Origin of the sequence: Cytobacillus gottheilii, assembly GCF_001636345.1 — a bacterium.
In the GTDB taxonomy this organism is placed as follows: Bacteria; Bacillota; Bacilli; order Bacillales; family Cytobacillaceae; genus Cytobacillus; species Cytobacillus gottheilii.
Genome location: NZ_KV440945.1, coordinates 2,911,710 through 2,969,380, shown reverse-complemented (window position 1 = coordinate 2,969,380; position 57,671 = coordinate 2,911,710). Strand labels below are relative to the sequence as shown.

General features: G+C 38.8%; 59 protein-coding genes (2 of these 59 cut by a window edge). 53 read left to right on the top strand and 6 right to left on the bottom strand.

The genetic code is table 11. The features are described from left to right. Positions 1 to 1,068: the end of a pyruvate carboxylase gene (gene pyc / locus A6754_RS14360; RefSeq protein ID WP_066446995.1), read on the top strand. 2,376 nt of this gene lie to the left of the window's left edge; only the last 1,068 of its 3,444 coding nucleotides appear in the window; its start codon lies beyond the left edge, outside the window; its stop codon occupies positions 1,066 to 1,068. Between the two features lie 56 nt (positions 1,069 to 1,124). On the opposite strand, the gene A6754_RS14355 is transcribed toward pyc, so the two are convergent. Continuing rightward, positions 1,125 to 2,102, bottom strand: coding sequence for a COX15/CtaA family protein (locus tag A6754_RS14355; protein ID WP_066446991.1), 978 nt, complete (start codon positions 2,100 to 2,102; stop codon positions 1,125 to 1,127). A gap of 764 nt (positions 2,103 to 2,866) precedes the next feature. On the opposite strand from A6754_RS14355, the gene cyoE reads away from it, so the two are divergent. The 8 genes from cyoE to A6754_RS14315 all read left to right on the top strand — a co-directional run bounded on the left by cyoE (position 2,867) and on the right by A6754_RS14315 (position 10,348). Beyond that, complete coding sequence (gene cyoE / locus A6754_RS14350) at positions 2,867 to 3,805, top strand: heme o synthase (protein ID WP_066446985.1); 939 nt, start codon at positions 2,867 to 2,869, stop codon at positions 3,803 to 3,805. A 115-nt stretch (positions 3,806 to 3,920) separates the two neighbouring features. Further along, positions 3,921 to 5,000 (top strand): cytochrome c oxidase subunit II, encoded by a 1,080-nt coding sequence (coxB, locus tag A6754_RS14345; RefSeq protein ID WP_066446983.1) that lies wholly within the window; start codon positions 3,921 to 3,923, stop codon positions 4,998 to 5,000. Positions 5,001 to 5,031: 31 nt separating this feature from the next. Next, on the top strand, positions 5,032 to 6,906 hold the full coding sequence (gene ctaD, locus A6754_RS14340) for a cytochrome c oxidase subunit I (RefSeq protein ID WP_066446981.1): 1,875 nt from the start codon (positions 5,032 to 5,034) through the stop codon (positions 6,904 to 6,906). Beyond that, positions 6,906 to 7,535: a cytochrome c oxidase subunit 3 gene (locus A6754_RS14335; RefSeq protein ID WP_066446979.1), complete on the top strand. Its 630-nt coding sequence runs from the start codon at positions 6,906 to 6,908 to the stop codon at positions 7,533 to 7,535. Before ctaD ends, A6754_RS14335 begins: the two co-directional genes overlap by 1 nt. Positions 7,536 to 7,539: 4 nt before the next feature. Beyond that, entirely contained in the window at positions 7,540 to 7,875 is a 336-nt protein-coding gene (gene ctaF / locus A6754_RS14330; protein ID WP_066446977.1) for a cytochrome c oxidase subunit IVB, read from the top strand. A 165-nt stretch (positions 7,876 to 8,040) separates the two neighbouring features. Beyond that, positions 8,041 to 8,943: a cytochrome c oxidase assembly factor CtaG gene (gene ctaG, locus A6754_RS14325; RefSeq protein WP_066446974.1), complete on the top strand. Its 903-nt coding sequence runs from the start codon at positions 8,041 to 8,043 to the stop codon at positions 8,941 to 8,943. Positions 8,944 to 9,224: 281 nt separating this feature from the next. Beyond that, positions 9,225 to 9,692, top strand: a complete 468-nt coding sequence (locus A6754_RS14320; RefSeq protein ID WP_066446967.1) for a DUF420 domain-containing protein — start codon at positions 9,225 to 9,227, stop codon at positions 9,690 to 9,692. Between the two features lie 305 nt (positions 9,693 to 9,997). Continuing rightward, complete coding sequence (locus A6754_RS14315; protein ID WP_066446962.1) at positions 9,998 to 10,348, top strand: Asp23/Gls24 family envelope stress response protein; 351 nt, start codon at positions 9,998 to 10,000, stop codon at positions 10,346 to 10,348. Between the two features lie 73 nt (positions 10,349 to 10,421). Here the strand turns inward: A6754_RS14315 and A6754_RS14310 are convergent, their stop codons facing one another. After that, positions 10,422 to 10,784 (bottom strand): YugN family protein, encoded by a 363-nt coding sequence (locus A6754_RS14310; protein ID WP_066446960.1) that lies wholly within the window; start codon positions 10,782 to 10,784, stop codon positions 10,422 to 10,424. A 367-nt stretch (positions 10,785 to 11,151) separates the two neighbouring features. Between A6754_RS14310 and A6754_RS14305 the strand changes: the two genes are divergently transcribed. The 6 genes from A6754_RS14305 to A6754_RS14280 all read left to right on the top strand — a co-directional run bounded on the left by A6754_RS14305 (position 11,152) and on the right by A6754_RS14280 (position 14,586). After that, on the top strand, positions 11,152 to 12,210 hold the full coding sequence (locus tag A6754_RS14305; RefSeq protein WP_066446958.1) for a CAP domain-containing protein: 1,059 nt from the start codon (positions 11,152 to 11,154) through the stop codon (positions 12,208 to 12,210). Between the two features lie 181 nt (positions 12,211 to 12,391). Beyond that, positions 12,392 to 12,796: a YlbD family protein gene (locus A6754_RS14300; RefSeq protein WP_066446955.1), complete on the top strand. Its 405-nt coding sequence runs from the start codon at positions 12,392 to 12,394 to the stop codon at positions 12,794 to 12,796. A 14-nt stretch (positions 12,797 to 12,810) separates the two neighbouring features. Continuing rightward, entirely contained in the window at positions 12,811 to 13,050 is a 240-nt protein-coding gene (locus A6754_RS14295; RefSeq protein WP_066446952.1) for a YlbE-like family protein, read from the top strand. 188 nt (positions 13,051 to 13,238) lie between these two features. Continuing rightward, the gene (locus A6754_RS14290; protein ID WP_066446948.1) at positions 13,239 to 13,682 is read left to right on the top strand and encodes a hypothetical protein; all 444 of its coding nucleotides are present in this window, start codon (positions 13,239 to 13,241) and stop codon (positions 13,680 to 13,682) included. A 55-nt stretch (positions 13,683 to 13,737) separates the two neighbouring features. Beyond that, the gene (locus A6754_RS14285) at positions 13,738 to 14,181 is read left to right on the top strand and encodes a YlbF/YmcA family competence regulator (RefSeq protein ID WP_066446945.1); all 444 of its coding nucleotides are present in this window, start codon (positions 13,738 to 13,740) and stop codon (positions 14,179 to 14,181) included. Positions 14,182 to 14,310: 129 nt separating this feature from the next. Next, positions 14,311 to 14,586, top strand: coding sequence for a YlbG family protein (locus A6754_RS14280; protein ID WP_066446944.1), 276 nt, complete (start codon positions 14,311 to 14,313; stop codon positions 14,584 to 14,586). Positions 14,587 to 14,647: 61 nt separating this feature from the next. Here A6754_RS14280 and A6754_RS14275 read toward each other — a convergent pair whose 3' ends face one another. Continuing rightward, entirely contained in the window at positions 14,648 to 15,037 is a 390-nt protein-coding gene (locus tag A6754_RS14275) for a DUF7147 family protein (protein WP_066446941.1), read from the bottom strand. 274 nt (positions 15,038 to 15,311) lie between these two features. Between A6754_RS14275 and A6754_RS14270 the strand changes: the two genes are divergently transcribed. The 3 genes from A6754_RS14270 to coaD all read left to right on the top strand — a co-directional run bounded on the left by A6754_RS14270 (position 15,312) and on the right by coaD (position 18,226). Beyond that, complete coding sequence (locus tag A6754_RS14270; protein WP_066446940.1) at positions 15,312 to 16,730, top strand: stalk domain-containing protein; 1,419 nt, start codon at positions 15,312 to 15,314, stop codon at positions 16,728 to 16,730. Between the two features lie 341 nt (positions 16,731 to 17,071). Beyond that, positions 17,072 to 17,620 (top strand): 16S rRNA (guanine(966)-N(2))-methyltransferase RsmD, encoded by a 549-nt coding sequence (gene rsmD / locus A6754_RS14265; protein ID WP_066446939.1) that lies wholly within the window; start codon positions 17,072 to 17,074, stop codon positions 17,618 to 17,620. A 117-nt stretch (positions 17,621 to 17,737) separates the two neighbouring features. Then, positions 17,738 to 18,226 carry a pantetheine-phosphate adenylyltransferase gene (gene coaD, locus A6754_RS14260; RefSeq protein ID WP_156495803.1) on the top strand — a complete coding sequence of 163 codons (489 nt, stop codon included), beginning with the start codon at positions 17,738 to 17,740 and terminating at the stop codon, positions 18,224 to 18,226. A 22-nt stretch (positions 18,227 to 18,248) separates the two neighbouring features. Here the strand turns inward: coaD and spoVV are convergent, their stop codons facing one another. Further along, on the bottom strand, positions 18,249 to 19,463 hold the full coding sequence (gene spoVV, locus A6754_RS14255; RefSeq protein WP_066446932.1) for a dipicolinic acid transporter SpoVV: 1,215 nt from the start codon (positions 19,461 to 19,463) through the stop codon (positions 18,249 to 18,251). A 232-nt stretch (positions 19,464 to 19,695) separates the two neighbouring features. Here spoVV and A6754_RS14250 point away from each other — a divergent pair, with 232 nt between their 5' ends. Further along, positions 19,696 to 20,487, top strand: coding sequence for a patatin-like phospholipase family protein (locus A6754_RS14250; RefSeq protein ID WP_066446929.1), 792 nt, complete (start codon positions 19,696 to 19,698; stop codon positions 20,485 to 20,487). After that, a complete protein-coding gene (locus A6754_RS14245) occupies positions 20,484 to 21,500 on the top strand; it encodes a SepM family pheromone-processing serine protease (RefSeq protein WP_066446924.1) in 1,017 nt (338 codons plus the stop codon). Before A6754_RS14250 ends, A6754_RS14245 begins: the two co-directional genes overlap by 4 nt. Positions 21,501 to 21,596: 96 nt before the next feature. Here A6754_RS14245 and A6754_RS14240 read toward each other — a convergent pair whose 3' ends face one another. Beyond that, positions 21,597 to 22,805: a nucleotidyltransferase gene (locus tag A6754_RS14240; protein ID WP_066446923.1), complete on the bottom strand. Its 1,209-nt coding sequence runs from the start codon at positions 22,803 to 22,805 to the stop codon at positions 21,597 to 21,599. Between the two features lie 166 nt (positions 22,806 to 22,971). Between A6754_RS14240 and A6754_RS14235 the strand changes: the two genes are divergently transcribed. The 3 genes from A6754_RS14235 (at position 22,972) to A6754_RS14225 (ending at position 24,716) form a co-directional block, all read left to right on the top strand. Continuing rightward, positions 22,972 to 23,499, top strand: a complete 528-nt coding sequence (locus tag A6754_RS14235) for a YceD family protein (RefSeq protein WP_066446920.1) — start codon at positions 22,972 to 22,974, stop codon at positions 23,497 to 23,499. A gap of 89 nt (positions 23,500 to 23,588) precedes the next feature. Continuing rightward, positions 23,589 to 23,762, top strand: a complete 174-nt coding sequence (gene rpmF, locus A6754_RS14230) for a 50S ribosomal protein L32 (RefSeq protein ID WP_003348855.1) — start codon at positions 23,589 to 23,591, stop codon at positions 23,760 to 23,762. A 360-nt stretch (positions 23,763 to 24,122) separates the two neighbouring features. Further along, positions 24,123 to 24,716 carry an RsfA family transcriptional regulator gene (locus A6754_RS14225; protein ID WP_066446917.1) on the top strand — a complete coding sequence of 198 codons (594 nt, stop codon included), beginning with the start codon at positions 24,123 to 24,125 and terminating at the stop codon, positions 24,714 to 24,716. Positions 24,717 to 24,792: 76 nt separating this feature from the next. Here A6754_RS14225 and A6754_RS14220 read toward each other — a convergent pair whose 3' ends face one another. Further along, positions 24,793 to 25,260, bottom strand: a complete 468-nt coding sequence (locus A6754_RS14220) for an N-acetyltransferase (protein ID WP_066446914.1) — start codon at positions 25,258 to 25,260, stop codon at positions 24,793 to 24,795. 424 nt (positions 25,261 to 25,684) lie between these two features. On the opposite strand from A6754_RS14220, the gene A6754_RS14215 reads away from it, so the two are divergent. The 30 genes from A6754_RS14215 to A6754_RS14070 all read left to right on the top strand — a co-directional run. Then, positions 25,685 to 27,016: an acetyl-CoA carboxylase biotin carboxylase subunit gene (locus A6754_RS14215; protein ID WP_066446912.1), complete on the top strand. Its 1,332-nt coding sequence runs from the start codon at positions 25,685 to 25,687 to the stop codon at positions 27,014 to 27,016. 26 nt (positions 27,017 to 27,042) lie between these two features. After that, entirely contained in the window at positions 27,043 to 27,255 is a 213-nt protein-coding gene (locus A6754_RS14210; RefSeq protein ID WP_066446910.1) for a biotin/lipoyl-containing protein, read from the top strand. Between the two features lie 36 nt (positions 27,256 to 27,291). Next, positions 27,292 to 28,833 carry an acyl-CoA carboxylase subunit beta gene (locus A6754_RS14205; protein WP_066446908.1) on the top strand — a complete coding sequence of 514 codons (1,542 nt, stop codon included), beginning with the start codon at positions 27,292 to 27,294 and terminating at the stop codon, positions 28,831 to 28,833. A gap of 119 nt (positions 28,834 to 28,952) precedes the next feature. Next, positions 28,953 to 29,852: a 2-dehydropantoate 2-reductase gene (locus A6754_RS14200; RefSeq protein WP_066446906.1), complete on the top strand. Its 900-nt coding sequence runs from the start codon at positions 28,953 to 28,955 to the stop codon at positions 29,850 to 29,852. 42 nt (positions 29,853 to 29,894) lie between these two features. Next, the gene (locus A6754_RS14195) at positions 29,895 to 30,284 is read left to right on the top strand and encodes a DUF3397 domain-containing protein (RefSeq protein WP_066446904.1); all 390 of its coding nucleotides are present in this window, start codon (positions 29,895 to 29,897) and stop codon (positions 30,282 to 30,284) included. A 104-nt stretch (positions 30,285 to 30,388) separates the two neighbouring features. Then, positions 30,389 to 32,023: a bacillithiol biosynthesis cysteine-adding enzyme BshC gene (gene bshC / locus A6754_RS14190; protein ID WP_066446901.1), complete on the top strand. Its 1,635-nt coding sequence runs from the start codon at positions 30,389 to 30,391 to the stop codon at positions 32,021 to 32,023. A 673-nt stretch (positions 32,024 to 32,696) separates the two neighbouring features. After that, on the top strand, positions 32,697 to 33,128 hold the full coding sequence (mraZ, locus tag A6754_RS14185; protein ID WP_066446898.1) for a division/cell wall cluster transcriptional repressor MraZ: 432 nt from the start codon (positions 32,697 to 32,699) through the stop codon (positions 33,126 to 33,128). Between the two features lie 52 nt (positions 33,129 to 33,180). Then, positions 33,181 to 34,113, top strand: coding sequence for a 16S rRNA (cytosine(1402)-N(4))-methyltransferase RsmH (gene rsmH / locus A6754_RS14180; RefSeq protein WP_066446896.1), 933 nt, complete (start codon positions 33,181 to 33,183; stop codon positions 34,111 to 34,113). Between the two features lie 35 nt (positions 34,114 to 34,148). Beyond that, a complete protein-coding gene (gene ftsL, locus A6754_RS14175) occupies positions 34,149 to 34,508 on the top strand; it encodes a cell division protein FtsL (protein ID WP_066446894.1) in 360 nt (119 codons plus the stop codon). Further along, entirely contained in the window at positions 34,508 to 36,730 is a 2,223-nt protein-coding gene (locus A6754_RS14170; RefSeq protein ID WP_066446890.1) for a penicillin-binding protein, read from the top strand. Before ftsL ends, A6754_RS14170 begins: the two co-directional genes overlap by 1 nt. A 96-nt stretch (positions 36,731 to 36,826) precedes the next feature. After that, complete coding sequence (locus A6754_RS14165) at positions 36,827 to 38,746, top strand: stage V sporulation protein D (RefSeq protein WP_066446887.1); 1,920 nt, start codon at positions 36,827 to 36,829, stop codon at positions 38,744 to 38,746. Between the two features lie 439 nt (positions 38,747 to 39,185). Further along, the gene (locus A6754_RS14160; RefSeq protein WP_066446884.1) at positions 39,186 to 40,646 is read left to right on the top strand and encodes a UDP-N-acetylmuramoyl-L-alanyl-D-glutamate--2,6-diaminopimelate ligase; all 1,461 of its coding nucleotides are present in this window, start codon (positions 39,186 to 39,188) and stop codon (positions 40,644 to 40,646) included. A gap of 1 nt (position 40,647) precedes the next feature. After that, the gene (locus A6754_RS14155; RefSeq protein WP_066446881.1) at positions 40,648 to 41,088 is read left to right on the top strand and encodes a hypothetical protein; all 441 of its coding nucleotides are present in this window, start codon (positions 40,648 to 40,650) and stop codon (positions 41,086 to 41,088) included. 1 nt (position 41,089) lies between these two features. Continuing rightward, positions 41,090 to 42,064 (top strand): phospho-N-acetylmuramoyl-pentapeptide-transferase, encoded by a 975-nt coding sequence (gene mraY, locus A6754_RS14150; RefSeq protein WP_066446878.1) that lies wholly within the window; start codon positions 41,090 to 41,092, stop codon positions 42,062 to 42,064. 1 nt (position 42,065) lies between these two features. Next, entirely contained in the window at positions 42,066 to 43,418 is a 1,353-nt protein-coding gene (murD, locus tag A6754_RS14145) for a UDP-N-acetylmuramoyl-L-alanine--D-glutamate ligase (RefSeq protein ID WP_066446875.1), read from the top strand. A 91-nt stretch (positions 43,419 to 43,509) separates the two neighbouring features. Beyond that, a complete protein-coding gene (gene spoVE, locus A6754_RS14140) occupies positions 43,510 to 44,610 on the top strand; it encodes a stage V sporulation protein E (protein ID WP_066446872.1) in 1,101 nt (366 codons plus the stop codon). A 298-nt stretch (positions 44,611 to 44,908) separates the two neighbouring features. Further along, positions 44,909 to 46,012 carry an undecaprenyldiphospho-muramoylpentapeptide beta-N-acetylglucosaminyltransferase gene (gene murG, locus A6754_RS14135; RefSeq protein ID WP_066446870.1) on the top strand — a complete coding sequence of 368 codons (1,104 nt, stop codon included), beginning with the start codon at positions 44,909 to 44,911 and terminating at the stop codon, positions 46,010 to 46,012. A 54-nt stretch (positions 46,013 to 46,066) separates the two neighbouring features. Then, positions 46,067 to 46,975, top strand: coding sequence for a UDP-N-acetylmuramate dehydrogenase (gene murB, locus A6754_RS14130; protein ID WP_066446869.1), 909 nt, complete (start codon positions 46,067 to 46,069; stop codon positions 46,973 to 46,975). A gap of 158 nt (positions 46,976 to 47,133) precedes the next feature. Next, positions 47,134 to 47,922: a cell division protein FtsQ/DivIB gene (locus A6754_RS14125; RefSeq protein ID WP_066446866.1), complete on the top strand. Its 789-nt coding sequence runs from the start codon at positions 47,134 to 47,136 to the stop codon at positions 47,920 to 47,922. Beyond that, positions 47,912 to 48,601: a DUF881 domain-containing protein gene (locus tag A6754_RS14120; protein ID WP_257297887.1), complete on the top strand. Its 690-nt coding sequence runs from the start codon at positions 47,912 to 47,914 to the stop codon at positions 48,599 to 48,601. The genes A6754_RS14125 and A6754_RS14120 overlap by 11 nt, the downstream gene beginning before the upstream one ends. A gap of 141 nt (positions 48,602 to 48,742) precedes the next feature. After that, positions 48,743 to 49,471, top strand: a complete 729-nt coding sequence (locus A6754_RS14115; protein ID WP_066446860.1) for a DUF881 domain-containing protein — start codon at positions 48,743 to 48,745, stop codon at positions 49,469 to 49,471. Further along, a complete protein-coding gene (locus tag A6754_RS14110; RefSeq protein WP_066446852.1) occupies positions 49,471 to 49,833 on the top strand; it encodes a small basic family protein in 363 nt (120 codons plus the stop codon). The genes A6754_RS14115 and A6754_RS14110 overlap by 1 nt, the downstream gene beginning before the upstream one ends. Positions 49,834 to 50,182: 349 nt before the next feature. Continuing rightward, on the top strand, positions 50,183 to 51,466 hold the full coding sequence (gene ftsA, locus A6754_RS14105; protein WP_066446849.1) for a cell division protein FtsA: 1,284 nt from the start codon (positions 50,183 to 50,185) through the stop codon (positions 51,464 to 51,466). Between the two features lie 54 nt (positions 51,467 to 51,520). Next, positions 51,521 to 52,675 (top strand): cell division protein FtsZ, encoded by a 1,155-nt coding sequence (gene ftsZ, locus A6754_RS14100; protein WP_066446846.1) that lies wholly within the window; start codon positions 51,521 to 51,523, stop codon positions 52,673 to 52,675. A gap of 369 nt (positions 52,676 to 53,044) precedes the next feature. Further along, positions 53,045 to 53,983, top strand: coding sequence for a sigma-E processing peptidase SpoIIGA (gene spoIIGA / locus A6754_RS14095; protein ID WP_066446842.1), 939 nt, complete (start codon positions 53,045 to 53,047; stop codon positions 53,981 to 53,983). A 61-nt stretch (positions 53,984 to 54,044) separates the two neighbouring features. Next, a complete protein-coding gene (gene sigE / locus A6754_RS14090; protein ID WP_066446838.1) occupies positions 54,045 to 54,764 on the top strand; it encodes an RNA polymerase sporulation sigma factor SigE in 720 nt (239 codons plus the stop codon). Positions 54,765 to 55,069: 305 nt separating this feature from the next. Next, positions 55,070 to 55,849: an RNA polymerase sporulation sigma factor SigG gene (sigG, locus tag A6754_RS14085; RefSeq protein WP_066446830.1), complete on the top strand. Its 780-nt coding sequence runs from the start codon at positions 55,070 to 55,072 to the stop codon at positions 55,847 to 55,849. 252 nt (positions 55,850 to 56,101) lie between these two features. Further along, the gene (locus tag A6754_RS14080) at positions 56,102 to 56,368 is read left to right on the top strand and encodes a YlmC/YmxH family sporulation protein (RefSeq protein ID WP_066446828.1); all 267 of its coding nucleotides are present in this window, start codon (positions 56,102 to 56,104) and stop codon (positions 56,366 to 56,368) included. A gap of 65 nt (positions 56,369 to 56,433) precedes the next feature. Continuing rightward, positions 56,434 to 57,252 carry a peptidoglycan editing factor PgeF gene (gene pgeF, locus A6754_RS14075; RefSeq protein ID WP_066446825.1) on the top strand — a complete coding sequence of 273 codons (819 nt, stop codon included), beginning with the start codon at positions 56,434 to 56,436 and terminating at the stop codon, positions 57,250 to 57,252. A 10-nt stretch (positions 57,253 to 57,262) separates the two neighbouring features. Beyond that, positions 57,263 to 57,671 carry the 5' portion of a YggS family pyridoxal phosphate-dependent enzyme gene (locus A6754_RS14070; protein ID WP_066446821.1) on the top strand. Its footprint extends 263 nt past the window's final position, so the window shows 409 of its 672 coding nt (coding positions 1–409); the start codon lies at positions 57,263 to 57,265; the stop codon falls past the right edge of the window.

Here is a 57,671-nt window from a genome sequence, read left to right as displayed (position 1 = left end):
CCTGACATGAACATACAGGCGTTAGAACAATTAGCACATTACTGGGAAGATATCCGTAAATATTACCATGATTTTGAGAGTGGCATGGTAGCTCCTCATACGGAAGTTTACGAGCATGAAATGCCTGGCGGGCAATACAGCAATCTGCAGCAGCAGGCAAAAGGTGTTGGCCTTGGTGATAAGTGGGATGAAGTAAAAACGATGTATTCACGGGTTAACGAAATGTTTGGAGATATCGTTAAAGTGACACCATCTTCCAAAGTGGTTGGAGATATGGCTTTATATATGGTTCAAAATAAATTATCAGAAGAAGATGTTTTAACAAAAGGACTTTCACTGGATTTTCCAGATTCGGTCGTGGAGCTCTTCGAAGGGTATCTGGGACAGCCGTATGGAGGATTTCCGGAACAGCTCCAAAAAGTCATCCTAAAAGACAAAAAAGCAATTACTGTCCGACCGGGAGAGCTGCTGGAGGATGTAGATTTCCCTGCCTTGAAGGAAAAGCTCTTTAAAGAGATCGGCCGTCAAGTAACAAGCTTTGATGCTATTGCATATGCTTTATATCCGAAAGTCTATATGGATTATATTAAAACGCATCAGCAGTTTGGTGATATTTCCGTTCTGGATACACCAACATTCTTATATGGAATGGAGCTTGGGGGAGAGATCGAAGTAGAAATCGAGACTGGAAAAACGTTAATCGTAAAACTAGTTTCAATAGGAGAACCGCAGCCGGATGGAACAAGAGTTGTTTATTTTGAATTAAACGGACAGCAGCGTGAAGTTATTATTAAGGATGAGAGTATTAAGTCAACAATCGCTGTAAAAGCAAAGGCAGATCCGCATAATGAACAGCACATAGGTGCGTCGATGCCTGGAACTGTAATTAAAGTGTTGGTAGAAAAAGAAGCGAAAGTTCAAAAAGGTGACCACTTAATGATTACAGAAGCCATGAAAATGGAAACTACGGTTCAAGCTCCATTCTCTGGAATCGTAAAGGGAATTCATGTTAGCAATGGTGAAGCCATTCAAACAGGAGATCTTTTAATTGAAATAAGCAAAGAGTAACAAAAAAACTCGCCAATCGGCGAGTTTTTTTGTTGCGTTCATCATCAATTCTTGGTTTATGGAATGGTAATCGGCGGTATAGTAGTTTTAGACTCTGCTTTTTTTTGATTTTCTGTATTTTTAAGTATAACTGTATTATGTTTATTTCTGGATAACAGTAAAATGAAATATGCAAGAACCCCGAATAGACAAGTGATAAAGAAAGCATGAGCCAAAGCAATAATTAAATTTAATCTAGTAATAACGACCAGAGCACCGGCAATTACTTGCAGTGACACAAGGCTGAATGCTGCAATCCATCCGCCGTATATCACTTTTTGATTTTTATAATGCTTAATGGCGATATACGTTACATACGCAATCCAGATAAAGATGAGACCAGCTGCTGCCCGGTGCCCCATTTGTACCCACTGATGAAAACTTTCTGGCATGTAGAAGCCGTCGTTCACACATAGCGGCCAATCTCTGCATACCAAACTAGCATCCACATGGCGAACAAGAGCACCTGTATAAACAACGAACAGGCTATATATGGTAATGCCGATCATATGAAATTTCATACGCTTATCAATAATTAATTTTTCAGCTTCAAATTTCTTATCTACTTCAAAAATTAGCAATGTCAGCAAAAAGACGGCAGCAAATGAGATAAGAGAGATGCCAAAATGAAGCGCCATAACAAAATCAGATTGGCCCCACTTAACAGCAGCAGCGCCGATTAATGCTTGTAACACTAAAAAAATAAAGGAAGCCAATGATAAAAATTTTGTTTCACGGATATGTCCAATCTTTTTCCATGACCAGATCGATAGAACAAGCACCATGATGCCAACACTGAATGTTACAGCTCTATGTGCAAACTCGATCACTAGTTCCATTGTAATCTCGGAAGGAATTAACTGTCCGTGGCATAATGGCCACGAGTTGCCGCACCCTTCACCTGAATCGGTTTTTGTTACGAGAGCACCGCCTAGTAGTATTAGAAGCATTCCGAGCGTAGTCAGAACGGCAAACCACTTAAGTTTTTTCTGCAAAATTTTTCACCTTCTTAATAATTGTCTACTGTTTATCATATCAAATGAGTCTTTTGAATTAAAAGGTATTTGTATATTAAGTTCACTTTTTTGATAGTACAGGATGGGGAAGATATTTACAACCGTAATTCTAGCAGTTCTTTTATTTAATTGAAAAATGGTTGAAAGTTACCACATATTTTGCTAGAAATATAAATGAGGGTAATTTTGGGAATCCGTTTAAGTAATTTAAGTAAAATTGATTCCTGCTTCTTAAAATAAAAGATACATAGTTTTGTAGTAAAGGTTAAAATAAAGCGCATACATAATATGTAGTAAAATAGTGGATTCCTTCTTAACTGAATACGTAACTGTCCTGTTCTTCAGAGGGATACCAGCTACGTGTTCGCAGCCGTGCGAGCATAAACTGGTAAGAAAAATCTCATTTAAGAAGCTGAATATGTAATTACAATATATTATCGCAGAAAAGCAACAAATAATTAATAATTTTTATTTTTTGACACAAATTATTCATAATTATTTCAAAAAAATTTCACAAAATAGCTAAAAAATGTGATTTAATATAACAAAAGAGTGTTTAAGGTAACGGTATCATATGGATGTTAACACTATTTACGTAGTGGAAAACTATTTTCTATATAATTTTTAAGCATTCTCTCAATTTTTATTACAAATATGGCAAAGTGAGCAATAATGCTATATAGTAGATGATGGTGCATTTATACGTTGTTGTATTTGTAATATAAGATAAAGGAGGAGAATTTATGGCAAACTCGAGGGCTTTCAGCGAAGCTGGAATCGAGGGGAATGAAGGAAGCCTGAAAAACGGTTTGCCGTCTACGACAGTGTGGAAGGATTTTATGGCACTGATTAAAGTCGGCATCGTAAATTCTAATGCGATTACTACTTTTACCGGAATATGGCTTGCATTGCATTTTACCGGAAAAGGGTTTTTCCATAATCTTGATATTGTGTTTTTTACATTAGTTGGGTCTTCTCTAATTATCGCAGGTTCATGCAGTTTAAATAACTATATTGATCGCGATATTGATCACCTGATGGAAAGAACAAAATCCAGGCCGACTGTAACAGGGAAAGTTAACCCGGTTATGGTTGCTATTATGAGTTTTGCCTTTATATCAGGAGGAACTCTGCTGCTTCTGCTGACAACGAAAACAGCTGTTTTGATTGGTTTAGTTGGCGTTTTTAGCTATGTTGTACTGTATACGCTTTGGACAAAAAGAAGATTTGTTTCAAACACAATCGTTGGCAGCATCTCTGGTGCGGTTCCGCCTTTAATCGGATGGGCTGCAGTTGATGCCAATTTAGATCCAATGGCGTGGGTTTTATTTTTGATTATGTTTATATGGCAGCCACCGCATTTTTATGCTTTAGCTATGAGAAGAGCAGAAGAGTATAGGGCTGCAGGTGTACCGATGCTTCCTGTTGTTAAAGGATTTAAGGTAACGAAGATACATACATATGTGTGGATCATTTTATTGATTCCGCTTCCATTTCTTCTTCCGGCTTTAGGAACACCATTTATTGCTTTTGCGACATTACTGAATCTAGGATGGATTGCAGTTGGAGTGTATGCAAACAAATTTAAAGACGACATTAAGTGGGCAACTTTAATGTTCGTATACTCCATACAATATCTGACCATCCTGTTTGTAGCTATGGTAATTGTCACACTTATATAATTATTTATTTTTTGTTAGGAAATTTTCTCTTTCCTTAGTTTCATGAAGAGAGGATTTATCCATATTTATCATCAACATTAAGAAATTTTATACGAAAGAGGGGTATGTTTTAGCTATGAAAAGGCTTTTAAAAGGGCGTCTTAGTTTTATTTTTCTGTTTGCGATGCTAACGCTAATACTGTCCGGCTGTGGAGAACCGTTTCTATCGACGCTTCAGCCTGCAGGAGAAGTTGCTCGTACGCAGTATGATTTGATGCTGTTAAGCGTAGTGATCATGGTGGGTGTTATCATTGTTGTAACAGCAATTTTCCTTATTGTGCTATTTAAGTTCCGCCGTAAGGATGAAAGTATTCCAAAACAGGTTGAAGGAAGTCACAAGCTTGAAATTATCTGGACTGTTATCCCGATCCTTCTCCTTCTTGTTTTAGCAGTGCCAACTGTTAAAGCAACATTTGATTTAGCTGACGTTTCTCCAATGGAAGAAACAAATGAGGATGGCAAGACTGATGTTACGACAGTAAATGTACGTGCCAACCTATATTGGTGGGAATTTGAATATCCAAACGAAGAAATCATTACAAGCCAAGAGCTTGTCGTTCCTACTGATGAAAGAGTTTATTTCAATTTGATTGCATCTGACGTAAAGCATTCATTCTGGATTCCAGCTGTTGGCGGAAAGATGGATACGAATACGGACAACGTAAATAAATTCTGGCTTTCATTTGATGGAGATAAAGCTGGTGAGATGGAAGACAATATTTTCTACGGGAAATGTGCTGAGCTATGCGGACCTTCACATGCTTTAATGGATTTCAAGGTTAGAGCGATTCCTCGTGATCAATTTGATCAGTGGGTAGGCAATATGCAATCTGTTACTGAGCCTGTAGCTGCTGAAAGTGCAACTGCACAGCAAGGTCAGGAAATTTTCAACAATAGCTGTATCGGATGTCACGCTGTTACTCCAGCTAACACAACTCCTGAAGCAGCACGTATGGCACCGAATTTAACAAACTTTGGTGACCGTGAACATATTATCGGATATCTTGAAAATAATGAAGAAAACATTAAAAAATGGCTGAATGATCCTGAAAGTCTGAAGCCTGGAAACAAAATGACCGATACTTATGGTGATTTATCCGATGAAGAAATTGATGCACTTACACAATACTTAACGGGTCTTAAAGTTCAAGATTAAAAGGGGATTTGTTTAAAAGGGAGGTAAAATTGTGAGTACCTTAGCTCAGAAAAAGGGGTTCGGCGCTACTATATGGGACTATCTGACAACAGTTGACCATAAAAAAATCGCGATCCTTTATCTAATAGCTGGCGGATTCTTCTTCTTAGTTGGTGGATTAGAAGCAATGTTTATCCGTGTTCAGCTTGCCGTACCAAATAATGATTTTGTCAGTGCGGGACTATATAATGAAATTTTAACTATGCACGGAACTACGATGATTTTCTTGGCTGCGATGCCGCTTGTTTTTGCTTTTATGAATGCCATTATGCCACTTCAAATTGGTGCGCGTGATGTTGCGTTTCCATTTCTAAACTCTTTAGGATTCTGGCTGTTTTTCTTCGGAGGCGTATTCTTAAACCTTTCTTGGTTTTTAGGCGGCGCTCCTGATGCAGGCTGGACTTCCTACGCATCTTTATCACTTGCATCAGAAGGCCATGGAATTGATTTCTATGTACTTGGGCTGCAAATATCCGGGGCAGGTACGTTAATTGGGGGAATTAACTTCCTTGTAACGATTATTAATATGCGTGCACCTGGTATGACATATATGCGTATGCCAATGTTTACATGGGCAACTTTTGTTACATCTGCATTAATTCTATTTGCTTTCCCTCCATTAACAATCGGTTTATTCCTAATGTTATTTGACCGTATGTTTGGAGCTAATTTCTTTGATCCAACAATGGGTGGTAATACGATTATTTGGGAGCATTTCTTCTGGATTTTCGGGCATCCTGAGGTTTATATTTTGATTCTTCCGGCGTTCGGGATTTTCTCTGAAATCTTTGCGATTTTCTCAAGAAAACGTCTTTTCGGTTACTCGTCCATGGTTTTTGCGACCGTGTTAATCGGTTTCTTAGGCTTCATGGTATGGGCTCACCATATGTTTACAACAGGTATGGGTCCAATTGCGAATGCGATCTTCGCTGTAGCAACGATGGCAATTGCTGTACCTACAGGAATTAAAATCTTCAACTGGCTGTTCACGATGTGGGGAGGAAGCATACAGTTTACGACTCCTATGATGTATGCTGTTGCCTTTATTCCTTCATTTACAATGGGTGGAGTAACAGGGGTAATGCTTGCTTCAGCTGCACAGGATTATCAATATCATGACAGTTATTTCGTAGTAGCTCACTTCCACTATGTTATTGTTGGTGGGGTTGTGTTTGCACTATTAGCTGGAACACATCTATATTGGCCAAAAATGTTTGGAACAATGCTTAATGAAAAAATGGGTAAATGGACGTTCTGGCTGTTCTTAATTGGATTCCATCTAACATTCTTTATCCAGCATTTCTTAGGATTATGGGGAATGCCGCGCCGTATCTTTACTTTCAATGAAGGTCAAGGTTTGGATGCAGCCAATGCAGTCAGTACGGTTGGAGCGTTCTTTATGGCAGTATCAACGATTATTCTTTTAATTAATATTATTATGACTAGCATTAAAAACGAAAAGGTTGGCAGTGATCCATGGGGAGATGGACGTACACTTGAATGGGCAATTCCTTCACCGCCGCCATTCTATAACTTTAAGCAGCTGCCGCTTGTGCGCGGATTAGATGCACTTTGGATTGAAAAAATGGAAGGCAAAAAAGGAATGACACCTGCTGAACCATTAGGTGATATCCATATGCCAAACAATTCAATTATTCCGTTTGTGATGTCATCTGGATTATTCGTGGCAGCGTTTGGTGCCATGTATCATGCTGACGAAGGCAACACATGGGGCATTCCAGTCTTAATTATCGGATTATTAATCACTTTAGGTTCTATGCTTGTTCGTTCAGTTAAAGATGATCATGGATACCATATTCATAAAGAGGAATTGGTTGACGATGATGATAAGGGGGTAAAGGCATAATGCAAGCAGAAGAAAAATTCACAAATGAAACATGGCCTGCGTCGCCTGAAAAACAAACCCTCGAGGCGAAAAATAAATTTCTTGGCTTTTGGTTCTTCTTAGGCGGAGAAACGGTTTTATTCGCATCTTTATTTGCGACATATCTTGCTTTAAAAGATAAAGTTCCAAATAGTGAAATGTCTCTAGCAAAAGATTTGTTTGAGATGCCGCTTGTTTTTGCAATGACCATGATTCTATTAACAAGCTCGCTGACAAGTGTATATGCTATGTATCATATGAAAAACTTCAACTTTGGTAAGATGCAGCTTTGGATTGCAATCACTGTTCTTCTTGGTCTAGTTTTCTTAGGACTCGAGATTTACGAGTTTAATCATTATGTGCATGAATTCGGCCATACATTTACCAGCAGTGCATTTGGATCTGCCTTCTATACGCTTGTAGGCTTCCACGGTGCCCACGTTGCTTTTGGATTAATGTGGTTTATTGCACTAATGATTCGAAATGGCAAACGGGGATTAAATCTGTACAACGCGCCAAAATATTATGTAGCTAGTCTTTACTGGCATTTTATCGACGTTGTATGGGTATTTATCTTCACTGTCGTATATTTAATGGGAATGGTGGGATAAACTGATGACAAATGAACAGTTAAATTCAGGAAACCCTAAAGTAGACATTGAATATCGCCGCAAAAAAAATGCAGAGGAAATGCGCTATCAAATCATTACCTTTGCACTGATGATCTTCTTGACTTTAGTAGCATTCGTTGCAGTTGGATATGAAGGATTTTCTGCATCATTTGCAGTACCTTTTATCCTTGTCTTGGCTTTTGTTCAAGTGGCTTTTCAACTGTATTATTTCATGCATATGAGCCACAAAGGACATGAAGCACCTGCATTATTCTTATACTCTGGCGTATTCGTCGGCTTTATCACTGTGTTAGCATTTATGACAGTGATCTGGTGGTAAAATCATTGAAAATCGGCTATTAGCCGATTTTCTTTTTATGCTTATGAAAAGATCGATTACTATCATGGTGAATCTCCTTCTATTTTTTCTATTATTTGCTTAAACCTCGAGTTGAGCGCGGTGAAATAATATACTATAATAGAATCTGAACAGAGGTGAATACAAATGAGTTTAGATATTTTTGGCTTTAATGCACTGTGGAGTCCGTCATTGTTTGTTATGCTGCTGGTCGTATTAGGGATCTATTTCCTTCTGATGACAAAGTTCCGCAGCAAATTTTCAACCAGTGAGCCTCTAACCAGAAAAGAAGCCGCCTATTTTACAACAGGTATCATTTTGCTGTATATCATTAAAGGTTCTCCTTTAGACTTAATGGGGCATTTAATGTTTTATGCTCATATGATTCAGATGGCTGTGCTTTACTTAATTACTCCAATCTTTTTCATATTAGGTATTCCTAAATGGGTCTGGAGAGCACTGCTAGCCAAGAAATTTTTTGGCAAACCTTTTAATTTCTTTACAAAACCAATCGTAGCTTTGATTTTATTCAATGGTTTATTTTCCTTTTATCATATCCCTCTCATTTTCGATACGATAAAAATTAATTTCTGGCTGCATGAAGGCTACACAGCCATTTTGTTTATCGTTTCGATTATTATGTGGTGGCCGCTAATTAATCCGCTTCCAGAGCAGGAAAAACTGAGCGGACTTAAAAAGGTCGGTTATATTTTTGCAGATGGTGTCCTGCTGACACCTGCATGTGCGTTAATTATCTTTGCTGATACACCGATGTATGCTACGTACTCTGACCCTGCAGCATGGGGACAGGCACTCGCTCTATGTGTATCACCTGCTCTATTAAGCAGTTTAGATTTAAGCGGCCCAGAGATGTTTAGTTCCATGTCTCTTGTCCATGATCAGCAGCTTGGCGGAGTTATAATGAAAATCATTCAGGAAATTGTATATGGGTATGTACTTGCCTTAGTATTCTTCAGCTGGTACAAGAAAGAACAAGAGGAAACAGACCCGCATACTGAAAAGCTCTTAAATCCACAGCCGATTGAGTAAGAGCATGAAGTAGAACTGCCTTAGTTTATAGGGCAGTTTTATTTTTTTATACTCTATTATGTGTGCTTTTCCTTCCGTTTTGCTGATGGTTCTTAATTGTGGTTATGATAAAGATATCAGTTAACAAAATCACATTTTCTAGTAATAATATGAACAATTACTGAATTTTATCCAAAAAGACTATATCACTGTTGAAAAGTGCGCTATATTTTAATAGAATGAGCAATGTGTCTGTTAGTTATTGCTTTATGTATACATATATAGCCAGAGAGGAAGTTACTATGGAATTTTCATTGCCGATTTTACCGACAATCAGTACAACGTTTATAGTTCTCAGTGCCATCATGGTTGCAATAGGCTGGGTTCAAATTAGCAAAAGAAAACTGGAAGCTCATAAAAAATCAATGTTTTTAGCCGGGCTTTTTGCGGTTATATTCTTTATTATTTATGCAAGCAGAACAATCTTTATTGGAAATACAGCTTTTGGCGGTCCAGATGATATTAAAATTTACTATACCATCTTTCTTATCTTTCATATTACGTTAGCCACAATTGGTGCAGTTCTGGGGATTATCAGTTTATATACCGGCTATAAAAATAAACTGGCCCGCCATCGAAAGCTTGGTCCCATTACGAGTATAGTTTGGTTTTTCACTGCCATTACTGGTGTAGCTGTCTATTTACTGCTTTATGTATTTTATCATGGCGGGGAGACAACTTCTGTTATTAAGGCAATTTTAGGATTTTAATCAAGTTACAAAAACAGCTTATTCACTGTATAGTACAATTACAAACAAGATCAGCCCGACTATTGGGAGAAAGAATTTTCTTTATTCTTCTGCCTAATCGTTCGGGTTTTTTCTATTGTGTCGAAAAACGCTGCAAGCGGACTAAAAGATCTCCTCTATTAGAGGGAGAGTTTGCAGGTAAAGCATGAAAGAATAAAAATGGTAATTAGTACATCATCATCATTTATACACTATAACCGTCACCTTTTGATGATTTTTTGAATTATTTATAGAAAGCTAAATAGTAAAGAAGGAGATGATGGGAGTTGAGCGAAAAAGAAGGGCTGCTGAAAAAACGGAACGCTATTGCAGAAGGAATCATAAATACAATAGTTGAAGCAAATATTGATGATTTCGAGCATGTAGAAATGTATAAACGCATGCAATTTACAAACATTTTTCCGTCACCGATTGGAGAAGCTCTAAATATTTCATATCCTGATAAGGAAAAAGTACAAATTAAAATAAATATTACGGTGGTCAATACACCATCTGTTATACAAAAGTTGCCGGTGCTTCAAGAAAAGATTGCCGAGGAGATAAGGGATTTTACAGGTGTGAATGTAGAAAAGGTGGATATAGCGATAAAAAGATATATGCATGAAAAAAAGCAATAAAAAACCAGACGCACTGCTTAGTCGTCTGGTTTATTTTGTTTGTATCACTCAAAAGTGCGACACATGTAAAGAGTTAAGCCTGTGCAAATTTCTCAACTTCATTTTTAATATCTGTAAGGATTTTTTCACATTGGCTGACAAGGCTTTTAGGAAAAGTTTCTCCCTCACCATATTCAACGCCATGCGGATAATAATGCTTGCCTAAAAGCGGTGTCATAATCTGGATAAGGGCTTTGTGAGCGCCTACATCTCCTTCAGCAGCATATCCGAAAACGCGCAAATAATAAACACCATCTTTTAATTCAAATTTGCGATCGTATGTAACTCTTTCGTAATCCCACTGGCCTTCACGGACTAAACCGTATGAAAGCATAACCTCGTCCAGCCGATTTAAGTCTGCTTTTAGTTTATCTAATCCAATGTTTTCAAACTTCATATCGATTCCCCTCCTACAATCGTTCCGTGCATAATAGCAAGGAAAAATGCGTCATTCCTACAAAATTATCTCAAACTTAATAATAGTAGAAAAAAGCAGAAGTTGCAACGTCAATGAATGAGAAAACCTAATCCTTCAACAATTTTGTGGTACCATTAATTCAAATGGGATCTAGCTAAACCCTTATAAAAATTTTATCTTATTCAAGTTTTAAAGAGCATTCTTAATGGAAATGTCCAATAAAAATAGTCCTGTACTGAAAAAGGGGAAATATTTATAACATTTTTAAAGAATTTATTTGATGTTATACTATTTTTAAAGGACAAACATATAATGATAGAGAAAATGATAGAAGGGAGGATGAAATTTGCGAAATTTAGTTAGAATTCTAGCACTTATAGCTGCATTTTTACTTATTTGGCTTTACTTTGATTCAACAGGTGAAGAACAAGAGATCCTGATACAGGAAGAAAATACTGAACCTGAGAAAAAACAGGCATTAGTAGATTCTGATGAAACCAATTCTGGGATTGAAATGCCGGAAACAGGGTTAGCTGCCTTAATTGGGAAATCCGAGCAAGAACTTATTGAATTATACGGTGAACCGCAAAGAGTTGATCCTTCACTATACGATTATGAATGGTGGATTTATGCAATAAATGATCATAATTATATGCAGGTAGGCATGGAGGATGAGCAGGCAGTTACTGTTTTTGCTACTGGCAGCGAAACAGATGTTGAACCTTTCAAAATTGGTCAGGCTGCCTCTGAATTATATGCTTCCGTTTTTGCAGATACAAATGTCAACATCGAATATGATAACAGCTCTTATCGTTTTGAATTATCAGAAGAAGATCTGAATACACGGCCAATTATTCGGCTTGGTGATGTGTTCGCTCTGCTGTATATAGATAAATTTACCGGTACATTATCAAGTGTGAGATTTGTAAATACAGAAACACTTCTTAAATTAAGACCATACGAAATGGTTTACAGAGGAGAATTACTTGAGGCAGGAACAGAGGCAGAGGACAATGATCAAGTAAATAGAGGGAAAGAGCTTCAAATTTTAGACATCACTAATGTTATACGTGTCCGTCATGGTATGGAACCTTTAGAATGGGACGATCAAACTGCCGCTGTGGCACTTGGTCATAGTATCGATATGTTTGAAACGGAGGTTTTCTCACATACATCAGAGAGGTATGGAGAATTATCTGATCGCTTGGAAGCCGGAGAGGTTACATACTTATCTGCAGGGGAAAATATAGCGGCAAATTATATTGATGCACCTGCAGTCGTAGAAGGCTGGCTAAACAGCAAAGGGCACAGGGAAAGTCTATTAAACGATAAGTTCACTCACCTGGGAGTGGGAGTATACGAAAAACACTATACACAAAACTTCATTGAAAAGTGGCAAGAGTAAGACGATTCTGCTGGAAGATATTCTTCTGGCAGAATTGTCTTTTTTATGCTCTATCGAAACGAAATGAACAGTAATACATTTATGAAATCAGTACCTTTAAAAAGAAACAGCAATGCATTCACATATTTTTATTGGATACATATCGTATTATAGGCATTTGTAACAGAATGAGGTGAGAAAAATGGCGGAAAAAAAACTTCATCCTTCTGTAGAGAAGTTTAAGTTATTTGTTAAAGAACACCCGGAACTTGTAAAGGATGTTCGATCTGGAAAGCATACATGGCAGGAATTATATGAAGACTGGTATCTGCTTGGTGAAGAAGACACTAGGTGGAATTCAGAACAGGAGAACGAAAAGCAAGAAGATACAAACGATGATAAGAAAATGGATTTTATGGCAACTCTTTTGGGATCTCTGAAAAAAATGGATGCCAATCAAATGCAGGTTTATGTACAAAATATTAGTCAGGCATTAGCTGCAATTCAAGGTGTTATTGGGAACTTCCAAGGAGGGGGAACGGACGGGAAGTCATCCGGAACAAGTAATAATCCTCCGCCAAATCCATTTGGCTTTCGAAAAGATTAAGGAGTGTGGCTGGAGTGAGAAAAGAAGTAATTGAATATATTGAACAAAATCAGGAATTAAGAAATTTCATTCGTGAACAGCCTCATTGGTATCGAAAACTATCGAGAAATCCAATGGATTTGCAGGCATTTGAAATTGCTGCTTTGCATTACCATCGAAAAACCATTCCACATCATGTTGAAAAATTTAATAATGGTGTACAGATGGCTTCAATGATGATGGGCATGTTTCAGGCAATGAACTCTCAAACATAGTCTTCTCAGCAAGGAGACTATGTTTTTAGCCTGTATTTTAATCAGCAATTTGCTTCAAGTGTTTAGACAAGTTTCTGAGCACATGATTATCACTGCTTTTAACATTAGATTTAAGGGAGCTTTTTTGAATAGAAAGAGTAAAATCCCTCACTCCTGTAAAGAATAAGGCACAAAGGAGTGAAGCGTAAATGAGAATCATACGACAGCTTTGTTTAATACTTGTTTATACCGTATTATTATCCGCATGCGGTAATGAAATACCAGAGCCTGAAACGAAACTTGTTGTTGAGCCTCTACATATATTTGAGGGTGGAGAGGATGGACGATCTGTCCAGGCTGCTAATATGGAGACTGCTCCCCAATTCTTTGTCAGACACCAAGTGAAGGGAATGAATGTGTATGTTGAGTGCATTATCCCAGGTGTTTCATTTCGGGCGGATAGCGGAAAAAATAGGGCCAAGATCGGGTTATTTGTAGATGGTCGCAAACAAAAGGACATCACATCCGCTGCATTTATCATTAAAAACCTGCCTGCAGGTACTCATACTATTCAACTGAACGTATTAAAAAATGATAATACAACTTATCATGAGGAACTGAAAAAAGAATTTACTGTACGAATTCAATCCTGAACACTTTAGCTTTCCTTTTTTTCATGATAAAATATGGATTGGAGGTGAGCTAAAGATGCTTGCTACTTTAGAAACATTGGAAATATTAGATGCTTCGGATGAACTCTCTCTAATGGTTATCCAATCAGAAGCTGCAGAGGAATACCGTACACGTTTAAATATCATGAAAAACAGTAAAGAAAGCCAGCGGAAAATAGCTGCCTTTGTAGAACTGAAAGAACTGTACGAAGAAGTACAGCGTTTCGGGAAATATCATCCTGAATACAAAAGAGTGATGATGACGATCCGTGAAGTTAAACGGGACATGGATATGGATGAGAATGTCGCACAGTTTCGTTTAGCCGAAAATCAGCTGCAGAACTTGCTGGATGAAATCGGCATGCTGATTGGAAAGTCAGTCTCACAAAGCGTGAAAGTACCAACAGGAAGTCCATATTTTTCTTCCAGCAGCTGTGGCGGAGGCTGTGGATCTGGCGGCAGCTGCGGCTGTTCAGCATAAAATAGATGCATTAATTGGGAGAAGCATTGCTGCTTCTCTTGTTTTTTTACTTTCTTTTCTATAACAAATTGAACAATAAAAGTTTTTTATGCTAGACTATAGAAAATAATGTCATTGTGAGGGAAATATATGCTAGGTCAAAGGCAAGGGATTATTGTTTGGCTTTATTCACTTAAACAAGCCAAAATGTTAAGAAGATTTGGGAATGTCCACTTTGTGTCAAAAAGGCTCAAATACGTTGTTTTATACTGTGACATGGATGAAACAGAAGCTTTAATTAATAAGCTAAATGCATATTCGTTTGTAAAAAATGCCGAACCCTCATATAAACCATTTTTAAAAATGGAGTTTGAAAACTCAAAGCCGGATAAAGCAAAAGAATATGATTATAAGATGGGCATTTAATGTGAAAAGGCGGGAATTAATCCCGCCCTCTCATGTTGGTGCTCTTTTTTCTTGCAGGATTTTATTGAAGCGGTGGAATGTAGTGATTTAAACGGAGGATACCGATCAAATATTGATAAAATAATTCTTTCTCCGCAAATTCTGCGGATGATTTTACTTTTAATTCAAAAATGGTTTGTCCAAGTTCCTCTGCTTTCTCTTTAAAAAGGTCATAGCGTTTATTTGCTTTCATGTTTGGATTTGGTATGCCTTCCAGGCAAATATACAGCGGCTGAAATTTCCCCTCTGCAGCAGGGTTTAATATAACAGCAAGCGAGGTTACCTCTTTATGGTTCACATTTGTATGAAATGCCATCAATTTAGCTAAACGATGTTTATTAACTTCAGCAATTTCAAGAAGTTCATAAAGGTCAGAATATCCTTCGCCAAGCTCAATAAAACGTTGTATCATGATTATTCCTCCATTACTCTCTCGTTGTATTCCACTTTTATTATTTTAAAGTATATAATCAATTTTCCCTATACAAGTTTACCTAAAAAATCAGATTGTGCCAAACGGATTAATTTATTTAAAAAACGATAAATTTCTTGTGACGTATGTCCCTGTTTTTGATACACTTTATAAAAAGGATCTTTTGTAGAAAATTGTTGTGATAGCACTCTTTAGACAGAGTCATGTAAAGGCTTCAAGGATAATCAGCATGAATTTTTAAAGGAGAATGACGATGTGGAGAGCATTTCTATTGATATTTCTAATACTGTCGGCATCTATTAGCGGTATGCTTTTCTGGCAATGGGAAGCATTCTCTGAACAAAAAGACCCAGACAGTTCTGAATCATCCAATATAAAACAGGAATTATCAGTGTATACGAAAGGCAATGAATTATCGGTTCAACAAACCATCAGCGGATTAACAGAGGGAGAGATATATGAAGCAGTGGTCCCTCAAAAGCTGTTTAATTTTCAATGTACAAATACAGATGGAAATCCATGTAAGGCTGAAGGAGAGCAGCCATACTTTTATACCAGTGAGAATGGCGAATTAAATTTTTCTTATACCATTCCGGTTGGGAAAAGAGGCAGTTCCTTATTAGTAGATCAATGGACTGTCAGCCTAGCGGATATAGTCCTTTCTGAAACAAGAATGGAAGTGACTGAATCCGTAAACAGGGCAGGTTCGTGGATGTCGGGTTTACCGCTGCAGGGTCACATTGAGAAAGAATATATTGATTTCTTTTCCTTTGCAGGAAGCGGGGATGCTACTGCATTATATTGGCAGGCAGCACCTTTGAACTACTTTGAAACAAAAGCAGGCTTCAATTATTATGCTGATTCCTCAATTTTTGAGCCATCTTCCTTTAAAGTGATTAGTGAACTTAATGATTTTAAACGGCATTCGATTGTTGTAACAGATCAGCATAAGGAGTTTGAGGAGGATTCCTTCATCATTGTGAATAAGAGCATCACTGACGAGGCTTTGCAGCTTAAGCTGTTAACTCATTATTTTGAGCATAAATTTGCTTCCTTGGAGCTTAAAGAAAACTGGCTTGCAGATGTGTTTATTGCTTATTCACTGGGGAAAGAAGCACAAACAGCGAGAGGGAAAGCTGTTTTAACAGAAATGAATGAAAAAATGACGGAAAATGAGCTCGATCTCTTTTTCTCATCTGTTCATAATGAGCCGGATGCATTGACAACAGAAAAACTTGATCAGGCATTAACAAAAATAATGGGCTTTCGGACAAGCTTCTATACTCTCAATAGCAAGAGTGATGATTTTATTCCGTTATTTTATTATGACGACCGCAAATTAATCGTCAATGGGGAAGAAAAAGATAACAAAGTCATCTATGAAGGAACAAGAAGATTGTTTCCACTAAAGGAAACGATGGAGTATTTTGGATACAACGTTCAATATTTACCTGATCAAGAGACCGTTTTAATCCAAAATAAAGAACAAAGCTATCGTTTTTATTTAAACAAAAACATATTTATATTAAATGAAGATAATTATGGCTTATTGCAAAATCCATTAACAGCTATGTACGGAAGTATTTATATGGAGAAGCAGTGGTTAGATTCAATATTTAATATACAAATAGATGAAAGTGCTTCTGAAATATCAATCAAAGCTGCTCAGTAGTCATTTCATTTTTAATAGTGCAATAAATAAAAAGAAAACCCTGCAGACTTCTGCAGGGTCCTTCTATATCCTTAAAGGATAGAAGGCAAAGGGAGAGGAGAAACCGGAGGAAGAACTTATGGGGAAACGTAAGTCTTCTCCGCGGTTGGCAACAGCATCATCGAATAGATGCTGTTAATAACAGTATTTCCACAATAAAGTTCAATATACACATCAGAATAAAAAATAATAACGAAACTACGAGGAATGATAACGATTTCAAAATATTGGTTGGATTGCGATCGGCAAATATGGTAGGATAGGGAAGAAAAAAAATCAATAATGGTAGCAGTGGTGATGATATGAGAGTTGTTTCTGGTTCGCAGAAAGGGAGAAGCTTAAAGCCTGTCCCAGGGAATACAACCCGGCCGACAACTGATAAAGTGAAAGAAGCATTGTTTAATATGATTGGTCCATATTTTGAAGGAGGACTTTGCCTTGATTTATTTGCCGGCAGCGGGGGACTTGGGATTGAGGCAATCAGCAGAGGTGTGGACAAAGTTATTTTTGTAGACCGGGACCGGATGGCAATACAAACCATTCATGATAATCTTTCATCCAGCGGATTTACAGAACAAAGTGAAGTTTATCGCAATGACGCTGAAAGAGCTTTAAAGGCAATTATAAAAAGAGAGCTTGTATTTGATTATATATTCTTAGATCCGCCATACAAGAAGCAGCAGCTGGTCAAGCTGATTGAACTGATTGATAGAGAAGCATTGCTTGCCGAAGATGGCACGATCATTTGCGAGCATGGTTCGGATGTTCATTTACCGGAACAGATTGGCAGCTTTGTGCAATATAAGCACGAAAACTATGGAATGATATCGATTTCAATCTATAAAAGGTAATTCAGGAATTGAGGCGAGGCTAGTACTGTTTGTTTCTCCTTATTTCGTTCCTATAACAAGTTTACATGATTTGTTTTCCATAGTTGGCACATAAAGTGTGTACATATTGGGGGTATATTGATGAAGGTAGCGGTTTGTCCAGGAAGTTTTGATCCCATTACATATGGACACCTGGATATTATAAAAAGAGGTGCTAAGGTATTTGACCAGCTGCATGTGGTCGTATTAAATAACTCTTCTAAAAACCCATTGTTTTCAGTAGAAGAGAGAATCGAATTAATTAAAAAAGTGACAAGTGATATTCCGAATGTAAAGGTAGATTCCTTTCAGGGACTGCTTGTCGACTATGCTAAAAGCGTGAAAGCAAGTGCGATTATCCGAGGATTGCGCGCGGTTTCCGATTTCGAATATGAAATGCAAATCACTTCTATGAATAGAGTCTTAGATGATGCAATCGAAACATTTTTTGTGATGACGAACAATCAATACTCTTTTTTAAGCTCAAGTATTGTCAAAGAGGTCGCTAAGTATAATGGCAATGTCTCAGAGCTTGTTCCAGCCAGTGTGGAATCAGCACTGAAAGAAAAGTTTGCTTCAAAAGAATAAGCCCCCATATTGGGAGGCTTATTTATTTTGCCAGCGTTCTTTTGGCAAGAATAATTGTATACAGCATTAAGGCAAAAATCGTTATTAATGGACCAATCTCTGCTAAGGAATTAAGTATTTTTTGAGACATTAATCCATCACCAAAATTGAAAACCGGGACGGCATTAGAGGTTGGCTCGTTGCTGTAAAAGCGAACATAGATTGGATTCCATAGAAGGTAAGCGTAAAAAGCAGCAAAACAGCTATGAAGAATTCTCGCAAAGAAGAATGGCTTGAAACGAATGTCTGTTTGAGCAAGTATGCTTGCCACTTGAGCCTGGACGCTAAAACCGCTAAAGCCAAGAACAAGGCTGACAATAACTGCTTGATGCATTAATGTTGACTCATCTACCTGGCTCGCCATTTGGCTGCCAAAAGTGATTTCAAAAAGGCCAGAGATCAGCGGAAGACTAAGTTCGACTGGAAAATGCAGCATGGTTAGCATCATTTCAATCCCTTTAGCTAAAAATGCTGTTATGCCAACATGGAAGAGCATTTTATTGATTACCGAGAATAATATAATGAATCCGCCAATCATTAATAAAGTCTGGATGGATGACATCACTGCGTCTCCTAATAATTTACCAAGTGGACGATTGTCATTTATTCTTGTTTTATGTAAGGCAGATAAAGCCTTTCGGATTGATGGAGCTTTTTGTTTCTCTTTGTATTTCTTATTTTCTTTGTGACCGTGAAATCTCATCAGTATACCTACAGTGAAATTCCCAAGATAATGGGCGAGAGCTAAAATGACACCCAGCTTAGCATTTCCAAAAAAACCAACAGAAACAGCACCAAAAATAAAAAGGGGATTCGAACAGTTTGTAAAGGAGACGAGTCTTTCTGCCTCTATTCTTGTTAATTGACCCTCTTGGCGAAGTCTGGCAGATAGTTTTGCTCCAGCTGGAAATCCCGAGGCCATTCCCATTGCCCAGGCAAAGCCTCCGACTCCAGGAACACGAAATAATGGGCGCATAAGCGGTTCAAGCATAACCCCGATAAATTTGACAACACCAAATCCAATCAGCATTTCAGAAACAATAAAAAAAGGAAGAAGTGAAGGAAAAACAATTTCCCACCACATATCTAATCCTCTTATGGAAGCATCTACTGATTCCTGCGGAAATGAGATGAGCGAAACTGCCATCATCGTTACAGAAAGTGCAAGAACAATGGTTTTTAATTTTGAACGAAACAAGTGCAGATCCTCCCTTACTTAAGTGAACATACTGTGCAACACATTTCATTTAATGATAAAATAATGTGTAAAATAATAAGTGCCTAACCTTAATACCTAAATGCCTTGCTTATGCTTGTCCCTGAGCAAGCCGTCTTCCGCTTTTCTAGTTACCATATTAATCAATATACTCATACATATGAAAAATAGACCATAAGAATATACAAGCATGGTAACTGAAGGAGGGAATCCTTTGAGTCGTCCAAAAATTGGTCTGGCACTTGGATCTGGCGGAGCGAGAGGCTTTGCTCATTTAGGTGTTTTGAAAGTGTTAGAGGATGAAGGCATACAGGTTGATATGATAGCTGGAAGCAGCATGGGGGCAATGGTTGGCTGTTTTTATGCTTCTGGATTAGAGCTGACAAAGCTATACAAATTCTCTAAAGGATTTAAGAGAAAGTATTATCTTGATTTTACCGTTCCAAAAATGGGGTTTATTTCAGGGAAAAGAGTAAAAGAGCTTATTCGGATTTTTACACATAATAAGCGTTTAGAGGAATTAAATATCCCGATTAGGGTTGTTGCGGCAGACCTGCTTACAGGTGAAAAGGTCGTTTTTCAGGAAGGTCCAGTGGCAGAAGCTGTTCGCGCAAGTATTTCAATACCAGGGATCTTTGTACCTGAAAAAGTGAATGGGCGTATGCTTGTTGATGGTGGGGTCGTTGATCGTGTACCGGTGTCTGTTGTAAAAGAAATGGGTGCTGATATTGTCATAGCCGTAGATGTTTCACATGTGAAAGTGAATACGGAAATCACATCCATTTATGATGTCATAATGCAAAGCTTGGATATCTTACAAATGGAACTGGTTATGCATCGTGAGATTGCCTCTGACTTTATGATCAAGCCTAGGGTTGAAATGTTTAGTGCAAAAGCTTTTACAAATATTGAAGAAATTATTAAAATTGGCGAGGAAGAAATGCTTAAGCAAGTCATTGAAATAAAAAATTATATTTCTAATTGGAAGGAGCCTGCACAAGAATGAATAAACGCTTTTATACTCGCTCCTTTATAATCGTTGCAATCATAATCATGCTAAGTTCCTTTTACCATCTTCCTTATTATGTATCCAAACCGGGTATGGCAAAAGAGTTAGAGCCTATCATTGAGGTTGAGAACGGCTATGAAGAAGAAGGAAGTTTTATGCTGACAACAGTCAGAATGGGCAAAGCAAATATTTATGCCTACCTCATTGCGAAAATGAGCAAGTATCAGGAGCTTCATCCTGTTGAAGACATCCGTGCTGAAGACGAAACAGATGAAGAGTATAATGTCCGTCAATTATATTTAATGGACTCATCAAAATTGTCAGCAATTGAAGTAGCCTATAAAAAAGCCAGTTTGCCGGTTGAGTTTAATTACAGAGGAGTTTATGTATTAAATGTATTGCCGGATATGCCAGCAGACGGCATTTTAGAGCCAGCTGACCGCATATATGCTGTTGATGGTACAGAATTTGAATCGTCACAGCAATTTATTGATCTTGTTGCCTCAAAAGAGGAAGGTGACGAAATTATGCTTACATATGAACGAAATGGCAGAACAGAAGATGCAGCATTAACAGTTGATCTTCTGCCGCAAACAAAGAAACCTGGCGTTGGCATATCGCTCGTTGATGACAAAGAAATAAAAGTAGAACCAAAAGTAACTGTAGATAGTTCAGATATCGGAGGACCTTCAGCTGGTTTTATGTTTTCCTTAGAGATTTACAATCAATTGGTCGAGGAAGACTTAACAAGAGGATATGAGATTGCTGGTACTGGTACGATGAGCAGTGACGGTACAATCGGGCGCATTGGCGGAATTGAACAAAAAGTAGTGGCAGCTGATAAGGCGGGTGCAGAAATCTTTTTTGCTCCAAAGGAAAACAATGCGGAAAATTCCAATTACATAGAAGCTTCCGCTGCAGCAGATGATATTGATACTAAAATGAAAATTGTGCCTGTAGATACTTTTGATGATGCAATTGAGTATTTAATGGCCTTAGAAGAAAAGTAAGAAAGAAGCCTTTTGACTCTTTGAGAGACAGAAGGCTTCTTTTTTACATATAGATCGGGTTTAACGAATATAAGAAACCGCATACTCAAAAAATACCTACAGTATAATCGGAGACTGTGTAAAGTCTTGTGAAATGAATGCCTTTTTATTTATTAAACCTGTGGCTAATCCATATACCCGGGATGCTTTAATATCAAGTGCAAGTCCAGCAGATTGATTCGAGGAAACCCTGGATACAAGCGGAAGTCCTAAATCATTTTTATATTTATTTAAGTAAGAGCGCCCATTTGCTGTCATGCCTAAGAGCCGCAAATAATCAGCTTTTTCATGTCCCTTCATGTCCTCTTTAGATGAATTCGTTAAAATATGTACACAAGCTCTCTGCAGACGGGTCCATGTGTACCGTTTTGTTTTAATTAAAGTCATAAAATGATGAAAAGAATCAGCTTTTAAAGCAGCTGCTAAAAAACGGTGCTCAAGCCCTTCTTCCATTTCATAGATGGTACTCAGCTCATGAGCGTTTAAATGCAGCAGCCGATATTGCAGCAGGGGCCAGTAAAGCTCCCAATGATGAAATGTACCGTATGTCTTTTGGTAATATAGCATTAAGTTAAAGGTTGATTGTGGCACGAATGGTGCGATATCCTCTATGCTTCCTCCATCCGCAAAGAGTGCTTTGCGGATGCTGGTTGCACTTGCTATATCATCTGATGTGAATGACTGATCATGATAGTCCGCATTTTTTCTTTTAATAGTGAGTGGTTTTATGGATGCATTTTGTTTTATAATAGAATTTACATATTGATAGCCTAAAATATTATTTGGCTGGGACAAATCAAGTGTACCCGCATTTTTTTGAAGTTCTTGCGCAGCCAGTGATGCTGCTTTTGGATAACTGTTACCTTTTACTAAAAACTGACGGATGCTTGCCTGATATTCTTTTTCATGCCGAGCAAAGAACATTGCTGCATGATGGAACTGGGAAATATCTCCTGATTCGCTTCCAAAGCAAAGGGATTTACACCGTGCAGCTTCCAAAATCGACACTGCCCCGGCAGCAAACGTATCAGCCTGCTGAACAGCAAATTGATAAGGAAGTTCAAACACAATATCAGCTCCAGCACGCAAAGCCATTTCAGCTCTTGTCCATTTAGAAGCAAATGCAGGTTCTCCGCGCTGAAGAAAACTGCCGCTCATGACAGCAATGACGATATTTGCCCCAGAAGTTTGTTTTGCGGCACGCAAATGAAAGGCATGTCCATTATGAAAAGGATTATATTCAACAACAACGCCAACAGCTTCCATAGATTGGCCTCCTTCAAAATCATTTAAATGCAGGAAGTTTAAAAAAGAATTTTTTAATTTTAGTTTCAAATACGCTGATAATGTCTACATTATAGTGTAAAGAAAAAATATTGACAAATAATTATATGAAAGCTATAATTACCTTTGTTGCCTTGGGGTGATTCGTATGAAATGGACTTTAAGTCAGTTACAAAAAAATCGTAGCAAGGACTTTTTGATTGATGAAATCGTTAATGTCGATGAAGTCATGAAAATTGATCCGAACATTAGACGTGCTTCGCCGATGCATGTTACAGGACGTGCTGACATTGATTCAGCAAAAGTGACTTTTCACTTAAAGATTCAAGGGCATTTAATTTTGCCATGCTCCCGAACATTAGTGGATGTAAAGCTTCCAATTGATGTTAGTACTGTTGAAACTTTTCTTTTGAAAGATATCGGATATGATATGGAAGAAGAAGAGGTTTACCAGCTCAAGGGAGATGTGATTGACTTAATGCCGATCATTCATGAAATCTTGATCTTAGAAGTGCCTATGCAAGTATTTTGCGAAGATAGCGGTGATGAAGGAGCTCCTCAATCCGGAAAAGATTGGGAAGTCATCCAAGAGCAGGAAAAGAAGGATAGCATTGATCCTCGTCTTGCCGGCCTTGCTCAATTTTTTAACGAAAACGATTCTTCTTCCGATACATAAAGGAAGATAGAAAAATAAGAAGCATTTGAAGAAACCAGCATGATCTGGCCTTCATAACTTTCTTAATTATCTTTAAGGAGGTGGGAAGAATGGCTGTACCTTTTAGAAGGACTTCTAAAACTGCAAAAAGAAAACGTCGTACCCATTTTAAATTACAGGTTCCTGGTATGGTGGAATGCCCAAACTGTGGTGAAATGAAACTTGCTCACCGCGTGTGCAAAGCTTGCGGAACTTACAAAGGAAAAGAAGTTGTAAACAACTAATTTCTTTTACAATAAAAGCACAAGAACATTATGTTCTTGTGCTTTTGTTATTTTTCAATATATTGCTTAGCTTCGAAATACAGCTATTGTTTGACCTATTTTGATTCTTATAACCATTGGCTGATCCTTGACGGTCCAAAACTTTTCAAATGCACTTAACCAGAAGTGGACTGCTAGTTTTTTACTCAATAGGAGTTTTTTTCTTTCAAGCAGCCTTAGCCTGACCATCAAAATGGAAGAGCATTTGAGCAGATCGTCCATCTTAATGAAAAAAGAAATGTTTAGAATCTAACATGATATCAGTCTATCTTTTCTAGCAGATGCATAAAATGAAGAAAAAACACTAGGAGGGATTTGCTGATGTCTTCAACACGGCAGGATGCATGGTCACAAGATGAAGATTTGCTATTAGCAGAAGTTGTGCTTCGTCATATTCGAGAAGGGGGAACACAGCTTTTAGCATTTGAAGAAGTAGGAAAGCGTTTATCAAGAACAGCGGCCGCTTGCGGATTTCGCTGGAATTCCTATGTAAGAAAGCAGTATAAATCAGGAATTGAATTAGCCAAAAAACAGCGTAAAGAGCTGAAAAAATATCCACAGGAGATGACACATGCAGATGTACCAGATACTGCAGGAACGAAAAGTCCTGTTTCTGCTGAAAACATCTCCACAGCACAATCAGATCTGCTTGAATTTGAAGCATTAGTACAACATTTAAAAACTTTATATGAAAAAGCCGAAATGACAAATAATCAAGAAGAAGTTGAAAGCTATAAAGTGCGTATTCAAGAGCTGGAAAGCCAAACCTACAGTCTTGCTGCGGAAAATGAAAAGCTCACAGAAGAGTTATCAAATATTGAAAAAGATCATAATGCTCTAATTGAAATTATGGAAAGAGCAAGACAAATGGTGGTCACAAAAGAAGATGGCCGCCAGAAAAATGTAAAAGTATAGGATTTACATCAATTTGAATTTAAAGGCTGTTTAAGGGGGCTGGAATGAATTATTCCAGCCCCTTCTATTCTTAGCTTTACTGTTCTGCTGCTCCGCTAGGATACCAAATAATTGGATTTTCGCCCAAATCACGCTCCATATCATAATGAACAGATGTAAAGCCCGCTTTCGCCCAGAACTCTTGTGATTTAACACGAGGATTCGTTTTAATAGGCAAGCCGTAACTTTTTGCAAAATCTACTAAGGCATGGCCATATCCTTTGCCCTGATAGTCTGGAAGCACTTCCAATTTCCAGAGCTCCAAATAATCTTGTGGCGGATCAAAGTAGCGGTCAAATTTTGCGTCTACTCTGTATAGGCTCATTCGCGCAACTAAAAGACTGCCAAAATAAATGCCATAGAAGGGAGAAGCACTGTCATTTTCAATAATATTTGCTTCAAGGTCCTCAACCATAGATAATTCCTGCAATCCATATTCCTTAAATCTTTTAAATTCTTCTAATGTCTTGTAGTTTATTTTTAATTTTTCAACCTTGTATGCCATTTAAAATCCCCCTTGACTGAAAATGTATAACAATCTTTTTTGTTTTAAAATAAACAAGTGACTAGTTGGTTGCTATCCATAACAATGCACTAGCCTAATATTATTATATACTAATAAAACGAAAAATTCTGCCTTTTTACTTTCTGGAATATATTTTAAAGATACAAGTAGAAGCGAGCCAAAATGGTGCGAGACTCCTGTAGGAGGATGTGGGAAAGTGAAACCCGCAGAAGCTGATGCGGCTATATGACTCAGTGCTCGATCTATGGAAATAATGTGCAATTCTTTATAGAACCCATACATCATATAAATAAATAGTAAGCGTTTTCACGATTAAAGAAGGAATAAACAGAAGATTGTAGAAATAAATAATATTGCGACGCTTATTATGCAGTATGATCAAACTTTTGAAAGGAGTTTCGCTGTGCAAAAAATATTAATTGCAAACAGGGGAGAGATTGCACTCAGAATCATGCGCACTTGCCATAAATTAGGAATTGAAACAATTGCTGTTTATTCAGACGCTGATCAGCAGTTGCCTTATGTGCATTATGCAACGAAAGCTGTCCGCATTGGTGAGCCGCCAGTGAATAAATCATACTTAAATGCAGAGAAGATCATCGAAATAGCCAAGGAGGAGCAAGCGGATGGGATTCATCCTGGCTATGGTTTTTTATCGGAAAATGCTGAATTTGCAAGAGCTGTTAACAGGGAAGGGTTGATTTTTATTGGACCTGATCCAGAAACAATTGAGCTGATGGGGGATAAAATTCAGTCTCGATCGGCCATGGAAAAGGCAGGTATACCCATTGTACCTGGCAGTGATCAAGTTTCCAGTTTGGAAGATGCCTGTATCATTGCAGCTGAGATTGGATATCCTGTGATGCTAAAAGCGAGTGGGGGCGGCGGCGGAATTGGCATGGTGAAGTGTGAAAATGAGCAAGCGCTCGTTAAGTCGTTTCAAACGGTTAAGACACGGGCAAAAGCTTATTTTGGCAGCGAAACCATTTTCCTTGAAAAGTATATCGAAAATGCCAGACATATTGAAATACAGGTTTTTGGAGATGAAGCTGGCAATCTTGTTCATTTATTTGAGAGAGATTGTTCAATTCAAAGAAGAAACCAAAAAGTAATTGAAGAAGCTCCCGCATGTTCACTTTCAGCAGATGCGAAAACAAGGATGTATGAAGCAGCACTTAAGGCTGGGGCAGCTGTTCAGTATAAAAATGCAGGTACAATTGAATTTATTGTGGACGAAAATGAACATTTTTACTTTTTGGAAATGAATACAAGGCTGCAGGTAGAGCACCCGATTACCGAGCAAATTACTGGTCTTGATTTAGTAGAATGGCAGCTGCTTGCCGCAAGCGGAAAGAACCTCCCGCTGCAGCAATCTGACATATTTGCTGAAGGACATAGTATTGAATTTCGATTATATGCAGAGGATCCTATTACGTTTTTACCTTCACCAGGAAAAATTGAAGAGCTGGATTGGCCGGACTTTGAAGGGGTCAGGGTCGATTATGGATATGTGTCTCAATCAGCGGTGACCCCGTTTTATGATCCAATGATTGCAAAATGTATTATCTCAGGGGACTCACGGAAACAGGTGATTGAGAGAGCCATTCGTTTTTTTGATCAATTAAAAATTACTGGCATTAAAACCAATGCATCACTATTTGCACATATTTTAAATGAAAAAGATTATCAGAATGGCAATTATTCAACTTCTTATTTAAACACCATTAAAATGTAAGCACTTTCAATTAGGAGGAGATTGATTTGAAAGAAATTAAAGCAGCAATGGCGGGTACGGTCTTAAATGTTTTTATTGGAGTGGGGGATGAGGTTAATGCAGGACAGGAGGTTATTATGCTTGAATCCATGAAAATGGAAATACCTGTTGAAGCTTCTGAAGGCGGGAAAGTGACAGAGGTAAAAGCAAATATCGGTGATTTTGTGAATGAAGGGGATGTTCTTCTGGTAATGGAATAAATTTTTCCTAGTTTTAAAGATTAAAGGAGGAAGAAGATGAGTAATATACAGACATTTGCACAAACCTTAAAAGATAAGAAAAGAAAAATAGAGGCTGGGGGCAGTGAGAAATATCATCAAAAATTGGAGCAGCAAAATAAGTTTTTTGTAAGAAAGCGGCTCGAGCTTTTGTTTGATGGTGGGCAATATGAAGAGGATGGCAAATTCGCAAACTGTAAAGAAGAAGGATTGCCTGCTGATGGAGTTGTGACCGCCATTGGAAAAATCAACAGCCAAACAGTCTGTGTGATGGCTAATGATTCAACTGTCAAAGCGGGATCTTGGGGAGCGCGTACCGTTGAAAAAATTATCCGCATTCAAGAAACAGCTGAAAAGCTTAAGGTGCCCATTCTTTATCTGGTAGATTCTGCTGGTGCAAGAATCACCGACCAGCTTGACATGTTTCCGAACCGGCGCGGAGCAGGAAAAATCTTTTATAATCAAGTCAAGCTATCAGGGATGATTCCGCAAGTTTGTTTATTATTTGGACCATCAGCTGCCGGTGGAGCCTATATTCCGGCCTTTTGTGACATTGTCGTGATGGTTGATAAAAATGCATCCATGTATCTAGGTTCTCCTCGAATGGCTGAAAAAGTAATCGGTGAGAAGGTAACTTTAGAGGAAATGGGCGGCGCCCGCATGCATTGCAGTGTAAGTGGCTGTGGGGACGTGCTTGCTGCAAACGAAGAAGAGGCTATTCAGCGTGCAAAAGAATACTTATCTTATTTTCCTGCAAGTTTCAAAGAAAAAACAGGATTAAGAGAGCCTGTTCAGCCGAAAATGGGCAGGGATCTGGAGGAAATCATTCCTGTTAATCAAAATGCACCATTCGATATGTATGAATGTATAGATGTACTCATTGATGAAGGCAGTTTTTTTGAAATGAAAAAGTTATTTGCGCCAGAATTGATTACAGGCTTTGCCCGAATGGATGGAAGAACAGTAGGAATCATTGCCAATCAGCCCAAGGTTAAAGGCGGCGTATTGTTTGTTGATTCAGCAGATAAAGCAGCTAAGTTTATCCAGCTTTGTGACGCCTTCCATATTCCGCTTCTTTTCCTTGCAGATGTACCAGGCTTTATGATTGGAACAAAGGTAGAGCGTGCAGGTATTATCCGCCACGGTGCAAAATTAATTGCCGCCATGAGTTCGGCAACGGTGCCAAAGATTTCGGTAATTGTCCGTAAGGCTTATGGAGCAGGGCTTTATGCAATGGCCGGTCCTGCATTTGAACCAGATTGCTGCATTGCATTGCCAACGGCTCAAATTGCCGTAATGGGACCTGAAGCGGCTGTTAACGCTGTCTATTCAAATAAAATTAATGAAATTGAAGATCCAGCGGAAAAGGTGAAATTTATTCAAGAGAAACAGCAGGAATATAAAGAGCATATTGATATTTATAGTCTTGCTTCTGAACTCATAATTGATGAAATTGTGGCTCCGCATGATCTTCGAAACGTTTTAATTACCAGATTCGCTTTATATGAAACAAAGGAAGTTTCTTTTAGCGTAAGAAAACATCCAGTGTACCCGGTATAATTGCCTGCCCCTTTCCGTGCTGTGGAAGGGGCATTTGCATTAAGTTTTCTATTTTTGATATAACAACTGTTAAATAATTCTGTTAAACTAATACTAAATGCACAGAATGGAAGATACTTATGAAAATCGCTATTATTGGCGGCGGAGCAATTGGGTTGCTTTTTGCCCATTATTTAAGCAAGGAACATGATGTCACATTATATGTGCATAAACAGGAACAAGCTGCCCTTATTTCAGGAACAGGGCTTCACTTAGAGAAGGATGGACAAACTCTTCCAACTGCACTAAAGTCCCGGTCTTTCCAGGAGTGGCAGGGAGAAGAGGAAATGACAATTGTCGCAGTTAAGCAATATCATTTATCTGCATTAATGCCGTTTTTAAAAAAGGGAGAAAAGGCGAAGCACTCTTTTTTGTTTTTGCAGAATGGAATGGGGCATCTCAAGTGGCTGCATCAATTTGAAGAAGCAAGTATATATGTTGGAACCGTTGAACATGGGAGCTTAAAGGCTGCTGGAAATCATGTGATTCATACTGGTGCCGGAGTGACAAAAATCGCTATGTTTTCCGGCAGTGAAGATTTTAAACTAAATATAAATGATCTTCTAAAAATAAATGATTTTCCATTTGAGTGGTTTACAGATTACAAAGAGATGCTTGCTGAAAAGCTGCTCGTTAATGCGGTGATTAATCCGCTAACAGCTATTTTTCAGGTGAAAAATGGGGATATTATTCAAAATCCTTATTATTTTAAAATCTTCACGATGCTTTATGAAGAAGTGAGTACCATTTTACAAGTCAGAGACAAAGAAAAAGGGTTTCTTCATGTTCAGACCATAAGCAAGAAAACAGCTGCTAATTATTCTTCCATGTATAGAGACCTAGAGCAGGGTAGAAGAACAGAGGTGGACGCCATATTAGGTTATTTGCTTGAAGAAGCAAGAGACCTGCATTATGAGGCGCATCTTATAGAACTTTTTTATAATAGTATAAAAGGGAAAGAAACAGGGGCAGAAAAATAGAGACATTTGCTCCTAAATGCATAGGGGGCAGGAGGGAAAAAAGTGGATGCGGTATTATCGGGTATTTTAGCAACTTTCGTAACACTTCCTATAGTAGGATACATAATTGTGTTTATTGCTGCGAAGCAATTGACGAAGCGTCACAAATTGGCTGTGAAAGCAGCCGTGGACATTAGCACATTCTTTTTAATCGTATCTGTACATTTTTTAATTTTGGCAATTTGGGAGCAGTCATTTTTATGGATGATTATCGTGCTTCTCCTTCTGATTGCAGCCTTATTTACTGTCATTCATTGGCGTGTGAAGCATGAAATCAATTTCACCCTTGTTTTTCGGGGGTTTTGGCGCTTTAATTTCCTCCTATTTCTCACAGCGTACATCGTCTTGATGGCAATAGGACTGATCAAGCGTGTTTCTTTTTTCGTGTCTTAAAATAAATTAAAGTGAGTAAGCAAAGTTTTTTTCTTTTATATTCAGACAATGCTATACTCAATAAGATTAAATGAAAACTGGTTCCAGAAAGGAAGTTTCTTAAAATGGAGATGTTAAATCTCTCATTGCCTGCGGCAAACAAGTTTGCAACAGAGTATATCATACAATCAGATCGTATTAGCCCTTATTTTGATTATCGTTATAATGAATCTCAAAGCTATGAAAAGCGGATACACGAACTTGAAGGCAGGTCGTTTATGAGGGAAGAATTAGCTTCCTATATTGAACAATTTATGGGGAAGTTTCCTGCCTCTGAACAAGTCGGGATATCCTTAAAAAAATTACAGCAAAATAATAGTGCCGTTGTCATTGGCGGTCAGCAGGCAGGCATAATGACCGGTCCTCTCTATAGTATACATAAAGTGTTATCTATTGTTGCCTTTGCAAAAGAGAAGGAAAAAGAACTTCAGGTTCCTGTTGTTCCAGTTTTTTGGATTGCCGGAGAGGACCATGATTATCCTGAGGTCAATCATATTTTTACAAAGAGCGGCGCTAAAATGAATAAAGTCGTATACCCAGAAAAGGTATTAGAGAAAAAAATGGTCTCAAATATTGCTTTTGATCAGAACATTTGCCGTGAATGGGTCGACGGTATTCTGGAGTCTTATGGAGAAACAGCATTTACGAAGGATGTAATGATCATTCTGGATGAGGCTATTCAAAAATCAGATACCTTTGTTGATTTGTTCGCCTATATTATTATGGCTATGTTCAAAGATACAGGACTGCTTTTAGTTGATTCCGGCGACAGGCAGTTCCGCCAGCTTCAGAAGGAAATCTTAAAGAAGCAAATCCGCTTGAGCAAAGAAGTTACTCAGTCTGTGTTTATGCAGCAGGAGAACTTGAAGAATGCAGGAATCAGCAATAGTATCGATATTACAGCACATGCTGCTAATTTATTTTACTATGATGAGAAACAGCATGACCGTCTATTACTGGAATATCATCAGGAATCTGCTCTGTTTTCCGATAAGGAACAGACAATTCAATTTTCACTTGAAGAGCTTTTGCAAGTTGCAGAAGAATCACCTGAGAAACTAAGCAATAATGTGGTGACACGGCCCATTACACAGGAGCTGCTTTTCCCAACACTTGCTTTTATTGCTGGTCCTGGTGAGATCGCTTATTGGGCAGAGCTTCAGCAAGCTTTCCGGCATTTTTCAATTCAAATGCCACCGCTCGTTCCGAGAATAAATTTTACGCTTTTAGAACGTGATATCGAAACGGATCTCAATGAACTCGAAGTTCGCTTAGAAGATGTGCTGGCTAATGGGATTGAAGGACAGAAAAACGCTTTTCTTCAGTCGATTCAAAGTGATCAGGCAGATTCGTTATTTGATTCATTACAAACTGATGTAAATAAACATTATCGATGTATTGAGGATTATGCCAAAACAAATACAAAAGGTGTTGTCCAGCTGCTTAAAAAGAACGAACAAAAGGTAATTGAACATATTCAATTTCTGCAGCAGAAGATTCAAGAAGATATTCAATTGCAGCACAGCCATATCATAAATAAATATGACCGGACAGGAACAGCTCTTAAGCCAGATGGAGCTCCGCAGGAAAGAGTATGGAACGCGCTATATTTCATGAACCGGTATGGATTGGAATTCTTCAAGCAAATCCTTAACCATCCGCTGCCATTTGACGGTAGTCATGTGGTAGTGAAAATCTAAGGCAATAAGCGGAAGAATTCCGCTTAAATCATAAAATTACTAGAAATGAGCTTAAATAGACGGAGGAATTCCGACTAACTAACCGAAAAACGTGTAAATGGGCGATTATATTCAACTTAACCGGAATATCTCCGCTTATTTCTCCCGAGAATAGCTCATTTCTGGAAATAACGGTAAAATCTCCGTTTATTTCACTGGTTTCTAAAAAAGAATGGCCAGAGGACAAGTCAGATAAATACATTTTTGAATTATACGAAGATCAGCAATACCTTGGAAAAGATTAAAAGTTTCATTTATAAAATGGTGCTTTAATAAGACGTGATCCCAAATTTTGCCGGGACCGTCTTTTTTTTGTTCGCCAAGCAAGTAGGCGGCAGAGATCCAGTGTTTTTTTTTCTAACTGCTGCTCAAACAAGTATTGGTAAAAGGGACTGCCCTGCAGCGAAAATCAACTCAGCAGCAAGCCCTCTAATGACAAAAAAACACACCAGCAATCCCATTCAGACAATTTCCCATAAGAAACGCTGAGAAATTGTAAATAAACCGCGAACGGAAAATCCCAAAATAAAAATTTTCCAGCAGGAGATCATGCCAGTGGAGAGAATTAATAAAAATATGTGGAGGAAAGTGGGGGATTGTGGTACATTTGTGTTAGAAAGTGGGTGCAGTGGGTATGTTTATGGGTGAGTACCATCATAACGTTGATACAAAAGGCAGACTAATCGTACCTGCTAAGTTCCGTGAACACTTAGGAGAATCCTTTGTTTTGACGCGAGGCTTAGATCAATGTTTATTTGGCTACCCTATGGACGAGTGGCAGCAGCTTGAAGAAAAACTAAAAGGTCTGCCCCTTACCAAAAAAGATGCCCGTGCGTTTACCCGATTTTTCTTTTCAGGTGCCACAGAGTGTGAAATAGATAAACAAGGAAGAATAAATATCACTTCCCCGCTTCAGCAATATGCAAAATTGGAAAAAGAATGTGTCGTATTAGGCGTTTCCAATCGAATTGAGATTTGGAGCAAAAATCTTTGGGAAGAATATTTTACAGACTCAGAGGAATCTTTTGCTGAAATTGCAGAAAATATGATTGGGTTTGATATTTAAAAATCACAGAGGCTTGCTCTAGATTGAACAGGATTGGAAAGGATGAACAGCTATGTTTGAACATACTACTGTATTGCTGAATGAAACGGTAGACGGGCTTAACATTAACCCCGATGGAATTTATGTTGATTGTACACTAGGAGGGGCCGGACACAGTGAGCTAATATTGTCCAAGCTTTCTGAAAAAGGCAAACTTTACGCGTTTGATCAAGATGATACAGCCATCAGGCATGCAAGGGAAAAACTGAAGCAATACGGAGATCGAATTACGATTATTAAAAGTAATTTTGCCTTTTTGCAGGAAGAGTTAGAAAAGCTTGGCGTCATGAAAGTGGACGGAATTCTTTACGATCTCGGAGTGTCATCTCCACAGCTTGATACACCGGAACGCGGCTTTAGCTACCATCATGATGCACCGCTGGACATGCGCATGGATGAAGATGCAGATGTATCTGCTTATGATGTGGTTAATCATTGGGATTATAACGATCTTGTTAGAATCTTCTTTAAGTATGGTGAAGAGAAATTTTCAAAGCAAATTGCCAGAAAAATTGAAGCTGCAAGAGAAAAAGCACCCATTGAAACGACAGCAGAGCTTGTTGAGCTTATTAAAGACGGCATACCTGCTCCTGCTCGCCGAAAAGGCGGACATCCGGCCAAACGAATTTTCCAAGCTATTCGTATTGCGGTAAATGATGAATTAGGGGTATTTGAAAAATCCCTTCAGCAAGCAATCGAGCTATTAAATCCGGGAGGCAGAATTAGTGTCATTACATTCCACTCACTAGAAGACCGTATTTGCAAGGTCACATTGAAAAAAGCGAGTGAGACACCAGATTTGCCGCCAGGTTTGCCCATTATTCCAGATGAATATAAACCTATAATCAAATTAATTACACGTAAACCGCAATTACCATCAGATGAAGAGCTTGAACAAAATAATCGTGCTCGTTCTGCCAAACTTCGAATTGCTGAAAAACTATAAAATATACGGAGTATAAGAGAAACAGGAGGGAAACTATGAGTAATCTAGCTAGACAAATTCAACAAGAACAGCAGCAAAGACAGCAGCAGGTACAAAAACCTAAAAAATCTGTTCAGCGCCAAACCTTGTTTTCTCCAGGTGAAAAAATACTTGGTATCCTTTTTGCGGGTGCAGTTTGTATCGGTGCAGTAACAATGGTTTCAAATCAATCAGCACTTTATGAAGTCAACAAGAATATTCAGCAGACAGAAGCAGCGATTCAAGGCCAAACAGAACAAAATAAAGATCTTAGCATGCAGGTGGCTGAATTAAGTACATACGAAAGAATTAAAGCCAAAGCAGAAGAGCTTGGTTTAACATTCAACGAAAAAAATGTTAAGGCTGTGCGTGACTGATGATTAAAAAGCAAAGAAATATTAATGCTGGAGCAGTGATATTATTTATAATATTCAGTCTGCTCTTTTTTGTCTTACTGTTTCGGTTTATGTCCATTCAAGTGACTGGAGAGGCGGGCGGACAGCCTGTTGCTGCAAAAGCACAATCTAAATACGAAAGAGAAAAAACTCTTGAAGCCAGAAGAGGGACGATATATGACAGAAATGGCGAGGTTATTGCAGAAGATGCCAACTCTTATAAACTTGTGGCGATCCTGGACGAGGAATTAACAACAGACGATGAACATCCAAGACATGTGGTAAATCCAGAGCAAACTGCTGCAAAGCTTGCTGGATTAATTGATATGGAAGAATCCGAGATTTATAGCAAACTGTCAAGTGATCTAAAGCAGGTTGAATTCGGTACTGCCGGCCGCGATCTCACACTTCAAAAAAAGAAAGAAATAGAGGATCTTAAGCTTCCTGGCATCTCTTTCATTCAGGATACTAAAAGATTTTATCCGAATGGCCTTTTCGCTTCGCATTTAATTGGTTATGTTGAAAAACAGGAAAAGGAAGATGGCGGCACTGAAACAGTGGGAATGCTTGGATTAGAACAAAGCTTAAATGATTTATTAACAGGCTCAAATGGCCATTTTAGCTATGAAGCAGATCTTTGGGGTTATTTGCTGCCAAATGGTGATGAAGTCATTGAACCGGCCAAAAATGGTCAGGATGTATATTTAACATTAGATAAGTCCATTCAAATCTTCCTCGAAGACGCGATGAGTAAGGTAGACGAGAAATATAGTCCTAAGAAAATGATCGGTATTGTTGCAGATCCAAAGACGGGCGATATTTTAGCTATGGCACAGAGACCATCATTTCATCCAAAAACAAGAGAAGGAATTGAAGACACCTGGCGCAACTTAGCCGTTGAAGATTCATATGAACCTGGCTCAACAATGAAGGTATTTACATTGGCATCTGCAATAGAAGAAGGTGTCTTTAATAAAAATAATACCTATCAATCTGGTTCTTATAAAGTGACAGAAAGATCACCTGCCATTCCTGACCATAACGGCGGGCGCGGATGGGGCGAGATTACTTATCTGGAAGGAGTTCAGCGCTCCTCCAATGTTGCGTTCGCAAAAATTGTAAATGAACAGCTTGGCTATGAAACTTTTCGTGAGTACCTAACAAAGTTTGGCTTTGATCAGCCAACAGGTATTGATTTGCCAAATGAAACGAGCGGGCTTATAAAGTATGATTGGCCTTTGGAAAAAGCTTCGATCGGTTTTGGACAAGGATCAGCCTTTACGCCCATACAGCAAATGCAGGCGGCAACTGCTGTAGCAGGTGATGGTTCAATGAAAAAGCCGCATGTCATCAGCAAGGTTGTTGACCCGAATTCAGGAAAAACTGTGCAAAAGACAAGTCCTGAAAATGTTGGAACACCTATTTCTGACGCAACTGCCAAGGAAGTCAGAAATATCTTAGAGACGGTGGTTTCTTCTGAAAATGGGACAGGATACGGCAGATTTAATATTGATGGATACGAGGTTGCAGGTAAAACAGGGACAGCGCAAATTCCTAATCCGGAAGGCGGCGGCTATTTAACCGGACATAGCAACTATGTATTTTCTTTTCTGGGCATGGCACCAGCAGATGATCCTGAGCTTGTTATGTATGTTGCTGTTCAGCAGCCCGATATTGATGAAAGTACAAATGGAGCAGAGCCGGTTGCTGAAATTTTCAAACCGGTTATGCAAAGCAGTTTACAATATTTAAACATTGAACCAACTGAGCAGCCTAAAGCAAAAAGCAGTCAGGCGCCTGACTTGATCGGGATGCCTGTTAAGGAAGCTGAAAAGAAACTGACGGAACAAGACTTGGAACCAGTCATAATTGGAGATGGAAAAACAGTGGAAGGACAGTTCCCCGGCCAAACATCTTCCATGTTAGAAGGTGAAAAAGTTATTCTCAAAACAAATGGGAAAACAATTGTCCCTGACATGACGGGCTGGTCTCTTAGAGATGTGCTCAAGTTTACAAAAGCGGCAAACCTAAAGCTGAATACAGTCGGCAATGGCTATGTCATGAAGCAAAATTTATCCTCAGGATCTGTTCTTGCTGAAGGGGATTACTTAATCGTTGAATTTGAGACACCGCTGGAGCAATATGAAAGAGAAAAAATGGCTAAGGAACAAGTTGAAGAGGAAGAAGAAGTTGTAACGGATTAAGAAGCAGAACGCACCAATCATATGATGGTGCGTTCTATTTGTTTGTGTACAAGCATATATTTGAACGAGCCATAAACGAAGGAGGTTCGTTCAAAGATGCGTGTATCAAATGTAACAGTGCGTAAAAGGCTTACAGCTGCTTTGATTGTCGGAATCTTAGTGTTTTTTATAATAGATTTACGGCTGGGTTATGTGCAGATGATTCTTGGAAATGATTTGACAGACAAAGCGAAAGAGCTGTGGAGCAGGGACATCCCTTTTGAGCCTGAACGAGGTGAAATTGTCGATCGAAATGGAGTAGCGCTTGCAACAAATGTAAGTGCACCAACAGTTTATGTTGTACCGAGGCAAATAAAAGATCCAGCTGCAACAGCAGAAAAGCTGGCAGGTGTCTTGAATATGTCAAAGGAAGAGGCTTATAAACAAATTACACAAAGAGAGTCAAATGTGAGAATCAAAGAAGGAAGAAAAATTTCTCATGAAAAAGCAAAGGAAATTCGTGCATTAGAACTTGAAGGCGTATATATTGGCGAGGATTCAAAACGCCATTATCCTTTTGGCGATTATTTATCACATGTTTTAGGGTTTGCCGGTATTGATAACCAAGGCTTAATGGGTCTTGAACTTTACTATGATAAGGAATTACAAGGTGAAAAGGGTTCAGTTAAATTTTATGCAAATGCAAAAGGCGAGCGAATGAACGATATGGCTGATGATTATCAGGCGCCAGTGGATGGCAATAATCTCATGCTGACAATTGATTCAAAGGTGCAAACCATTATGGAACGTGAGTTGGATATTGCAGAGGCCACCTATAATCCCGATGGACTGATTGCAGTCGCAATGGATCCAAATACAGGTGAAATTCTTGGCATGTCCAGCCGGCCATCTTTTGATCCGACTAATTTCAGACATGTAGAACCAGACGTGTATAACCGCAACCTGCCTATATGGAGTACGTATGAACCAGGTTCTACTTTTAAGATTATTACTTTAGCAGCTGCTCTGGAAGAAGGCAAAGTCGATCTGGAAGAAGATCATTTTCATGATCCCGGTTTTGTGGAGGTAGGCGGTGCAAAGCTGCGCTGCTGGAAAAAAGGCGGTCATGGAAGTCAATCCTTTTTAGAAGTTGTTCAGAATTCATGTAACCCGGGGTTTGTAGAGCTCGGTGAACGACTTGGAAAAGATACGTTATTCAAATATATTAAAGACTTTGGCTTCGGGCAAAAAACAGGAATTGATCTGCAAGGTGAAGGAAGAGGAATACTCTTTAATCTCGATCGTGTCGGACCAGTGGAGCAGGCAACAACTGCTTTTGGTCAAGGTGTATCTGTAACACCAATTCAGCAGGTAGCAGCTATTTCTGCTGCAATTAATGGCGGCACACTATATACGCCTTACATTGCAAAGGAACTTATTGATCCTACCACAGGTGAAGCTGTCATGAAAAAATCTCCGACGGCTAAGAGAAAAGTCATTTCAAAAGAAACATCTGATGAAATTAGACATGCCCTTGAAACGGTCGTTGCTCAAGGATCTGGTAAAAAGGCATTTGTAGATGGATACCGCGTTGGCGGCAAGACAGGAACAGCTCAAAAAGCACAAGGCGGCCGTTATCTTGAAAATAACCATATTGTCTCATTTATTGGATTTGCTCCTGCAGATGATCCTGAAATTGTTGTATATGTAGCAGTAGACAATCCGAAAGGAACGGTTCAGTTTGGTGGTGTCGTTGCAGCGCCAATTGTCGGCAATATTATCGGAGATAGCTTAAGAGCGATGGGCGTAAAGCCAAGGAAAGAACAGGTTGAAAAAGAGTTAACTTGGCCGGATACCCCGATGATTGAGGTACCAGACCTAGTTGGCATTACAAAGCGGGAAATCCGCGAACTATATGTGAACCTCCAAATTGATGCAAGCGGCAGCGGCGACAAAGTCGTTAAGCAATCACCAGAACCAGGTGTTAAGCTGAAGGAAGGATCAACAATTAGGCTGTATTTTGACTCTTCACAGTAAAGACATAGTGATTCGGGCGGCGTTCCATGGGGTTGCGCCGCCCTTTTTCCACGTTAAAGGTAAGTAGAGAGGGTGATATAGCTTTCTCTGCAACGAATGAACTTTTATGTAAGCAGAGAAAAACCTCTATTATAAAACAACTGGGCCATCAGCATATACCTTGATAACCGATCAATAGTGAAGGGATAACATATTCCAACAGGTAGGATAATAGTAACGATCGTTCGTTTTTTCACCTCTTCTCAACGTGGTCTTCTCGTTTTCTATAAATAACAAATAGCATATTATTGTGTTTTCATGTAAAATATAAATCGCTAATTCTCTTTTGATGGGTAAGAGAATAGCTTATTAAGTGGAATAAGGTTTATTCATCTTTCGTAAGGATTACATATAAAGGCTATTTTACGAAGTACTACGGTATTGAGAGGGTTGGAAGAACATGAAATTACATACTTTGCTGGAGGCGCTGCAGCCTTATCAGACATATAATGAAGATTCTATCGAAATTACTTCTATTGAAAATGATCATCGGAAAGTAACTGAAGGCAGTTTGTTTGTCTGTATTAAAGGATACACAGTGGATGGACACGACTTAGCTGCTGAAGCTGTAAAAGCAGGAGCTGTGGCCGTCATTGCCGAGCGTGAGCTGACATTAACTGTCCCGGTTATTGTGGTCAAAAATACAAAAAGGGCATTGTCTGTTCTTGCGGATACATTTTATGAGCATCCCACACATCAGCTGCAGCTGATTGGGATTACCGGAACAAATGGCAAAACGACGACAAGTCACTTAATAGAAAAAATAATTCAGGATCATGGGAAAAAGACAGGATTAATCGGGACGATGTATACAAAGGTTGGAGATGAGGTATTCCCAACGAAAAATACGACTCCAGAAAGCTTAACACTGCAAAAGACATTTAGACAGATGGTGGATGCAAATGTATCTGCTGCAGTAATGGAGGTATCTTCACATGCTCTTGATGAGGGCAGAGTTCATGGCTGTGATTTTGACATTGCTGTGTTTACAAACTTAACACAAGATCATTTGGATTATCACGGCACTATGGAAGAATACAAACGGGCAAAGGGTTTGCTTTTTGCTCAGCTGGGCAGCCGTTTTCAAAAGAACTCCCCGAAATATGCTGTGTTAAATGCGGATGATGCAGCAGCAGAACAATATATAAGATCTACGTCTGCTCATATTCTTACATATGGAATAGACCGTGGTGCCGATTTTAAAGCACATAGCATTTCCATAAAGGCAGGGGGAACTAGCTTTACCCTGGAAAGCCCATTAGGGAATTACAATGTGAATATGAAATTAATCGGCAAATTTAGTGTTTATAATGTATTAGCTGCGATTAGTACAGCAGTTGCAGCTGGAATCCCAATCAGAAGCATTCTTGCTTCGATTGAAGAAGTAGAAGGTGTTTCAGGCAGATTTGAGACTGTGGATGCCGGGCAGGACTTTTCAGTTATTGTCGACTATTCACATACGCCAGACAGCTTAGAAAATGCGTTACAGACAATCCGTGAATTTGCAGTTAAACGGATCTTTACGGTTGTTGGGTGCGGCGGTGATCGTGACCGGACAAAACGTCCGATCATGGCGCAAATATCATGCAGCTACAGCAGTGATCCAATCTTCACTTCTGATAATCCGCGAAGTGAAGATCCACATGCGATACTGGCTGATATGGAAGCTGGCGCGACAGGAGAGAATTATAAAATTATTCCTGATCGAAGGGACGCGATTCGATATGCAGTTCGTCAAGCCAGTGCTGGGGATGTCATCTTAATTGCAGGGAAAGGGCATGAAACGTATCAGCAGATTGGGGATAAAACCTTTGATTTTGATGACCGCATTGAAGCCAAAAAGGCTATTGAGGAGCGATAAAATGTTTTTAACATATCGTGGCGATGCAAAACTCTTTCCAAACAAAACGGACATTGCAAATGAGGATATTTCTTTTAATCATGTGTCACGTTCACCAGACCATCGACTGCCTAAAGGTCTTTATGATTCATGCGGAATAAGTGCAGACAGGATTGCACTGGAAAGTGGCGCAATGGCAGAGGTTTGGGAAGCTTCTTTGAATATACCGCATTTTATACGGAAACATTTATCGCTCTTATCTATGAATAATGTAATGAAAGGTTTATTGGATATGATTGAACTTTATAAACAAAAAACAGAAAGCATGGCAGGAAGTCCAGCACACTGGACTCAGAATCATGTAAATAGTGCTGTAATACCCAATGAGTTTGAGTATAAAGAGGAGCTTCATTTGCTCTTTGCCAAACTGGATGAAGACGGCCGGCTAGGAGGTAAGGAGTAATATGATGGAGCAGGTTATTTTTTTCACAATTTTAATGGGCTTTTTAATAACCGTGTTATTATCGCCTTTATTTATCCCATTTTTACGCAGATTGAAATTTGGTCAAAGCATTCGCGAGGAAGGACCGCAATCACACCAAAAGAAAACAGGAACTCCAACGATGGGCGGAATTATGATTCTGTTATCGATTACTGTTACGACGCTGGTGATGACAGGCAAATTTTCCGAGCCTACTGTTAAAACGTATTTGCTGCTGCTTGTTACGTTAGGGTTTGGTCTGCTTGGCTTTTTAGATGACTTTATCAAAGTTGCGCTGAAACGGAACCTTGGTTTGACTTCGAAGCAAAAGCTGCTGGGGCAAATCATCATTTCAATCGTTTTCTATCTTGTTTTCCAGCAGAATGAGTTTTCGACTGTTGTTCATATTCCATTAACGGATTTTTCTTTTGATATGGGATGGACTTATGTTTTCTTTATTATTTTCTGGCTTGTAGGATTTTCAAATGCAGTTAATTTAACAGACGGTCTCGATGGGCTAGTATCTGGAACATCGGCTATTGCATTTGGTGCATTTGCAGTTTTGGCTTGGAGTCAGTCTCAGTTTGAAATTTCCATTTTTGCAGTCTCGGTTGTAGGTGCTGTGTTAGGATTCCTTGTCTTTAATGCTCACCCTGCAAAGGTATTTATGGGAGATACAGGATCACTGGCTTTAGGTGGTGCGATTGCAACCATCGCGATTTTAACAAAGCTTGAATTTATCCTGATTATTATCGGCGGAGTATTTGTTATTGAGACACTATCCGTTATCTTGCAGGTAATATCATTTAAAACAACGGGAAGACGAATCTTTAAGATGAGCCCTCTTCACCATCATTATGAACTGGTAGGATGGTCAGAGTGGCGTGTTGTTGTAACCTTTTGGACGGTCGGGCTATTGCTTGCAGTCCTTGGAATTTATATAGAGGTGTGGATGTAAAGTGAAACAGGTCAATCGCTATCTTCATAAAAAAATATTAGTTCTTGGACTGGCGAAAAGCGGAGTAAGTGCAGCTTCGCTTTTACATAAACTTGGCGCCTTTGTGACTGTCAATGATTATAAGCCGCTTTCTGAGAACCCAGAAGCACAAGGTTTGCTTCAGCAGGGAATTACGGTTATATGCGGCTCACATCCTATTGATCTGCTTGATGAAGGTTTTGAATTAATTGTCAAAAATCCAGGAATTCCTTATTATAACCCGATGATCGAAGGTGCTTTTGAGAGAGGCATTCCGGTCATTACTGAAGTGGAGTTAGCTTATCAAATCAGCGAAGCCCCTTTTATCGCCATAACAGGTACGAATGGGAAAACAACTACAACTACACTTATATATGAAATGATGCTCGCTGGCGGGAAAAAGCCGCTTATAGCTGGCAATATTGGAACAGTCGCTTCTGAAGTCGCACAACTTGCAACGAAGGAGAATACGATCGTCATTGAACTATCCTCCTTTCAGCTTATGGGCATCGATGAATTCAAACCGAAGATGGCTATTCTGACGAATCTTTATGATGCACATCTTGACTACCATGGCACTAGAGATGAGTATATAAATGCAAAAGCACTCATCACAAAGAATCAAACAGCAGAGGATTATTTCATTCACAACAATGATCAAGAGGAGGTTATTGCTGTAGGAGAAGGTTCTAATGCTGAGTTGATCCCTTTTTCGCCTTATCATGAGCTTGATCACGGTGCATATTCAAAAGACGGCTGGCTTGTATTCAATGGAGAGAAGATTATGGAAGTAAAGGATATAAAGCTGCCTGGAGCCCATAATCTAGAGAATATTTTATCGGCAGTTGCCGCTTCTAAGCTTTCGGGTGTTAGTAATGAAGCGATTATTGAAGTGCTGACTACATTCACTGGTGTTAAGCATCGTCTTCAATATGTTGGCGAGGTGTCCGAAAGATCATTTTACAATGATTCAAAGGCAACAAATATTCTAGCTACCCAAAATGCATTAGCTGCCTTCCATGAGCCGATTATTCTGCTTGCCGGCGGACTTGACAGAGGAAATGAATTTGACGAGCTTGTGCCTTCCCTAAGGGGAGTGAAGGGGATTGTAACGTTTGGACAAACTGCTGAGAAAATTGAGAAAGCGGCAATGGAAGCTGGAATAAAAATGATTCAACGTGTCGATAATGTTGAAAAGGCTGTGCCGGCCGCTTTTGATATGTCTGAAGCTAAAGATGTTATCTTGCTCTCACCAGCTTGTGCAAGCTGGGATCAATATAAAACTTTTGAAGTTAGAGGAGACATTTTTATAGATGCGGTGCATAAGCTTAAGTAAAGGGCTTGTCTGCTGAATCTTCAACTTGTTATACCCGCAGATTTCGGCAATCATTCCTGCAGCCCTAATACTTCCGTTAGAGGTGTTTGCATTGCCGACAAAAAAAACGACTCCAGATCTAATACTGATCATCATTACTTTATCCTTGCTTGCGGTTGGACTGACAATGGTATACAGTGCAAGTGCAATTTGGGCGGATTATAAATTTGATGATTCATTCTTTTTTGCGAAAAGGCAGCTGCTTTTTGCGGTAGCAGGTATTGTTGCTATGTTTTTTATCATGAATGTTGATTATTGGACATGGAGGACATGGGCAAAGCTTATTATTATTGTATGTTTTGTTCTGTTAGTGCTAGTTCTGATTCCTGGGGTAGGAAATGTTCGGAATGGCTCTAGGAGCTGGATTGGGGTCGGTGCATTTTCTGTTCAGCCCTCTGAGTTTATGAAGCTGGCCATGATTGTCTTTATGGCAAAGTTTTTATCAGAGAGGCAAAAACTGATTACGTCCTTTAAGAAAGGGTTAGCACCTTCACTCGGTCTTGCTTTTCTAGCTTTCGCCATGATCATGATGCAGCCTGACTTAGGAACAGGCACGGTCATGATGGGTACATGTGTAGTGATGATTTTTGTTGCTGGTGCCCGGATTAGCCACTTTGTTATGCTCGGCTTAATTGGTGTTGCAGGCTTTGTGGCTCTTGTGCTTTCAGCACCATACCGAATGAAGCGGATCACCTCATTTTTAGATCCGTGGGAAGATCCCCTTGGGAGCGGCTTTCAAATTATTCAATCCTTATACGCTATTGGCCCGGGAGGATTGTTTGGGCTAGGACTTGGACAGAGCAGGCAGAAATTCTTCTACTTGCCTGAACCGCAAACAGATTTCATTTTCGCCATTCTTTCAGAAGAGCTTGGATTTATTGGCGGATCGTTTGTTATTTTATTGTTTGCCTTGTTATTATGGAGAGGTATTCGCATCGCTCTAGGGGCACCTGATTTATACGGAAGCTTTCTTGCAATAGGCATCATTGCAATGGTAGCAATTCAGGTAATGATCAATGTTGGTGTTGTTACTGGTTTAATGCCAGTTACCGGAATCACTCTGCCATTTTTGAGCTACGGAGGTTCTTCCTTAACATTAATGCTAATGGCAATCGGTGTTCTGCTGAATATTAGCCGATATGCACGTTATTGAACTCGCCCTGTACTTGCTGCAGGGTTTCTTTTTGTTTAAGAAAGAAATATGCCTTTTATCACAGAAAACAATTTACAACTCACAAGAAACTATGTACATTTGAGTGTATCGGCACCGTGAAGGATGCAGCTTCCCTTTTTCCAAATTCATTACATTTGCATGACATTATGTTTTCCATTTCTTCATAGTGTTTTAAATATAGTAGAATAGGGTAAAGCGGAGGATGTGGTTTTTTCTTTCCTTCAAATTTTAAGACCATACAACATTGTGAGACAACAAATAACTTTGAGGTGAAATCATGAAAATTGCAGTAAGCGGCGGCGGTACAGGGGGGCATATATATCCTGCGCTGGCCTTGATAAGAGAAATTCGAAAAGAGCATAAAAATGCACAATTTCTATACATAGGAACGGAAAAAGGCTTAGAAAGCAAAATTGTACCAAGAGAAAACATTCCATTTAAGTCGATCCATATAACAGGCTTTAAGCGCAAGCTTTCAATGGAAAATGTGAAAACCATTATGCGCTTCTTAAAAGGCGTAAAAGACAGCAAGCAAATGCTAAAGGACTTTCAGCCTGATGTTGTGATTGGAACTGGCGGCTATGTTTGCGGACCTGTAGTCTATGCAGCTGCTAAATTAGGCATTCCAACGATTATTCATGAACAAAATAGTGTACCAGGTTTAACGAATAAATTTTTAAGTAAGTATGTTGACAAAGTAGCTGTCTGCTTTGAAGAAGCAAAAGCATTTTTTCCTGAAGAAAAAGTCGTGTTTACTGGCAATCCGCGGGCATCTGAAGTACTTGGCCAAGATGGAATTCGCGGAAGGCTTTCTGCTGGATTAAATACGAAAACACCTGCCGTTCTGATCTTTGGCGGGAGCAGGGGAGCCAGACCAATAAATGAAGCAGTCGTTAAATCACTTGCTGAATTCGGTTCAAAGCCATATCAGCTATTGTATGTGACTGGAGACGCTCACTTCGATGATGTCAAAAAAGAAGTGGAGCTAGTTGGAAATCCTGAAAATGTAATCATCAAGCCTTTTATTCATAATATGCCAGAAGTGCTTGCAGGCATTGACTTAGCGGTTACCCGGGCTGGCGCAACGACGCTGGCTGAACTCACTTCCTTGGGCATTCCAAGCATTTTAATTCCTAGTCCTTATGTAACCAATAACCATCAGGAAAAAAATGCGAGGGCTTTAAGTGATCACGGAGCAGCTGAACTATTGCTGGAGAAGGATCTAACTGGGAAAAAATTAGTGGAGCAAATCGATCAGATTTTAATTAATGATGAGAAGATTGAGCAAATGAAGAAAAACTCAAAAAAACTTGGTATGCCAGATGCGGCTGGCAAGCTTTATCGTTTAATGAATGAGCTAAGCACTGCCAAGCGCAAGTAGCCCAATAACTGCATAAACTAATAAGGAAAAACAGCAAAAGAAAGGCAGGTTTGTATGAAAGAATTTATCGAAGAGCTTCAGACATTAAACGCAGGCAAAATCAAAGAAAATGAACCGCTTGCAAACCATACAACAATGAAAATTGGCGGACCAGCTGATCTTTATATAGAACCATCTTCAGTTGACAGCTTAAAACAGATTATGGAGCTTATTCAAAAACATAATATAAAATGGACGGCAATTGGAAGAGGTTCTAATTTGCTTATTTCGGATAAAGGGATTGAAGGAGCTGTTATTAAACTGGGACGCGGACTTGATCACATGGATCTGCAGGGCTCAGAGTTAAAGGTTGGAGCAGGCTATTCAATCGTTGCATTGTCTACACAAATAAGCAGAAAGGGCTATTCAGGTCTTGAATTTGCGAGCGGAATACCTGGTTCTGTTGGCGGAGCAGTATATATGAACGCTGGTGCACATGGTTCTGATATATCTAAAATTCTAAAGAGTGCTCACATATTGTTTGAAGATGGAAGTATGAAATGGTTATCAAATGAAGAAATGGACTTTTCCTATAGAACGTCTGTATTGCAAAAAAAGCGTCCTGGCATCGTGCTTGAAGCAGTTTTTGAAGTAGTATCTGGAGATAAGGATCAAATATTTGCGGAGATGCAGAAAAACAAAGATTATCGCAAAGAAACTCAGCCATGGAACTATAAGTGCGCAGGCAGTATTTTTAGAAACCCGCTGCCAAAATATGCTGGAAGGCTTATTGAAGAGGCAGGTCTAAAAGGCTATTCAATTGGCGGGGCGCAGATTTCAGATATGCATGGTAATTTTATTGTGAATACCGGCAGTGCTACAGCACAGGATGTACTGGATCTAATCCAATTTGCAAAAGACAAAATCCAAGAGCAATTCGGTGTATCACTTGAGACAGAAGTAGAAATAATAGGACGAAAGTAACAGGGGGATATTCCTCCCTTATTCCATATTTTGTGATATAATAATTTATTGGAATTTGCAGTTATAACGGCATGAAATATATGCCGTTATCCCTCTCTTTAGATGAAAAAATTCCAATTTGGAATAAAGGATATGGTTTATTGGAGAGGTGAAAATCAATGAGCAATGGAAAATTAGTTTCACTTGAAGATCGTATTCCAAAGCTAAAACAGCAGCGGAAAAAGAAAGCGAATCGCAGACTTATTTTTCTGCTGATCCTGTTTTTTATTTTAATTGTATTCGTTATATATTTTCAATCACCGCTGAGTCACGTGAAAGAAATTGAAGTGAAGGGCAATACTATATACAGCAATGCTGAAGTTATTGAAAATAGCGGCATTTCACAGACTACGAATATATGGGAGATTGATGAACAGGAGATTGAGGAGAAATTAAAGGCGCTGTCTGAAGTGAAAAATGTACAAGTTACAACCAGTTTGCCCAGCACGGTAAACATTGTGGTCGATGAATTGAGAAGAATTGCATACATAATGAACGGGGAGACATATAAGCCTGTATTAGAAAACGGTAAAACCATTCAAGGACAAGCAGGTGAAATCCCCGCAAATGCACCGATCCTAATTGGATTCGATGAAGGCGAAGTTCTTGATTTAATGATACAGGAATTAGAAGTCTTGCCTGTCGAAATTCAAAATTCAATTTCAGAAGTCCATTATAGCCCAAAGGAAACGGATCGTTTTCACGTACAGTTATTTATGAACGATGGCTTTGAAGTGAGTGCGACACTTAGAAGTTTTTCTGAAAAGATGGCACATTATCCTTCAATCGTAAGTCAGCTGGATGCCAATCAAAAGGGAATTATTGATTTAGAAGTTGGCTCTTATTTTAGAGCTTTTGAAGAAGAAGGAGCGGAGAAAGTTGACGAGGAAACAGAAGGTGAAAGGTAGACAAGTCATATTTTCTCTTGTTTTTCTTGTGTTAGGGTTTATATTAACTTTTTCATTCCGTTTAACCAATAATGAAAATGAGGCGGCTGATATTTCTACAAAACAATGGGAAAGAGATCTTAATCTCCGTAACCAAATCGTAGAAATGGAAGAGAAAAATCGCTCATTGCAAAGAGAACTGAATGCGAACCAAGATACGATCCAAGGAATTGAAAAAGGCTTCGCTGAGGAAGAACAGATTTATTTTAACATGGCTGAAGATGCTGAAAAATACCGGATGTTTCTTGGTAAAGTAAAAGTAAAAGGACAAGGTGTAGAGGTTAAGCTTTCTGACGGAAACTATGATCCTAATGAAGAGAATATTAATAATTATATTGTTCATGAACATCATGTTTTCCGAGTGATCAATGAATTATATATTTCAGGTGCATCGGCTATTTCAATAAATGGCCAAAGGCTGAAAGCAAATTCGTATATTCTATGCAATGGACCTGTCATTGAAGTTGACGGCTATCAGCATCCTGCACCATTTGTGATCACTGCAATCGGAGATGCTGATGTTATGGCTTCAGCCTTAAATTTAACAGGCGGAGTGAAAGATCGTTTAGTGAATGATAATATTTTATTTTCATTAGAAACGAAGCAAGAAATTATCATGGAGCCAATATACGGAAGCTAAGATTCTCACCTTGAATGAACATACTATTCAGCTTACCTCTTCGGATCTTAATAAATATGTTTCCGGATCGCTGCACAAAACATCAGTAAATTAAAAATGAATGTCCACATAAATTTGGTGTGAAAGCAAGGTGGTAAACACGTGGACAAAAAATGGATAAGTTTTACCTTTATTGCAATCATTGTCGGCTTCATGCTTGCCTTGCAATTTAATACCCTGCAAGAGCCAACGGTCCGTGACACTAGGGATACGTGGCAGCTTAGGGAGGATCTCGAGAAAGAAAAAGAGATGCAAGTAAATTTGTTAAGGGAAATACGTTCTCAAGAGGAAATTCTTTCTCAATATGAATCAGAACGTGAACAAAGCAAAGAGCTGGCATTGCGTGAAACGCTGGAGGAATTGAAGAAAGAGGCAGGCTTAAGTGACATTGAAGGATTCGGCATTTTATTAACCATAGAACCAGTTTATGAGGAATTGCTAATGGGAAACAAGGTCACAACCGTGTCTCCTGAATTGCTTAAAAGGTTATTAAATGAGCTGAATATGTACGATGCATTATATGTTTCGATCGGAGGGCAGCGTGTTATAAACACGACGGTAATCCGTGATATCAATGGAGAAACAAAAATAAATGGCTTCTCGCTAAACGATTTTCCGATTGAAATCAAAGTAATTGCAGAAAATAGGCAGGTTGCGGAAAAACTTTATAACCGTATGCAAGTATCCAAATCGGCTGAGGAGTTTTTTATTGATAATTTGCGGGTGAAGATTTCAAAACCCGAAAGCATGATTACTATTCCTGCTTATGAAGATAGTATTCGTATTAGAGACATGGAACCTGTAGAGGCCGACAAAGGAGGAAATTCATAATGTGGCTGCCTGTGTTAGGCCTTATAATAGGTGTCTTCTTTGGACTGATGGCAGATATCAGAATCCCTGCCGAGTACTCTAATTATCTATCGATTGCTGTGTTAGCAGCCCTTGATACACTATTCGGAGGAATACGGGCACAGCTGCAGAATATTTACGATGAAAAGGTCTTTGTTTCAGGCTTTTTCTTTAATATTATCCTTGCAGCAAGTTTAGCTTTCCTAGGTGTACATCTTGGTGTAGACTTGTACTTAGCCGCTGTATTCGCCTTTGGTGTAAGGCTATTTCAAAACATAGCTGTCATCAGGAGAATCCTGCTTACAAAATGGTCTGTACCCCGTGAAAAAACTGAAAAAAATTAAGTTTTAAAAAAGGGAATAGTCTAACTTCTGACGAATTAGTAGAGTATTCTATTGTAAATAAATTAATATAAATAAAGAGGCTGATCTGCTTTAATCCCTCTTTTTTATATTATATTTATTAAAAGAAGAAAAATTTCATTACAATAGTTTTTAATTCACGTTATTATTCGATGCTTTATACAAGCAGATGAATTATATTAAACATTAACTTGTGCTGATTAAAACATAAGGGGATTCAGCATCGGCTCTGCGGAAAACGAGTTCCCTTAATAGCAGATCAGCACATCAGAAACCTAAAAAAATTATTTGTTGTTCAAAAGAAACAATTTGCAAAAGGAGGTGCCAGAGAATGAACAGCAACGAAATATATGTAAGTCTTGACATCGGTACATCCAGTGTAAAAGTAATCATTGGTGAAATGGTCAATGACTCTTTAAATATTATTGGTGTTGGCAATGTAAAGTCTGAAGGTTTACGAAAAGGCTCCATTGTTGATATAGATGAAACCGTTCATTCCATCAAACGTGCAATCGAACAAGCCGAAAGAATGATTGGCATGGAGATTAAAAGCGTAATAGTGGGGATTACTGGCAATCATGTTATGCTGCAGCCTTCACATGGCGTAGTGGCTGTTTCAAGTGAAAATAGGGAAATATCAGATGATGATGTTGCAAGAGTAATAGATGCAGCACAAGTTGTATCCATTCCTCCAGAAAGAGATATCATTGATGTTATTCCCAGACAATTTATTGTTGACGGATTGGATGAAATAAGTGATCCGCGTGGTATGATTGGTGTAAGGCTTGAAATGGAAGGTACCATTATCACTGGCTCTAAAACAATTTTACATAACACATTGCGCTGTGTAGAGCGTGCTGGTCTGGAAATAGTGGACATTAGCCTGCAGCCTCTAGCAGCAGGAGCATTTGCTCTTTCAAAGGATGAGAAGAACCTTGGAGTTGCTTTAGTTGATATAGGAGGCGGCTCAACAACGGTTACCTTATTTGAGCAGGGCATATTAAAAGGAACAAGTGTATTGCCAGTTGGCGGTGATCATATAACAAAGGATCTCTCAATTGGCTTGCGAACTTCAACAGAAGACGCTGAAAAAATAAAAATCAAACATGGCTATGCATTCTATGATCATGCTTCTGAAGAGGAAGTATTTAGTGTACCGATTATTGGAAGTGATCAGCATCAGCAATTTAATCAGCTTGAAATATCTGATATTATAGAAGCTAGATTGGAAGAGATCTTTGATTTAATTCAGCATGAAGTAAAGCGCCTTGGGGCATATGATCTCCCTGGGGGATATGTTCTGACAGGCGGAGTTGCCAATTCTCAAGGTATACTCGAATTAGCACAAGTTATTTTCCAAAACCGCGTACGGATCGCCATACCTGATTATATCGGTGTAAGGGAGCCGCAGTATACAACCGCGGTCGGGTTGATAAAATTCGCTTATAAAAATGCGAAGGTGCAGGGCAGGAAGATGAGTACTCCGGTCGCAAGCACTGAAGCAAAGGAAAGAAGAGTTCAAAAACAACCGCAACCAAAAGCAAAGCCGGAGAAGCAGCCGGAAGAAAAAATTACATCGAGAGTAAAAAAGTTCTTCGGATACTTTTTCGAATAGGCTTTTCACATACGAAATGGTGTTCTCGGGGATATCGATTTAGGAGGATTTGTCATGTTAGAATTTGATACAAATTTAGATTCATTAGCAACGATTAAAGTCATCGGCGTTGGCGGCGGCGGTAACAATGCGGTTAACCGGATGATTGAACATGGTGTTCAAGGTGTTGATTTTATTGCTGTAAATACAGATGCGCAAGCATTAAACCTATCGAAAGCTGAAATCAAAATGCAGATTGGCGGTAAACTTACTAGAGGACTTGGAGCTGGAGCAAATCCTGAGGTTGGTAAAAAGGCTGCAGAAGAAAGCAAAGAACAGCTTGAAGAAGCACTTAGAGGTGCTGACATGGTGTTTGTTACAGCTGGTATGGGCGGAGGAACTGGTACAGGAGCTGCACCAGTAATTGCTCAAATCGCTAGAGATTTAGGAGCTTTAACAGTTGGTGTTGTAACAAGACCTTTCACTTTTGAAGGAAGAAAAAGATCAACACAGGCTGCAGGCGGAATCGCTTCGATGAAAGAAGCTGTCGATACGTTAATTGTCATTCCTAACGACCGTTTATTAGAAATTGTAGATAAAAGCACTCCAATGCTTGAAGCTTTCCGTGAAGCAGATAATGTGCTTCGTCAAGGGGTTCAAGGTATTTCAGAACTAATCGCTGTTCCTGGATTAATTAACCTTGACTTTGCTGACGTAAAGACAATTATGTCCAATAAAGGATCTGCTTCAATGGGTATCGGTATTGCTTCAGGTGATAACCGTGCAACAGAAGCTGCTAAAAAGGCGATTTCTTCTCCATTATTAGAAACATCTATTGATGGAGCACAAGGTGTTCTTATGAATATTACTGGAGGCTCAAACCTAAGCCTTTACGAAGTTCAAGAAGCAGCAGATATTGTTGCCTCTGCATCTGATCATGATGTGAATATGATCTTCGGTTCTGTCATTAATGAAAACCTAAAAGATGAAATTGTCGTAACGGTTATTGCAACTGGATTTAATGAAGAAGCGGCACAGCCTAAACCAAGCAGACCTTCATTTGGCCAGCAGAAACAACCAGCAATGGGTGCAGGTACAGGAGCTGTGAAGCGCGAACAGCCAAAGCGTGAAGAACCTCAGCAAGAACCTGTCCGCAGCACAACATCAAACAACTCGGAAGACACTTTAGATATTCCAACGTTCTTGCGCAATCGCAATCGCAGAAGATAAATAATATAGCAGATTAAACCCTCGGCAAAAGGCTGAGGGTTTTTTTATATTGTAAAAAAATAATTTACTGAACCTCTCTTAAAAATCAACTCTATTAACCCCTTTTTAATATATATATTTAGAACAAATACTTGTCCCATATGAAATATTGACAAAAAACGAAAATTATAGTGAAAATTTCTCAAGTTTTCACTACAGGAAGTGACATCTTTATCTAAACAGATGCGCTATACTTTTTCGTAACAGATTTAATAGTGGTCAAAGGATAATACTTACTGGGAAAATATTTATCTTTTGCAGCTTTAAGTTTATTGAGTGGTTGCTTACGATCCCAAATGATCCCGCATCAGACTTATAGGAGGGATATGATTGGCGATTTACCTTGATGTCATTTGGGCTTTAAACTTTTTATTCGACACACTATTACTTTACTTAACCGCTATCATCTTAAAGCGTCATGTGAAATGGTGGAGACTGATAGCAGGCGGTCTTATCGGCTCAATTATTATCTTATTAGCGATTACGCCTATACATTCAGTAGCAGGACATCCGCTAATGAAATTACTATTCTCAGTCTTTATGGTTTATACGGCATTTGGCTATAAGAGATTGAAGTTTTTCTTCAGCAGTCTAATGACCTTTTATTTAACCACCTTTTTAATTGGCGGCGTCCTGATTGGAGCTCATTACTTTGTACAATTTGACTTTGAACTGTCGGCTGCAGTCATGATTGGGAGTGTAAAAGGATTTGGAGATCCGATTAGCTGGCTCTTCGTTCTAATTGGTTTTCCGCTTGCCTGGCATTTTTCCAGAAAAAACATCGAAACATTTGAAATGGTAAAAATTCAATATGACTCCTTAATTGATGTAGAAATTATGCTGAACAGCAAAGTGTATAGCTTTAAAGGTCTGATTGACAGTGGAAATCAATTATACGATCCAATCTCCAAAATGCCTGTTATGTTTATTTCTATTAAAGGAAACAAAGGAGATTTTCCTGAAGAAATACAGGCAATGGCTGAAGACCCTGAAAAGGTTGTACTCGGGCAACACACCGTTTCTGCTGAGTGGGAGCATAGGATGAGAATTATTCCATATAAAGTAGTCGGTCAGGATCACCAGCTTATAATCGCTGTAAAACCAGAAAGCATCAAGTTCCGAAAGACGGAGGAAGTTCTGGAAGTTAATCGGGGACTAATCTCGTTTACCATGCAGGAGCTTTCGAGCGACGATGCCTTTCAATGTATTGTTCACCCTAAAATGATGGCAAGTGCTAAACAAGTATCTGCAGAAATACGCGCAGGATAATATAGTTAAAACGCTTTATATACTATACTCAGAAAAACACAATTTAGAAGGAGGACAAATCATGAAAAAATTAAAACTTCGATTATCCTATTACTGGTATAAATTGCTGATTAAACTGGGCCTCAAATCTGATGAAGTTTACTACATAGGCGGAAGTGAAGCATTACCGCCGCCATTGAGCAAAGAAGAAGAAGAACATTTATTGATTAAATTGCCTAATGGTGATAAGGCAGCCCGCTCCATCTTAATTGAGCGTAATTTAAGACTTGTGGTTTATATTGCAAGGAAATTTGAAAACACAGGCATTAATATTGAAGATTTAATAAGCATAGGTACTATTGGACTGATTAAAGCGGTAAATACATTTAACCCTGAAAAGAAAATCAAATTAGCTACATACGCTTCCCGATGCATTGAAAATGAAATCTTAATGTATTTAAGAAGAAATAACAAAATTCGCTCAGAGGTCTCTTTTGATGAACCGCTGAACATTGATTGGGACGGCAATGAGTTATTGCTATCCGACGTGCTGGGAACAGATGACGATATCATTACAAAAGATTTGGAAGCAAATGTAGATAAAAAACTGCTGTTAAATGCCCTGCATCAGCTAACAGACCGTGAAAAACAAATTATGGAGCTAAGATTTGGTCTTGGAGCGGGCGACGAAATGACCCAAAAAGATGTAGCGGACCTTCTGGGCATCTCTCAATCCTATATCTCACGCCTGGAAAAAAGAATCATCAAAAGACTAAAAAAAGAATTTAATAAAATGGTGTAAGAAAAGTGGAAGCGCCTTGCTCAGCCCCGACAAGCATAAGACGAGCTGGCTAGAAGGTTGTACTTTAACCTTCTGGACAGATTGACTTATGACCTCGAGGGGCTAGGCGCTGGAACTGGACAAAGGAAAAGTGGAAGGCGCTAGGAGCTGGAACTAATTATAAATTTTGTCCTTTTTTCCTCAAAAATCCTTTAGCAGCAAGCTTTGTCAATTCTGAATTTTTGTGCTCTATTTCATCATGCATATTTTTCCTTCTCAAGGAGATACTGTTTTTTGTACAGCAACTCCTGTGAGGAGGGAAAGAATTGACTCGAAATAAAGTAGAGATTTGCGGTGTAGACACATCAAAACTTCCAGTATTAAAAAACGAAGAAATGAGAGAACTCTTCAAGCAAATGCATGAGGGAGATATAACGGCCCGGGAAAAACTCGTAAATGGCAATTTACGGCTTGTATTAAGTGTCATCCAGCGTTTTAATAACAGGGGAGAATTTGTGGATGATCTGTTCCAGGTTGGATGTATCGGCCTAATGAAATCTATTGATAATTTTGATTTAAGTCAAAACGTAAAGTTTTCCACTTATGCTGTTCCAATGATTATTGGGGAAATCAGAAGGTATCTGCGTGATAATAACCCTATTCGCGTTTCCCGTTCATTAAGGGATATTGCTTATAAAGCCTTGCAGGTAAGAGAACGGCTTATGAGCAAAACATCTAGAGAGCCAACAGCAGAAGAAATTGCAAAGGAACTTGATGTACCGCATGAGGACATTGTATTTGCCCTCGATGCCATTCAAGATCCCGTTTCCTTGTTTGAGCCAATTTATAATGATGGCGGAGATCCTATTTTTGTGATGGACCAGCTCAGTGATGAGCGGAATAAAGACATCCAATGGATTGAGGAAATTGCACTTATGGAAGGTATGCGAAGACTTAATGAAAGAGAAAAACTCATACTTAGAAAAAGATTTTTCCAAGGAAAAACGCAAATGGAAGTTGCTGAAGAAATCGGAATATCTCAAGCTCAAGTATCACGCTTAGAAAAAGCGGCCATTAAACAAATGAACAAAAATATTCAAAGTTAAGTCTGCCGAATGGCAGGCTTTTTCGTATGTTCAGAAATGATTAATGAACAGCTTGGAGGGATAATCGACCGAGGTGCTCAATTAATGTAGCACAAGTGCAGCTAAGCCACTGACTTCCCCTGACAGGCTTGCCAATCGGCAAGTTTTCTTTCATTCTTTTAACCCCTGCCTACAATTTTCTTTTTTCCTAACATGATTTTCAATCTATGCATCATATATTAAATTATAGAATAAATGCGGGAGATGACCTTTATGATCAAAATATCTGATTTTCAATTGAAAGATGTGGTTAATGTTTCAGATGGAAAAAGGCTGGGGAATATTGGCGATATTGATATCAATCTAAACAGCGGCAAAATTGAAGCTGTCATCGTGGGAGGAAGCGGCAGAATGCTGGGCTTCTTCGGAAAAGACGAAGACATTGTTATACCTTGGAAAAATATCATTAAAATTGGTGAAGATGTGATACTCGTCCGATATAAATCAGCAGAATACAGTTTTACAGAAGATGAAGGATAAAGCAACATAAAACTGTAAACAATGCCTTCCTTATGGTAAACTAGAGAAAAAATGAGGATATGAGTATGGAGCCTTTTATTAAACACACTGATGAGTTTTTAACAATTGAACACTGGGTTTCCGATTTTCCCGGACTTACTGCTGGATTTTCTACCAAAAATGGCGGTTTTAGCAAAGGGGAGTTTACAGGGCTGAATATGGGGTTTCATGTTTCAGACGACCAGCTCACTGTTATGAAAAATCGTCAGCATCTTGGTGGTAAGCTGGATTTTCCTCTTTCCAATTGGGTTGGAGCAGATCAAACACATGAGGTTAATGTGGCAAAAGTTTCACCTAAAGATGCCGGGCTCGGAGCCATGCAATATGATAGCTCTTTTCCTCATACAGATGGATTTTATACAAATGACCAAGGAATTCTTCTGACATTATGCTATGCTGATTGTGTTCCATTATACTTTCTGCATCGCAAAACAAAAACAATTGGGATTGCACACGCCGGCTGGAAAGGTACAGTGCATGGAATAGCTGAAAAAATGATTACCGTATTTAAAAACGATGGAATTCCGGCAAATGAAATAGAAGCCGTCATCGGACCATCAATTTGCGGACAGTGTTATGTAGTAGATGACAGGGTCATCAAAGCTGCAAATCAGTGGAAAAACGATCATTTGCCACCAGCATATAAAGAGATTTCAAAAGGTCAGTATCAATTAGACTTAAAACAATTAAACCGTCAAGTCATGATTCATAGCGGACTGGCTGAAAAGAATATTGTTATTTCGAATTATTGCACCAGCTGTAATGCTGACTTATTTTACTCTCACCGCAGAGATAGCGGGAAGACAGGCAGAATGATCAGTTTTATGGGCTGGAAGGAGGAGTAAGAGCAATACCATGAAAGTAGAAGACAATTTACGGGAAATTCAGCAAAAGATAGAAACAGCCTGCGAGCGCTCTGGACGCAATCGCGAAGAAATTAAAATCATTGCTGTGACAAAATATGTTTCTGTGGAACGGGCACAAGAAGCAATGGATGCAGGTATTAAGGATTTAGGCGAAAACCGTGATGATGGCCTCCTGGCTAAATGGGAGGTATTAGCGGACAAGCCTACATGGCATTTTATTGGTTCACTTCAATCAAAAAAAGTAAAAAACATCATTGATAAAGTAGCCTATATTCATTCGCTTGACCGGCTTTCACTTGCTGAAGAAATACAAAAAAGAGCCGATCATATCATTGATTGTTTAGTTCAAGTCAATGTTTCGGGTGAAGAGTCAAAGCATGGCCTGCCGCTTGAAGAGG

What these genes read in the sequence shown, in the direction of transcription:
- cyoE (WP_066446985.1), top strand. Translation starts at nt 2,867, where the DNA reads ATGGCAAACTCGAGGGCTTTCAGCGAAGCTGGAATCGAGGGGAATGAA.
- coxB (WP_066446983.1), top strand. Translation starts at nt 3,921, where the DNA reads ATGAAAAGGCTTTTAAAAGGGCGTCTTAGTTTTATTTTTCTGTTTGCG.
- A6754_RS14335 (WP_066446979.1), top strand. Translation starts at nt 6,906, where the DNA reads ATGCAAGCAGAAGAAAAATTCACAAATGAAACATGGCCTGCGTCGCCT.
- ctaF (WP_066446977.1), top strand. Translation starts at nt 7,540, where the DNA reads ATGACAAATGAACAGTTAAATTCAGGAAACCCTAAAGTAGACATTGAA.
- ctaG (WP_066446974.1), top strand. Translation starts at nt 8,041, where the DNA reads ATGAGTTTAGATATTTTTGGCTTTAATGCACTGTGGAGTCCGTCATTG.
- A6754_RS14320 (WP_066446967.1), top strand. Translation starts at nt 9,225, where the DNA reads ATGGAATTTTCATTGCCGATTTTACCGACAATCAGTACAACGTTTATA.
- A6754_RS14310 (WP_066446960.1), bottom strand. Translation starts at nt 10,784, where the DNA reads ATGAAGTTTGAAAACATTGGATTAGATAAACTAAAAGCAGACTTAAAT.
- A6754_RS14300 (WP_066446955.1), top strand. Translation starts at nt 12,392, where the DNA reads ATGGCGGAAAAAAAACTTCATCCTTCTGTAGAGAAGTTTAAGTTATTT.
- A6754_RS14290 (WP_066446948.1), top strand. Translation starts at nt 13,239, where the DNA reads ATGAGAATCATACGACAGCTTTGTTTAATACTTGTTTATACCGTATTA.
- A6754_RS14285 (WP_066446945.1), top strand. Translation starts at nt 13,738, where the DNA reads ATGCTTGCTACTTTAGAAACATTGGAAATATTAGATGCTTCGGATGAA.
- A6754_RS14280 (WP_066446944.1), top strand. Translation starts at nt 14,311, where the DNA reads ATGCTAGGTCAAAGGCAAGGGATTATTGTTTGGCTTTATTCACTTAAA.
- A6754_RS14275 (WP_066446941.1), bottom strand. Translation starts at nt 15,037, where the DNA reads ATGATACAACGTTTTATTGAGCTTGGCGAAGGATATTCTGACCTTTAT.
- A6754_RS14270 (WP_066446940.1), top strand. Translation starts at nt 15,312, where the DNA reads ATGTGGAGAGCATTTCTATTGATATTTCTAATACTGTCGGCATCTATT.
- rsmD (WP_066446939.1), top strand. Translation starts at nt 17,072, where the DNA reads ATGAGAGTTGTTTCTGGTTCGCAGAAAGGGAGAAGCTTAAAGCCTGTC.
- A6754_RS14245 (WP_066446924.1), top strand. Translation starts at nt 20,484, where the DNA reads ATGAATAAACGCTTTTATACTCGCTCCTTTATAATCGTTGCAATCATA.
- A6754_RS14240 (WP_066446923.1), bottom strand. Translation starts at nt 22,805, where the DNA reads ATGGAAGCTGTTGGCGTTGTTGTTGAATATAATCCTTTTCATAATGGA.
- A6754_RS14235 (WP_066446920.1), top strand. Translation starts at nt 22,972, where the DNA reads ATGAAATGGACTTTAAGTCAGTTACAAAAAAATCGTAGCAAGGACTTT.
- rpmF (WP_003348855.1), top strand. Translation starts at nt 23,589, where the DNA reads ATGGCTGTACCTTTTAGAAGGACTTCTAAAACTGCAAAAAGAAAACGT.
- A6754_RS14225 (WP_066446917.1), top strand. Translation starts at nt 24,123, where the DNA reads ATGTCTTCAACACGGCAGGATGCATGGTCACAAGATGAAGATTTGCTA.
- A6754_RS14220 (WP_066446914.1), bottom strand. Translation starts at nt 25,260, where the DNA reads ATGGCATACAAGGTTGAAAAATTAAAAATAAACTACAAGACATTAGAA.
- A6754_RS14205 (WP_066446908.1), top strand. Translation starts at nt 27,292, where the DNA reads ATGAGTAATATACAGACATTTGCACAAACCTTAAAAGATAAGAAAAGA.
- A6754_RS14200 (WP_066446906.1), top strand. Translation starts at nt 28,953, where the DNA reads ATGAAAATCGCTATTATTGGCGGCGGAGCAATTGGGTTGCTTTTTGCC.
- bshC (WP_066446901.1), top strand. Translation starts at nt 30,389, where the DNA reads ATGGAGATGTTAAATCTCTCATTGCCTGCGGCAAACAAGTTTGCAACA.
- mraZ (WP_066446898.1), top strand. Translation starts at nt 32,697, where the DNA reads ATGTTTATGGGTGAGTACCATCATAACGTTGATACAAAAGGCAGACTA.
- rsmH (WP_066446896.1), top strand. Translation starts at nt 33,181, where the DNA reads ATGTTTGAACATACTACTGTATTGCTGAATGAAACGGTAGACGGGCTT.
- ftsL (WP_066446894.1), top strand. Translation starts at nt 34,149, where the DNA reads ATGAGTAATCTAGCTAGACAAATTCAACAAGAACAGCAGCAAAGACAG.
- A6754_RS14170 (WP_066446890.1), top strand. Translation starts at nt 34,508, where the DNA reads ATGATTAAAAAGCAAAGAAATATTAATGCTGGAGCAGTGATATTATTT.
- A6754_RS14165 (WP_066446887.1), top strand. Translation starts at nt 36,827, where the DNA reads ATGCGTGTATCAAATGTAACAGTGCGTAAAAGGCTTACAGCTGCTTTG.
- A6754_RS14160 (WP_066446884.1), top strand. Translation starts at nt 39,186, where the DNA reads ATGAAATTACATACTTTGCTGGAGGCGCTGCAGCCTTATCAGACATAT.
- A6754_RS14155 (WP_066446881.1), top strand. Translation starts at nt 40,648, where the DNA reads ATGTTTTTAACATATCGTGGCGATGCAAAACTCTTTCCAAACAAAACG.
- mraY (WP_066446878.1), top strand. Translation starts at nt 41,090, where the DNA reads ATGATGGAGCAGGTTATTTTTTTCACAATTTTAATGGGCTTTTTAATA.
- murG (WP_066446870.1), top strand. Translation starts at nt 44,909, where the DNA reads ATGAAAATTGCAGTAAGCGGCGGCGGTACAGGGGGGCATATATATCCT.
- murB (WP_066446869.1), top strand. Translation starts at nt 46,067, where the DNA reads ATGAAAGAATTTATCGAAGAGCTTCAGACATTAAACGCAGGCAAAATC.
- A6754_RS14125 (WP_066446866.1), top strand. Translation starts at nt 47,134, where the DNA reads ATGAGCAATGGAAAATTAGTTTCACTTGAAGATCGTATTCCAAAGCTA.
- A6754_RS14110 (WP_066446852.1), top strand. Translation starts at nt 49,471, where the DNA reads ATGTGGCTGCCTGTGTTAGGCCTTATAATAGGTGTCTTCTTTGGACTG.
- ftsA (WP_066446849.1), top strand. Translation starts at nt 50,183, where the DNA reads ATGAACAGCAACGAAATATATGTAAGTCTTGACATCGGTACATCCAGT.
- ftsZ (WP_066446846.1), top strand. Translation starts at nt 51,521, where the DNA reads ATGTTAGAATTTGATACAAATTTAGATTCATTAGCAACGATTAAAGTC.
- sigE (WP_066446838.1), top strand. Translation starts at nt 54,045, where the DNA reads ATGAAAAAATTAAAACTTCGATTATCCTATTACTGGTATAAATTGCTG.
- A6754_RS14080 (WP_066446828.1), top strand. Translation starts at nt 56,102, where the DNA reads ATGATCAAAATATCTGATTTTCAATTGAAAGATGTGGTTAATGTTTCA.
- pgeF (WP_066446825.1), top strand. Translation starts at nt 56,434, where the DNA reads ATGGAGCCTTTTATTAAACACACTGATGAGTTTTTAACAATTGAACAC.